Annotated in this window: 50 protein-coding genes, 2 tRNA genes and 3 rRNA genes (2 of these 55 running past the window's edge); 24 read left to right on the top strand and 31 right to left on the bottom strand. The window is 59.2% G+C overall.

What is annotated here, in order from left to right:
• From PBDP_RS26875 to tyrS, 8 genes are all read right to left on the bottom strand, one after another.
• Positions 1-377, bottom strand: partial view of a pantothenate kinase gene (locus PBDP_RS26875; RefSeq protein ID WP_109756661.1) — the 5' portion only. It extends 373 nt beyond the left edge of the window; the window shows 377 of its 750 coding nt (coding positions 1-377); the start codon lies at positions 375-377; its stop codon lies beyond the left edge, outside the window.
• Positions 367-1,323 carry a bifunctional biotin--[acetyl-CoA-carboxylase] ligase/biotin operon repressor BirA gene (gene birA / locus PBDP_RS26880; protein WP_025569668.1) on the bottom strand — a complete coding sequence of 319 codons (957 nt, stop codon included), beginning with the start codon at positions 1,321-1,323 and terminating at the stop codon, positions 367-369. Before birA ends, PBDP_RS26875 begins: the two co-directional genes overlap by 11 nt.
• A gap of 133 nt (positions 1,324-1,456) precedes the next feature.
• A 5S ribosomal RNA gene (gene rrf, locus PBDP_RS26885) occupies positions 1,457-1,572 on the bottom strand.
• A 171-nt stretch (positions 1,573-1,743) separates the two neighbouring features.
• Positions 1,744-4,635 (bottom strand): 23S ribosomal RNA (locus PBDP_RS26890).
• A 246-nt stretch (positions 4,636-4,881) separates the two neighbouring features.
• Positions 4,882-4,957, bottom strand: a tRNA-Ala gene (locus PBDP_RS26895).
• Positions 4,958-4,987: 30 nt separating this feature from the next.
• A tRNA-Ile gene (locus tag PBDP_RS26900) sits at positions 4,988-5,064 on the bottom strand.
• Positions 5,065-5,144: 80 nt separating this feature from the next.
• A 16S ribosomal RNA gene (locus PBDP_RS26905) occupies positions 5,145-6,681 on the bottom strand.
• The 16S, 23S and 5S rRNA genes sit together here with 2 tRNA genes alongside, the layout of an rRNA operon.
• Before the next feature lie 552 nt (positions 6,682-7,233).
• Positions 7,234-8,433 (bottom strand): tyrosine--tRNA ligase, encoded by a 1,200-nt coding sequence (gene tyrS / locus PBDP_RS26910; protein ID WP_116833589.1) that lies wholly within the window; start codon positions 8,431-8,433, stop codon positions 7,234-7,236.
• Positions 8,434-8,645: 212 nt separating this feature from the next.
• On the opposite strand from tyrS, the gene PBDP_RS26915 reads away from it, so the two are divergent.
• Positions 8,646-10,064, top strand: a complete 1,419-nt coding sequence (locus PBDP_RS26915; RefSeq protein ID WP_109754948.1) for an OapA family protein — start codon at positions 8,646-8,648, stop codon at positions 10,062-10,064.
• Between the two features lie 2 nt (positions 10,065-10,066).
• Positions 10,067-11,158, top strand: coding sequence for an anhydro-N-acetylmuramic acid kinase (locus PBDP_RS26920; protein ID WP_212801539.1), 1,092 nt, complete (start codon positions 10,067-10,069; stop codon positions 11,156-11,158).
• 67 nt (positions 11,159-11,225) lie between these two features.
• Here PBDP_RS26920 and erpA read toward each other — a convergent pair whose 3' ends face one another.
• Positions 11,226-11,576: an iron-sulfur cluster insertion protein ErpA gene (erpA, locus tag PBDP_RS26925; protein WP_003177727.1), complete on the bottom strand. Its 351-nt coding sequence runs from the start codon at positions 11,574-11,576 to the stop codon at positions 11,226-11,228.
• 148 nt (positions 11,577-11,724) lie between these two features.
• The gene (gene argC / locus PBDP_RS26930) at positions 11,725-12,759 is read right to left on the bottom strand and encodes an N-acetyl-gamma-glutamyl-phosphate reductase (protein WP_109754950.1); all 1,035 of its coding nucleotides are present in this window, start codon (positions 12,757-12,759) and stop codon (positions 11,725-11,727) included.
• 135 nt (positions 12,760-12,894) lie between these two features.
• On the opposite strand from argC, the gene hemJ reads away from it, so the two are divergent.
• The 6 genes from hemJ to coq7 all read left to right on the top strand — a co-directional run bounded on the left by hemJ (position 12,895) and on the right by coq7 (position 17,342).
• Positions 12,895-13,326, top strand: coding sequence for a protoporphyrinogen oxidase HemJ (gene hemJ, locus PBDP_RS26935; RefSeq protein WP_109754951.1), 432 nt, complete (start codon positions 12,895-12,897; stop codon positions 13,324-13,326).
• Positions 13,327-13,361: 35 nt separating this feature from the next.
• Positions 13,362-14,330, top strand: coding sequence for an NAD(P)H-dependent flavin oxidoreductase (locus PBDP_RS26940; RefSeq protein WP_109754952.1), 969 nt, complete (start codon positions 13,362-13,364; stop codon positions 14,328-14,330).
• Positions 14,331-14,381: 51 nt separating this feature from the next.
• A complete protein-coding gene (locus tag PBDP_RS26945) occupies positions 14,382-15,347 on the top strand; it encodes a DUF805 domain-containing protein (RefSeq protein ID WP_109754953.1) in 966 nt (321 codons plus the stop codon).
• Positions 15,348-15,409: 62 nt separating this feature from the next.
• Positions 15,410-16,198, top strand: coding sequence for an SDR family NAD(P)-dependent oxidoreductase (locus tag PBDP_RS26950; RefSeq protein WP_109754954.1), 789 nt, complete (start codon positions 15,410-15,412; stop codon positions 16,196-16,198).
• A gap of 82 nt (positions 16,199-16,280) precedes the next feature.
• Positions 16,281-16,619, top strand: a complete 339-nt coding sequence (locus PBDP_RS26955) for a histidine triad nucleotide-binding protein (RefSeq protein WP_003316306.1) — start codon at positions 16,281-16,283, stop codon at positions 16,617-16,619.
• 75 nt (positions 16,620-16,694) lie between these two features.
• Positions 16,695-17,342, top strand: a complete 648-nt coding sequence (gene coq7, locus PBDP_RS26960; protein WP_109754955.1) for a 2-polyprenyl-3-methyl-6-methoxy-1,4-benzoquinone monooxygenase — start codon at positions 16,695-16,697, stop codon at positions 17,340-17,342.
• A gap of 132 nt (positions 17,343-17,474) precedes the next feature.
• On the opposite strand, the gene PBDP_RS26965 is transcribed toward coq7, so the two are convergent.
• On the bottom strand, positions 17,475-17,897 hold the full coding sequence (locus PBDP_RS26965; protein ID WP_003206127.1) for an OsmC family protein: 423 nt from the start codon (positions 17,895-17,897) through the stop codon (positions 17,475-17,477).
• Between the two features lie 235 nt (positions 17,898-18,132).
• On the opposite strand from PBDP_RS26965, the gene crp reads away from it, so the two are divergent.
• The gene (crp, locus tag PBDP_RS26970) at positions 18,133-18,777 is read left to right on the top strand and encodes a cAMP-activated global transcriptional regulator CRP (protein ID WP_109754956.1); all 645 of its coding nucleotides are present in this window, start codon (positions 18,133-18,135) and stop codon (positions 18,775-18,777) included.
• Here crp and PBDP_RS26975 read toward each other — a convergent pair.
• From PBDP_RS26975 to PBDP_RS26990, 4 genes are read right to left on the bottom strand one after another with little or no spacing between them, the layout of a single operon-like run.
• On the bottom strand, positions 18,774-19,475 hold the full coding sequence (locus tag PBDP_RS26975) for a lipoate--protein ligase family protein (protein WP_109754957.1): 702 nt from the start codon (positions 19,473-19,475) through the stop codon (positions 18,774-18,776). The genes crp and PBDP_RS26975 overlap by 4 nt on opposite strands.
• 3 nt (positions 19,476-19,478) lie before the next feature.
• Positions 19,479-20,315, bottom strand: a complete 837-nt coding sequence (gene trpC / locus PBDP_RS26980; RefSeq protein ID WP_109754958.1) for an indole-3-glycerol phosphate synthase TrpC — start codon at positions 20,313-20,315, stop codon at positions 19,479-19,481.
• Positions 20,312-21,361: an anthranilate phosphoribosyltransferase gene (trpD, locus tag PBDP_RS26985; protein WP_109754959.1), complete on the bottom strand. Its 1,050-nt coding sequence runs from the start codon at positions 21,359-21,361 to the stop codon at positions 20,312-20,314. Before trpD ends, trpC begins: the two co-directional genes overlap by 4 nt.
• Before the next feature lie 9 nt (positions 21,362-21,370).
• Complete coding sequence (locus tag PBDP_RS26990; protein WP_018607190.1) at positions 21,371-21,964, bottom strand: aminodeoxychorismate/anthranilate synthase component II; 594 nt, start codon at positions 21,962-21,964, stop codon at positions 21,371-21,373.
• Between the two features lie 411 nt (positions 21,965-22,375).
• On the opposite strand from PBDP_RS26990, the gene estP reads away from it, so the two are divergent.
• A complete protein-coding gene (gene estP, locus PBDP_RS26995) occupies positions 22,376-24,283 on the top strand; it encodes an esterase EstP (RefSeq protein WP_212801540.1) in 1,908 nt (635 codons plus the stop codon).
• Positions 24,284-24,424: 141 nt separating this feature from the next.
• Here the strand turns inward: estP and trpE are convergent, their stop codons facing one another.
• The 10 genes from trpE to PBDP_RS27045 form a co-directional block, all read right to left on the bottom strand.
• Positions 24,425-25,906 carry an anthranilate synthase component I gene (gene trpE, locus PBDP_RS27000; RefSeq protein WP_109754961.1) on the bottom strand — a complete coding sequence of 494 codons (1,482 nt, stop codon included), beginning with the start codon at positions 25,904-25,906 and terminating at the stop codon, positions 24,425-24,427.
• A gap of 70 nt (positions 25,907-25,976) precedes the next feature.
• On the bottom strand, positions 25,977-26,795 hold the full coding sequence (locus PBDP_RS27005) for a phosphoglycolate phosphatase (RefSeq protein ID WP_116833593.1): 819 nt from the start codon (positions 26,793-26,795) through the stop codon (positions 25,977-25,979).
• Positions 26,792-27,466, bottom strand: coding sequence for a ribulose-phosphate 3-epimerase (gene rpe / locus PBDP_RS27010; RefSeq protein WP_109754963.1), 675 nt, complete (start codon positions 27,464-27,466; stop codon positions 26,792-26,794). The genes PBDP_RS27005 and rpe overlap by 4 nt, the downstream gene beginning before the upstream one ends.
• Before the next feature lie 78 nt (positions 27,467-27,544).
• Positions 27,545-28,693 carry an iron-containing alcohol dehydrogenase gene (locus PBDP_RS27015; protein WP_109754964.1) on the bottom strand — a complete coding sequence of 383 codons (1,149 nt, stop codon included), beginning with the start codon at positions 28,691-28,693 and terminating at the stop codon, positions 27,545-27,547.
• 202 nt (positions 28,694-28,895) lie between these two features.
• A complete protein-coding gene (locus tag PBDP_RS27020; RefSeq protein WP_109754965.1) occupies positions 28,896-29,720 on the bottom strand; it encodes an ABC transporter permease in 825 nt (274 codons plus the stop codon).
• A gap of 12 nt (positions 29,721-29,732) precedes the next feature.
• Positions 29,733-30,980 (bottom strand): ABC transporter permease, encoded by a 1,248-nt coding sequence (locus PBDP_RS27025; RefSeq protein ID WP_109754966.1) that lies wholly within the window; start codon positions 30,978-30,980, stop codon positions 29,733-29,735.
• Positions 30,981-31,179: 199 nt separating this feature from the next.
• Positions 31,180-32,223: an ABC transporter substrate-binding protein gene (locus PBDP_RS27030; protein ID WP_116833594.1), complete on the bottom strand. Its 1,044-nt coding sequence runs from the start codon at positions 32,221-32,223 to the stop codon at positions 31,180-31,182.
• A 49-nt stretch (positions 32,224-32,272) separates the two neighbouring features.
• The gene (locus PBDP_RS27035; RefSeq protein ID WP_116833595.1) at positions 32,273-33,397 is read right to left on the bottom strand and encodes an ABC transporter ATP-binding protein; all 1,125 of its coding nucleotides are present in this window, start codon (positions 33,395-33,397) and stop codon (positions 32,273-32,275) included.
• A gap of 345 nt (positions 33,398-33,742) precedes the next feature.
• Positions 33,743-34,372 (bottom strand): response regulator, encoded by a 630-nt coding sequence (locus tag PBDP_RS27040; RefSeq protein ID WP_109754968.1) that lies wholly within the window; start codon positions 34,370-34,372, stop codon positions 33,743-33,745.
• Positions 34,373-34,493: 121 nt separating this feature from the next.
• Entirely contained in the window at positions 34,494-36,890 is a 2,397-nt protein-coding gene (locus PBDP_RS27045) for a PAS domain-containing sensor histidine kinase (protein WP_116833596.1), read from the bottom strand.
• Positions 36,891-36,964: 74 nt separating this feature from the next.
• On the opposite strand from PBDP_RS27045, the gene PBDP_RS27050 reads away from it, so the two are divergent.
• Positions 36,965-37,966: an alpha/beta hydrolase family protein gene (locus tag PBDP_RS27050; protein ID WP_212801541.1), complete on the top strand. Its 1,002-nt coding sequence runs from the start codon at positions 36,965-36,967 to the stop codon at positions 37,964-37,966.
• A 79-nt stretch (positions 37,967-38,045) separates the two neighbouring features.
• Here the strand turns inward: PBDP_RS27050 and PBDP_RS27055 are convergent, their stop codons facing one another.
• Genes PBDP_RS27055 through PBDP_RS27065 form a run of 3 tightly spaced genes read right to left on the bottom strand, consistent with a single transcriptional unit; the run spans position 38,046 to position 40,508 of the window.
• Positions 38,046-38,813, bottom strand: coding sequence for a TerB family tellurite resistance protein (locus tag PBDP_RS27055; RefSeq protein ID WP_109754971.1), 768 nt, complete (start codon positions 38,811-38,813; stop codon positions 38,046-38,048).
• A 1-nt stretch (position 38,814) separates the two neighbouring features.
• On the bottom strand, positions 38,815-39,486 hold the full coding sequence (murU, locus tag PBDP_RS27060; protein ID WP_212801542.1) for an N-acetylmuramate alpha-1-phosphate uridylyltransferase MurU: 672 nt from the start codon (positions 39,484-39,486) through the stop codon (positions 38,815-38,817).
• Positions 39,483-40,508, bottom strand: coding sequence for an aminoglycoside phosphotransferase family protein (locus PBDP_RS27065; RefSeq protein WP_109754973.1), 1,026 nt, complete (start codon positions 40,506-40,508; stop codon positions 39,483-39,485). The genes murU and PBDP_RS27065 overlap by 4 nt, the downstream gene beginning before the upstream one ends.
• A gap of 130 nt (positions 40,509-40,638) precedes the next feature.
• Between PBDP_RS27065 and PBDP_RS27070 the strand changes: the two genes are divergently transcribed.
• From PBDP_RS27070 to PBDP_RS27120, 11 genes are all read left to right on the top strand, one after another.
• The gene (locus PBDP_RS27070) at positions 40,639-43,437 is read left to right on the top strand and encodes an LPS-assembly protein LptD (RefSeq protein ID WP_109754974.1); all 2,799 of its coding nucleotides are present in this window, start codon (positions 40,639-40,641) and stop codon (positions 43,435-43,437) included.
• The gene (gene surA, locus PBDP_RS27075; protein ID WP_162893872.1) at positions 43,418-44,734 is read left to right on the top strand and encodes a peptidylprolyl isomerase SurA; all 1,317 of its coding nucleotides are present in this window, start codon (positions 43,418-43,420) and stop codon (positions 44,732-44,734) included. Before PBDP_RS27070 ends, surA begins: the two co-directional genes overlap by 20 nt.
• Positions 44,731-45,720 (top strand): 4-hydroxythreonine-4-phosphate dehydrogenase PdxA, encoded by a 990-nt coding sequence (gene pdxA / locus PBDP_RS27080; protein WP_176689019.1) that lies wholly within the window; start codon positions 44,731-44,733, stop codon positions 45,718-45,720. The genes surA and pdxA overlap by 4 nt, the downstream gene beginning before the upstream one ends.
• The gene (rsmA, locus tag PBDP_RS27085) at positions 45,717-46,535 is read left to right on the top strand and encodes a 16S rRNA (adenine(1518)-N(6)/adenine(1519)-N(6))-dimethyltransferase RsmA (RefSeq protein ID WP_109754976.1); all 819 of its coding nucleotides are present in this window, start codon (positions 45,717-45,719) and stop codon (positions 46,533-46,535) included. The genes pdxA and rsmA overlap by 4 nt, the downstream gene beginning before the upstream one ends.
• A 115-nt stretch (positions 46,536-46,650) precedes the next feature.
• On the top strand, positions 46,651-47,031 hold the full coding sequence (gene apaG, locus PBDP_RS27090) for a Co2+/Mg2+ efflux facilitator ApaG/CorD (RefSeq protein WP_003206172.1): 381 nt from the start codon (positions 46,651-46,653) through the stop codon (positions 47,029-47,031).
• Complete coding sequence (locus PBDP_RS27095; protein WP_109754977.1) at positions 47,031-47,906, top strand: symmetrical bis(5'-nucleosyl)-tetraphosphatase; 876 nt, start codon at positions 47,031-47,033, stop codon at positions 47,904-47,906. Before apaG ends, PBDP_RS27095 begins: the two co-directional genes overlap by 1 nt.
• 33 nt (positions 47,907-47,939) lie before the next feature.
• Positions 47,940-48,269 carry a thiosulfate sulfurtransferase GlpE gene (gene glpE / locus PBDP_RS27100; protein WP_109754978.1) on the top strand — a complete coding sequence of 110 codons (330 nt, stop codon included), beginning with the start codon at positions 47,940-47,942 and terminating at the stop codon, positions 48,267-48,269.
• Positions 48,270-48,571: 302 nt separating this feature from the next.
• The gene (locus tag PBDP_RS27105; protein WP_109754979.1) at positions 48,572-50,494 is read left to right on the top strand and encodes a PrkA family serine protein kinase; all 1,923 of its coding nucleotides are present in this window, start codon (positions 48,572-48,574) and stop codon (positions 50,492-50,494) included.
• 112 nt (positions 50,495-50,606) lie between these two features.
• A complete protein-coding gene (locus PBDP_RS27110) occupies positions 50,607-51,878 on the top strand; it encodes a YeaH/YhbH family protein (protein WP_003206179.1) in 1,272 nt (423 codons plus the stop codon).
• The gene (locus tag PBDP_RS27115) at positions 51,875-53,440 is read left to right on the top strand and encodes a SpoVR family protein (RefSeq protein ID WP_092255206.1); all 1,566 of its coding nucleotides are present in this window, start codon (positions 51,875-51,877) and stop codon (positions 53,438-53,440) included. Before PBDP_RS27110 ends, PBDP_RS27115 begins: the two co-directional genes overlap by 4 nt.
• Before the next feature lie 63 nt (positions 53,441-53,503).
• Positions 53,504-54,730, top strand: a complete 1,227-nt coding sequence (locus tag PBDP_RS27120) for a multifunctional CCA addition/repair protein (RefSeq protein ID WP_116833601.1) — start codon at positions 53,504-53,506, stop codon at positions 54,728-54,730.
• Between the two features lie 130 nt (positions 54,731-54,860).
• Here the strand turns inward: PBDP_RS27120 and folK are convergent, their stop codons facing one another.
• Positions 54,861-55,388, bottom strand: a complete 528-nt coding sequence (folK, locus tag PBDP_RS27125) for a 2-amino-4-hydroxy-6-hydroxymethyldihydropteridine diphosphokinase (protein ID WP_109754981.1) — start codon at positions 55,386-55,388, stop codon at positions 54,861-54,863.
• The gene (gene folB / locus PBDP_RS27130; RefSeq protein ID WP_039590767.1) at positions 55,379-55,732 is read right to left on the bottom strand and encodes a dihydroneopterin aldolase; all 354 of its coding nucleotides are present in this window, start codon (positions 55,730-55,732) and stop codon (positions 55,379-55,381) included. Before folB ends, folK begins: the two co-directional genes overlap by 10 nt.
• A gap of 74 nt (positions 55,733-55,806) precedes the next feature.
• Between folB and plsY the strand changes: the two genes are divergently transcribed.
• Positions 55,807-56,376 (top strand): glycerol-3-phosphate 1-O-acyltransferase PlsY, encoded by a 570-nt coding sequence (gene plsY / locus PBDP_RS27135; protein ID WP_003206189.1) that lies wholly within the window; start codon positions 55,807-55,809, stop codon positions 56,374-56,376.
• An 8-nt stretch (positions 56,377-56,384) separates the two neighbouring features.
• On the opposite strand, the gene tsaD is transcribed toward plsY, so the two are convergent.
• A complete protein-coding gene (tsaD, locus tag PBDP_RS27140) occupies positions 56,385-57,410 on the bottom strand; it encodes a tRNA (adenosine(37)-N6)-threonylcarbamoyltransferase complex transferase subunit TsaD (protein WP_116833603.1) in 1,026 nt (341 codons plus the stop codon).
• A 199-nt stretch (positions 57,411-57,609) separates the two neighbouring features.
• Here tsaD and rpsU point away from each other — a divergent pair, with 199 nt between their 5' ends.
• On the top strand, positions 57,610-57,671 hold the beginning of the coding sequence (rpsU, locus tag PBDP_RS27145; RefSeq protein ID WP_002551877.1) for a 30S ribosomal protein S21. It continues 154 nt past the right edge of the window; 62 of the gene's 216 nt are visible here — the first part of the coding sequence; it begins with the start codon at positions 57,610-57,612; its stop codon lies off the right edge, out of view.

The following is a 57,671-nucleotide window of genomic DNA, read 5'->3' on the forward strand; positions in this document are numbered from 1 at the left end:
GCAGTACCAAAATCAAGCACCAGGCACGCGCCCGAAGCGAGACGGAACCCACCAAGCAGGGCCAGCCACCGATCGAGCCCCAACCGCTCGTAATCCTCGTAGCCATTTCTTACCCCGGCCATCTCCCGGGCAGGCACAGCACGCGCCACCGACACCCCAAACACATCCACCAAAGAGGCGACCAAGGAGTCTGTCTCCTCCAGGGTTCTCACACTAACGAGACGGCATTTCTTGAGCTGGAACTTGTCGGCATTGCTCAAACTTGCCAACAGATCGCTGTCAGAGCTGACCACACCACCTTCGACCGGCGTCACTCCGTCAGCCTGAAGAACACGCCATTTGATAAAGCTATTGCCGCAGTCAAGCTCAAGAATCATTACGCAACCTCAGACTGAGCTCACCACCGCTAAAGTTTTTTTCCACACCCTCTACCTTCAAACGCAACGCACCCTGGTGATCGATACCCAGCACAATACCGTCAATTTTGTTAACACCAGCAATCAGGGATACAGCCCGCCCCTGCCAAAGATGGTATTGCTCCCACTCCGACTGTATTGCGGAAAATCCCGACGCATGATGAAGCCTTAGATAGTGCTGAAGCGTCGCACCCAATCGTGCCACCAACTCATTTCGATCAAAATCCCTTCTCGCTTCAAGACACATGGACGTCCATTGCTGGTCGACCTCATCGGTCGATTGCATATTCACATTTATCCCCACGCCCAGGACAACATGGCAAACGTCCGCGGGATCCCCCACCAATTCAAGCAAAATGCCAGCGATCTTCTTCTCTCCCACCAGGACATCATTGGGCCATTTCAGCCCCGCCTCGGCGATGCCCATATCGCGCAGGGCGTGCATGACAGCAAGTCCGACGACCAGGCTTAGCCCTTCGATCTGGCGCATGCCGCCGTCAATGCGTAACACCAGGCTGTGGTAGAGATTTTCGGCAAATGGGCTGACCCACTTACGACCACGACGACCACGGCCAGCCATCTGTCGTTCCGCCAAAACCATGAATGGCGCCGCCACCCCGCGCTCGATGAAACGCAGCGCCTCGGCGTTAGTAGAGTCGATAGAGTCAAAGATATGGACAGGCCACTCCTGAAGACCTTTTGCACAGATCTCAGCGGCATCCAGAAGCAACAGGGGCTTGGCCAACTGATACCCCCTACCTCGAACCTTATGAACAGACAGCCCTAATTCTGCCTCCAAGTGCTGCAATTGCTTCCATACAGCACTACGACTGATACCCAACGCAGCACCCAGCGCCTGCCCTGAATGAAAGCGACCATCCTTCAGAAGTTTTAGCAACGTGAGCATGCGGACTGAGCCCTGATAATGAGGCCCGCATGATAGCTATGCGCAAGACCGTTGCATAGAAACACAAAATGACTTTCCTGCGGGCAAAACAAAACCCCTACCTGCATCAGCAGATAGGGGTTTCGGAATTTAATCTTGACGATGACCTACTCTCACATGGGGAAACCCCACACTACCATCGGCGATGCATCGTTTCACTGCTGAGTTCGGGATGGGATCAGGTGGTTCCAATGCTCTATGGTCGTCAAGAAATTCGGGAGCCGGTGCGTGCCTTGCGGTCACGTGCCAGCGAATGGGCATGCGATAGATTTGTGTGTTGCGTTCGTGAGCGATGCGAACTTTCGGTTCGTTTCGTCTTCACACACCGCAATCTGGTCTCTTCGCTCTTCAGCTTGGAGTTACAAATTGCTTGGGTGTTATATGGTCAAGCCTCACGGGCAATTAGTACAGGTTAGCTCAACGCCTCACAGCGCTTACACACCCTGCCTATCAACGTCGTAGTCTTCGACGGCCCTTCAGGGGACTCAAGGTCCCAGTGAGATCTCATCTTGAGGCAAGTTTCCCGCTTAGATGCTTTCAGCGGTTATCTTTTCCGAACATAGCTACCCGGCAATGCCACTGGCGTGACAACCGGAACACCAGAGGTTCGTCCACTCCGGTCCTCTCGTACTAGGAGCAGCCCCTCTCAAATCTCAAACGTCCACGGCAGATAGGGACCGAACTGTCTCACGACGTTCTAAACCCAGCTCGCGTACCACTTTAAATGGCGAACAGCCATACCCTTGGGACCGGCTTCAGCCCCAGGATGTGATGAGCCGACATCGAGGTGCCAAACACCGCCGTCGATATGAACTCTTGGGCGGTATCAGCCTGTTATCCCCGGAGTACCTTTTATCCGTTGAGCGATGGCCCTTCCATACAGAACCACCGGATCACTAAGACCTACTTTCGTACCTGCTCGACGTGTCTGTCTCGCAGTCAAGCGCGCTTTTGCCTTTATACTCTACGACCGATTTCCGACCGGTCTGAGCGCACCTTCGTACTCCTCCGTTACTCTTTAGGAGGAGACCGCCCCAGTCAAACTACCCACCATACACTGTCCTCGATCCGGATAACGGACCTGAGTTAGAACCTCAAAGTTGCCAGGGTGGTATTTCAAGGATGGCTCCACGCGAACTGGCGTCCACGCTTCAAAGCCTCCCACCTATCCTACACAAGCAAATTCAAAGTCCAGTGCAAAGCTATAGTAAAGGTTCACGGGGTCTTTCCGTCTAGCCGCGGATACACTGCATCTTCACAGCGATTTCAATTTCACTGAGTCTCGGGTGGAGACAGCGCCGCCATCGTTACGCCATTCGTGCAGGTCGGAACTTACCCGACAAGGAATTTCGCTACCTTAGGACCGTTATAGTTACGGCCGCCGTTTACCGGGGCTTCGATCAAGAGCTTCGCGTTAGCTAACCCCATCAATTAACCTTCCGGCACCGGGCAGGCGTCACACCCTATACGTCCACTTTCGTGTTTGCAGAGTGCTGTGTTTTTAATAAACAGTCGCAGCGGCCTGGTATCTTCGACCGGCGTGGGCTTACGCAGCAAGTGCTTCACCCTCACCGGCGCACCTTCTCCCGAAGTTACGGTGCCATTTTGCCTAGTTCCTTCACCCGAGTTCTCTCAAGCGCCTTGGTATTCTCTACCCAACCACCTGTGTCGGTTTGGGGTACGGTTCCTGGTTACCTGAAGCTTAGAAGCTTTTCTTGGAAGCATGGCATCAACCACTTCGTCACCCAAAGGGTAACTCGTCATCAGCTCTCGGCCTTAGAATCCCGGATTTACCTAAGATTCCAGCCTACCACCTTAAACTTGGACAACCAACGCCAAGCTGGCCTAGCCTTCTCCGTCCCTCCATCGCAATAACCAGAAGTACAGGAATATTAACCTGTTTTCCATCGACTACGCTTTTCAGCCTCGCCTTAGGGACCGACTAACCCTGCGTCGATTAACGTTGCGCAGGAAACCTTGGTCTTTCGGCGTGGGTGTTTTTCACACCCATTGTCGTTACTCATGTCAGCATTCGCACTTCTGATACCTCCAGCAAGCTTCTCAACTCACCTTCACAGGCTTACAGAACGCTCCTCTACCGCATCACTTACGTGATACCCGTAGCTTCGGTGTATGGTTTGAGCCCCGTTACATCTTCCGCGCAGGCCGACTCGACTAGTGAGCTATTACGCTTTCTTTAAAGGGTGGCTGCTTCTAAGCCAACCTCCTAGCTGTCTAAGCCTTCCCACATCGTTTCCCACTTAACCATAACTTTGGGACCTTAGCTGACGGTCTGGGTTGTTTCCCTTTTCACGACGGACGTTAGCACCCGCCGTGTGTCTCCCATGCTCGGCACTTGTAGGTATTCGGAGTTTGCATCGGTTTGGTAAGTCGGGATGACCCCCTAGCCGAAACAGTGCTCTACCCCCTACAGTGATACATGAGGCGCTACCTAAATAGCTTTCGAGGAGAACCAGCTATCTCCGAGCTTGATTAGCCTTTCACTCCGATCCACAGGTCATCCGCTAACTTTTCAACGGTAGTCGGTTCGGTCCTCCAGTCAGTGTTACCTAACCTTCAACCTGCCCATGGATAGATCGCCCGGTTTCGGGTCTATTCCCAGCGACTAGACGCCCTATTAAGACTCGCTTTCGCTACGCCTCCCCTATTCGGTTAAGCTCGCCACTGAAAATAAGTCGCTGACCCATTATACAAAAGGTACGCAGTCACCCAACAAAGTGGGCTCCCACTGCTTGTACGCATACGGTTTCAGGATCTATTTCACTCCCCTCTCCGGGGTTCTTTTCGCCTTTCCCTCACGGTACTAGTTCACTATCGGTCAGTCAGTAGTATTTAGCCTTGGAGGATGGTCCCCCCATATTCAGACAAAGTTTCTCGTGCTCCGTCCTACTCGATTTCACTTCTAAGATCCTTTCGCGTACAGGGCTATCACCCACTATGGCCGCACTTTCCAGAGCGTTCCGCTAAAATCAAAGAAGCTTAAGGGCTAGTCCCCGTTCGCTCGCCACTACTAAGGGAATCTCGGTTGATTTCTTTTCCTCAGGGTACTTAGATGTTTCAGTTCCCCTGGTTCGCTTCTTGCACCTATGTATTCAGTACAAGATAACCATCTTATGATGGCTGGGTTCCCCCATTCAGACATCTCCGGATCAAAGTCTGTTTGCCGACTCCCCGAAGCTTTTCGCAGGCTACCACGTCTTTCATCGCCTCTGACTGCCAAGGCATCCACCGTATGCGCTTCTTCACTTGACCATATAACCCCAAGCAATCTGGTTATACTGTGAAGACGACATTCGCCGAAAATTCGATCTTGCTCATGAGAGCAACTCACAAATTTTACCTTAGCCTGAGCCGTTACCAGTGAAAGTAACGTTCAGTCTATCTTTCTATCACATACCCAAATTTTTAAAGAACGAACTAGTCAAAGACTAGAAATCAACATTCACCATCGAACCGATGGAATGCTCATTTCTAAGCTTTATACAATCGAAGCAGTAGTGGTGGAGCCAAGCGGGATCGAACCGCTGACCTCCTGCGTGCAAGGCAGGCGCTCTCCCAGCTGAGCTATGGCCCCGTATTTCTACAGGCGTTTCCCACACAAAATTGGTGGGTCTGGGCAGATTCGAACTGCCGACCTCACCCTTATCAGGGGTGCGCTCTAACCAACTGAGCTACAGACCCAATTTCGGGCTGCTTCTTTCGTCTTCTTCAATGAATCAAGCAATTCGTGTGGGAGCTCATGGAGCAGCTGAGTCGTCGATTAAGGAGGTGATCCAGCCGCAGGTTCCCCTACGGCTACCTTGTTACGACTTCACCCCAGTCATGAATCACACCGTGGTAACCGTCCCCCCGAAGGTTAGACTAGCTACTTCTGGTGCAACCCACTCCCATGGTGTGACGGGCGGTGTGTACAAGGCCCGGGAACGTATTCACCGCGACATTCTGATTCGCGATTACTAGCGATTCCGACTTCACGCAGTCGAGTTGCAGACTGCGATCCGGACTACGATCGGTTTTGTGGGATTAGCTCCACCTCGCGGCTTGGCAACCCTCTGTACCGACCATTGTAGCACGTGTGTAGCCCAGGCCGTAAGGGCCATGATGACTTGACGTCATCCCCACCTTCCTCCGGTTTGTCACCGGCAGTCTCCTTAGAGTGCCCACCATAACGTGCTGGTAACTAAGGACAAGGGTTGCGCTCGTTACGGGACTTAACCCAACATCTCACGACACGAGCTGACGACAGCCATGCAGCACCTGTCTCAATGTTCCCGAAGGCACCAATCCATCTCTGGAAAGTTCATTGGATGTCAAGGCCTGGTAAGGTTCTTCGCGTTGCTTCGAATTAAACCACATGCTCCACCGCTTGTGCGGGCCCCCGTCAATTCATTTGAGTTTTAACCTTGCGGCCGTACTCCCCAGGCGGTCAACTTAATGCGTTAGCTGCGCCACTAAGAGCTCAAGGCTCCCAACGGCTAGTTGACATCGTTTACGGCGTGGACTACCAGGGTATCTAATCCTGTTTGCTCCCCACGCTTTCGCACCTCAGTGTCAGTATCAGTCCAGGTGGTCGCCTTCGCCACTGGTGTTCCTTCCTATATCTACGCATTTCACCGCTACACAGGAAATTCCACCACCCTCTACCATACTCTAGCTCGACAGTTTTGAATGCAGTTCCCAGGTTGAGCCCGGGGCTTTCACATCCAACTTAACGAACCACCTACGCGCGCTTTACGCCCAGTAATTCCGATTAACGCTTGCACCCTCTGTATTACCGCGGCTGCTGGCACAGAGTTAGCCGGTGCTTATTCTGTCGGTAACGTCAAAACACTAACGTATTAGGTTAATGCCCTTCCTCCCAACTTAAAGTGCTTTACAATCCGAAGACCTTCTTCACACACGCGGCATGGCTGGATCAGGCTTTCGCCCATTGTCCAATATTCCCCACTGCTGCCTCCCGTAGGAGTCTGGACCGTGTCTCAGTTCCAGTGTGACTGATCATCCTCTCAGACCAGTTACGGATCGTCGCCTTGGTGAGCCATTACCTCACCAACTAGCTAATCCGACCTAGGCTCATCTGATAGCGCAAGGCCCGAAGGTCCCCTGCTTTCTCCCGTAGGACGTATGCGGTATTAGCGTCCGTTTCCGAGCGTTATCCCCCACTACCAGGCAGATTCCTAGGCATTACTCACCCGTCCGCCGCTCTCAAGAGGTGCAAGCACCTCTCTACCGCTCGACTTGCATGTGTTAGGCCTGCCGCCAGCGTTCAATCTGAGCCATGATCAAACTCTTCAGTTCAAACATCTTTGGGTTTTGAGAAAACCCTAAACTTGGCTCAGCAATCGTTGGTTACATCTTTGATTTCTCGCGGAGTAACTTGTGATGCTGATAATCTGTTGACTAGCAGTCTGACTCCACAAGCACCCACACGAATTGCTTGATTCAGTTGTTAAAGAGCGGTTGGTTAAGAGCTTTCGTCTCAACCGAGGCGCGCATTCTACAGCGCCCGGTGCATCTGTCAAGCGGTTATTTTCAGAAGTTTTCAAAGTTTCCTTTTCAACTTCAACCACTTGCGCTTCCGATCTCTCGTTAGCGGGAGGCGAATTCTACAGCGTTACTCGCTGCTGTCAACACCTCTTTTTCACCGCTTTCGACCGAGAAGATCGAACCGCTGACAAGACCAAACCCACACTGCCCTATCAGCTACTTCCTGGCTTCGATGAACTGAAGCCCGACCCCTTCGAAAACCACTTAACTCATTGAATATCAAGGAGTTTTCCGTTTCGACTGCGCCGGAAGTGGGGCGAATTATAGACGTCCAGAATTTGCCGTCAACACCTATTTTCAGCTTTATTCGGATTTCAGCGTAATTCGCGCGAAAGCTTTCTTGCCGGCCTGGCAAACATGGGTAGAACCCAACGCATATATATAGGTGCGATCCACCACCTCACCATCTATACGCACGCCACCCGAACCCAGGAGATCTCGCGCCACCGCAGCATTCTTGACCAGGCCCGCCTTATTAAGGACTGCCGCAATCGGCATATCCTCGGCAGCAGTCAACTCGATCTCTGGCAGATCATCCGGCAGTTCGCCGTCCTTCATACGATTACCCGCCGCACGATGGGCATTGGCCGCAGCCTCCTCACCATGGAAGCGAGCAACGATCTCTTCGGCCAACTTGATCTTGATGTCCCGCGGATTGGCCCCCGCCTCGACATCGGCACGGAAGGCATTGATCTCTTCCATGGACCGGAAACTCAACAGCTCGAAGTAACGCCACATCAGCACATCAGGAATGGAAACCAGCTTGCTGTACATGACCCCCGGGGCTTCCTGGATACCTACGTAGTTACCCAACGACTTGGACATCTTTTTCACGCCATCCAGACCTTCCAGCAAAGGCATGGTGAGAATGCACTGCGCCTCCTGACCATAACCGCGCTGCAACTCACGCCCCATCAACAGATTGAACTTCTGGTCGGTGCCGCCGAGCTCAACATCCGCGCGCAACGCGACCGAGTCATAACCCTGTACAAGCGGGTAAAGGAACTCATGAATGGCAATTGGCTGATTGGTTTTATAGCGCTTGTCGAAGTCATCGCGCTCGAGCATGCGAGCCACGGTGTATTGGGACGTCAGGCGAATGAAATCCGCCGGCCCCATTTGATCCATCCACGTGGAGTTGAAAGCCACTTCAGTCTTGGCCGGATCAAGAATCTTGAAAACCTGAGTCTTGTAGGTCTCGGCGTTATCGAGAACCTGCTCACGGGTCAGCGGTGGGCGCGTGGCACTCTTGCCGCTCGGATCACCGATCATCCCGGTGAAGTCACCTATAAGGAAGATGACCTGGTGCCCCAGATCCTGAAACTGGCGCAGCTTATTAATAAGCACGGTATGACCCAAGTGCAGATCGGGCGCCGTCGGATCGAAACCGGCCTTGATACGCAGCGGCTGCCCGCGCTTGAGCTTTTCGATCAGCTCGGACTCGACCAACAGTTCTTCCGCACCACGTTTGATCAGCGCTAGCTGCTCTTCAACCGACTTCATAACAGACCCGTAAGGCTCAGATTCAAAGGGCCCCAACCATACAAGATCGCGCACCAAATACAAGGTTTGCCCGGCGCGCGGACGCCAATCCACAGAACAGAGCGTCCGCGGGCTTGCTTCGCAGGGGTTTTGGTTATATTTTATACAGTTATTTCATCTTCATCATGTCATTCATCTTTTCCAATTCATCTTTTCAAAAGTCAAAATTACTTATGACCACAGAACCGTCTAAAGCGCCACCGCTTTACCCAAAGACCCACCTGCTTGCCGCAAGCGGCATCGCAGCCCTCCTTAGCCTGGCGCTCCTGGTGTTTCCCTCCAGCGATGTTGAAGCCAAAAAGACGACTCTGAGTCTGGAACTGGAAAGTCCTGCTGAACAACTGACACAAGAACAAGACGCCCCCGAAGCCGTTCAAGCCACAAACGAACCAGCCGCTTCCCCTTTTGCGCAGATTGAAAACAGCCCGCAAGACAACACCGAGGCCGCCGCTCAGGCACAAGCGCCTGTTGCAGAAGAAAAGAAAGGACCAGACCATCGCGAAGTGATCGTTGCCAAGGGCGACACGCTTTCCACCCTCTTCGAAAAGGTTGGCCTGCCCTCGACTTCGGTCCATGAAATCCTGGCCAGCGACAAGCAAGCCAAGCAATTCACGCAACTACAACGTGGCCAGAAACTCGAATTCGAACTCAATCCAGACGGACAGCTGACCAATCTGCACACCAAGCTGAGCGACCTGGAAAGCATCACCCTGACCAAAAACGACAAGGGTTATGTATTCAACCGCGTCACCGCCAAGCCCACTGTTCGCTCGGCCTATGTTCATGGCGTGATCAATAGTTCATTGTCTCAGTCAGCTGCACGCGCCGGCCTTTCCCATAGCCTCACCATGGACATGGCCAGCGTATTTGGCTACGACATCGACTTCGCCCAGGACATTCGCCAGGGTGACGAATTCGACGTCATCTATGAGCAGAAAGTGGTCAACGGCAAGAGCGTCGGCAATGGCCCGATTCTTTCCGCGCGCTTCACCAACCGCGGCAAGACGTACACCGCGGTGCGCTACACCAACAAGCAAGGCAACAGCAGCTACTACACCGCCGACGGCAACAGCATGCGCAAGGCGTTCATCCGTACACCGGTTGATTTTGCTCGCATCAGCTCGAAGTTCTCCGCCGGCCGCAAGCATCCGATTCTGAACAAGATCCGCGCCCATAAAGGTGTCGACTACGCAGCTCCCCGTGGCACGCCAATCAAGGCTGCCGGCGACGGCAAGGTATTGCTGGCCGGACGTCGCGGCGGTTATGGCAACACCGTGATCATCCAGCACGGCAATACCTACCGCACGCTATACGGCCACATGCAGGGCTTCGCCAAAGGCGTGAAGACGGGTGGTACCGTCAAGCAAGGCCAGGTGATCGGATACATCGGTACTACCGGCCTGTCCACCGGCCCGCACTTGCACTATGAATTCCAGGTCAACGGTGTCCACGTCGATCCGCTAGGCCAGAAATTGCCGATGGCCGATCCGATCGCCAAGGCCGAGCGCGCGCGCTTCCTGGCTCAAAGCCAACCGTTGATGGCTCGCATGGATCAAGAGAAAGCCACCATGCTGGCCTCGAGCAAGCGCTAAGCATGGCGCTCTATATCGGTGTGATGTCCGGGACCAGCCTGGATGGTTTGGATATCGCACTGGTCGAACTGACTCCGGCGATCAAATTGATCGCCACGCACTACATTCCGATGCCCACCGCCCTGCGCACCGAGCTGCTTGGACTGTGCAGCAGCGGGCCCGATGAGATCGCCCGCTCCGCCATCGCCCAGCAAAGTTGGGTAAAGCTGGCCGCACAGGGTATCCATACCCTGCTCGACGAACAGAACCTCAAGCCTGAGGACATCACGGCGATTGGCAGCCACGGCCAGACCATCCGCCATGAACCGGCCCGTGGATTTACCGTACAGATTGGCAATCCGGCCCTGTTGAGCGAGTTGACTGGCATCGCCGTCGTCAGCGATTTCCGCAGCCGTGATGTTGCCGCCGGAGGACAAGGCGCCCCGCTGGTTCCGGCATTTCACGAAGCACTGTTCGAAGAACGAATCGGCAATCGCGCCGTGCTGAATGTCGGCGGTTTCAGCAATCTCAGCCTGATAGAGCCGGCGAAACCCGTAGCCGGTTTCGACTGTGGCCCAGGCAACGTATTGCTCGATGCCTGGATACATCAACAACGAGGCGAGCATTTCGATCGCGATGGCCAATGGGCTGCCAGCGGAAAAGTCGAGCCTGTCCTGCTCAAGACACTGCTGAGCGACCCTTTCTTCGTCACCAAAGGCCCGAAGAGTACCGGGCGTGAAGTATTCAACCTGCCTTGGCTGAGCCAGCATCTGTCGCAGTTGCCAGCCTTCGCTCCAGAAGACGTGCAGGCGACGCTGCTCGAACTGACAGCCATGACCATCGTCGAATCACTCCGACATGCCCAGCCCACTACTCAGGAGTTGCTGGTCTGTGGCGGCGGTGCGCACAACCACACGCTCATGACGCGCCTGTCTGACTTGCTGCCGGATGCCAAAGTCAGCAGTACCGCCGTGTACGGCGTAGACCCGGATTGGGTTGAAGCCATGGCTTTCGCCTGGCTTGCCCATTGTTGCCTTGAAGGTATCCCGGGCAACCGCCCAAGTGTCACCGGCGCTCGTGGCCTGCGCGTGCTCGGCGCCATCTATCCGGCCTGAATCCAATAATCACGGACAAAAAAACGCCGCAGGGCCTAAGGCACTGCGGCGTTTTTTATTGAAGCACTCAGATCGAGAACGAAGAACCGCACCCACAGGTCGTGGTCGCGTTAGGGTTCTTGATCACGAAGCGCGAGCCTTCCAGACCTTCCTGATAATCCACCTCGGCACCTGCCAGGTACTGGAAGCTCATCGGATCGACCACCAGGCTGACCCCTTCGCGCTCGACGATGGTGTCATCTTCGGCCACTTCTTCATCAAAAGTGAAGCCGTACTGAAAACCTGAACAACCGCCGCCCGTCACAAATACGCGCAGCTTCAAACGATCATTACCCTCTTCATCGACCAGGCTCTTCACCTTGTGCGCCGCACCGTGGGTGAATTGCAAAGCCGTGGGGGTGAAGGTTTCGACGCTCATGCTGAATATCTCCCGGCGTTTACGCCGCCATAATGCGTGATGGCGGGCATTATCCGCTTCTCCTAGAAAATTGGTCAACTATTTAGAAGAGCAGCGGCGAGCTACAAGCCTCAAGCTTGTAGCTGCCAACCTGAAGCTTGTGCTGCCGTTACGGCAACATCCCGGCATGGGACAACCCCAGGCGCTCATCCAGCCCGAACAGAATGTTCAGGTTCTGAACGGCCTGGCCGGACGCGCCCTTGACCAGGTTATCGATAACCGACAACACCACTACCAGATCACCGTCCTGCGGACGATGCACGGCAATCCGGCAAACGTTCGCACCGCGCACACTGCGGGTTTCCGGGTGGCTGCCGGCCGGCATTACGTCGACGAACGGTTCGTTGGCATAACGTTTTTCAAACAACGCCTGCAGGTCTACCGAACGATCGACGACGGTTGCATACAGGGTGGAGTGGATACCACGAATCATCGGTGTCAGGTGTGGCACGAAGGTCAGGCCGACATCCTTGCCCGCTGCCCGGCGCAACCCCTGGCGAATTTCCGGCAGGTGCCGATGCCCCTTGACCGCGTACGCCTTCATGCTTTCCGAGGTTTCGCTATACAGCGAGCCGACACTGGCTCCGCGCCCGGCACCGCTGACACCGGATTTGCAGTCGGCAATCAGACGCGAGGCATCGGCAAGGCCCGCTTCAAGCAGAGGCAAGAACCCCAGCTGTGTGGCCGTCGGATAGCAACCCGGTACGGCGATCAACCGTGCCTGCTTGATTTTCTCGCGATTGACTTCCGGCAAGCCGTAGACCGCTTCATCGAGCAGTTCCGGTGCACCGTGGGGCTGGCCGTACCATTTGGCCCATTCGTCGGCGTCCTGCAGGCGGAAGTCCGCCGACAGGTCGATGACCTTGGTCCCGGCGGCCAGCAGCTCACCCGCCAGGGCGTGAGCAACACCATGGGGCGTGGCGAAGAACACCACATCGCAGGCGCCGAGGGTCTTGATGTCCGGGACGCTGAACGCCAGGCCGTCGTAATGGCCCCGCAGGTTCGGATACATGTCGGCGACGGCCAGGCCGGCCTCGGATCGGGAGGTGATGACCACCACCTCAGCCTGCGGATGCTGTGCCAGCAGACGCAGCAGTTCGACACCGGTGTAACCCGTGCCGCCGACAATACCGACCTTGACCATAAACCTGCCCTCAACGAACCCACTGGAAAGCCGTCGATGATAGGGGCCGCAAGGCGCGGCGACAACCGTCAAGGTGACGTGTGGCCGCTCCAACCTCTACTATCGGGCTACCGTGAATTCCTGGAATAACTAAAAATGCTCTATCTGTGGCTCAAAGCACTTCACATCGTCAGCATGGTCTGCTGGTTCGCCGGCCTGTTCTACCTGCCTCGCCTGTTTGTCTACCACGCCCAAAGCGAGGACAGCGTCAGCAAAGAACGCTTCAGCGTCATGGAGCGCAAGTTGTACCGCGGCATCATGGGCCCGGCAATGATCGCTACCCTGGTATTTGGCATCTGGCTGCTCAGTCTCAACGCCGGTGCCTACTTCACCCAGGGTGCCTGGATGCATGCCAAGTTGACCTTGGTCGTGCTGCTGATCGGTTACCACCATATGTGCGGCGCCCAGGTGAAGCGCTTCGCCCGCGGCGAAAACACCCGCAGCCATGTCTTTTATCGCTGGTTCAATGAAGTGCCGGTTCTGATATTGCTGGCTATTGTAATTCTGGTGGTCGTCCGACCGTTCTAATCTCCAATCAGCATTTATTATCCGGGGTACTTCCAATGTCGTTGCCCGCTCTGCTTGAACAACGCTTGCGTCTGCCCGTCGTGGCGGCACCGATGTTCCTGATTTCCAATCCACAACTGGTACTGGCCTGCTGCCGCAACGGCATCGTCGGCAGCTTTCCGGCGTTGAACCAGCGTGAAAGCAGTGGCTTGAAGGCCTGGCTGGAGGAAATCGAAGCGGGTCTGGCAGACTTGGAAAATCCGGCGCCCTACGCCGTAAACCTGATCGTCCATCACAGCAACCCGCGACTTCAGGCCGACCTGGCCATCTGCATCGAACACAAGGTGCCGATTGTCATCACTAGCCTGGGCGCGGTGAAGGAACTGGTGGATGCCGTCCACAGCTATGGCGGGCTGGTATTCCACGACGTGACTACCCGGCGTCACGCCGAAAAAGCCGCCGAAGCCGGTGTCGATGGCTTGATCGCCGTTGCCGCCGGCGCAGGCGGGCACGCCGGGACCTGGAGCCCGTTTTCATTGATTGCCGAAATCCGGCAGTTTTTCGATAAGACCTTGCTGCTTGCGGGATGCCTGAATCACGGCCATCAGATTTTGGCCGCCCAACTGCTTGGTGCGGATCTGGCGTACTTCGGTACGCGCTTTATCGGGACAAGCGAAAGCCAAGCCCCTGACGCTTATAAAGAGATGTTGCTCACATCCAGAGCCGCAGACATCGTGCATACTCCCGCTGTGTCCGGGGTACCGGCCAGTTTCATGCGCCAGAGCCTGGAGAATGCCGGGTTCGATCTGGCCGCCCTGCAGAACAAGGGCGAGGTGGATTTCGGCTCGAAACTCAAGCCGCTGAACGATGAAGCCAAGGCCTGGAAAACCGTATGGTCGGCAGGCCAAGGCGTGGGTGAAATCGATGATTTGCCCAGCGTCGATCAGTTGGTGGCTCGCCTGGATGAAGAATATCGTCAGGCACAAACCCGGGCGGCACAGCTTGGCAGGCAATGGCCCCGCTGAAGCCACCCCATAAAAACAGTTAATTAACTTTCAGAGACAAGGATGCCGGGCATGAGCGAAACCCGTTTCAACATCGTATTCGACGGAGGCCTGATGCCTGGCGTCGATACCACCACAGCCAAACTCAACCTCGCCGAGCTGTTCAAAAGCGATATCAGCGCCATTGAACGGCTGTTCACTGGTCGCAGGGTAGCCCTTAAAAGCAACTTGTCCCAGAGCGAAGCGCAGCAGTACCTGGAAGCACTCAACAAGAGCGGCATCGATGCCAGGATCGAAGCCGAACCCGCCCTCCAGCTGAGCCTTGGCGAAGTACAGGAGTCGCCACGACAGCCGGAGGTACGCCACCCAGAGTCGATCGTCGATCCCGTCTCGCCGTACGCGCCTCCCCGGGCCGAAGTGGGTGAAACGCTCGCCGAGTACGGCACGCTCAAGCCCTTCAGCTTCGATGGGCGTATCGGGCGTTTGCGCTACCTGGCCTGGACCATGGTGTTGACCCTGGCCATGCTGCCCCTGGTCGGCTTGGGCTTCTGGCTTGCCACGGCCTGGCTGATGGCTTCCGACTCGATAGCCGCACTGGTCGTCGGCGGTCTGCTCGGCGCAGCCGTCGTGCTTGCCTTTGCCTTCGTGAGTATCCAGTTCAACGTCCAGCGCCTGCACGATCTGGGCTGGTCGGGGTGGCTGTGGCTGATTAACCTGGTTCCATTCGTGGGCAGCATCTTCCCGTTCATCCTCATCATCGCTCCGGGCAATACCGGCGCAAACCAGTACGGCCCGCCACCACCGCGCAATACCACGGCGGTCAAATTGCTCGCGTCGCTTTGGCTTGTGATGATCGTCTTGATTTTCATGGCCACCTTTGCCGGCATCTTCGGAGCCCTCCAGGAGGACTACGACAGCAGCAGCCTGAGCAGCTATGAAAGCAGCGAGTCCAGCAACGAAACCAGCGAAGAACCCGCCGTCGAGGCAGCCGAGCCCGCCCCGCCTTCTGTAGACTATGAAGAAGAAGAGGAACAATAAGCGCGCTTCATGCCGGTGACAGCCCAGTCGACTGGCGGCGGGCTGTTGCGATGGAGAACTGCATGACCCGTTACGCACTGATCACTGGCGCTTCCAGCGGCATTGGCCTGGCCATGGCCGAAGCGCTGGCCCGGCGTGGCCGCAACCTGATACTGGTGGCTCGACAGCGTGATCGGCTGGAAAGTATTGCAATCGAACTGACTCAGCGGTTTGGCGTGGAGGTGTTGTTCCGGGCCTGTGACCTGGGCGAACCGCTGAGGCTTTCAGGCTTTCTCCTGGAACTGGAGGAAGGTGAGCGGCAGATCGACCTGCTGGTCAATTGCGCCGGCATCGGTACCAGCGGGCCGTTCCTGGGGCAGGACTGGATGACCGAACAGGACCTGATCGAAGTCAACATCCTCGCCCTGACACGTCTTTGTCACGCTATCGGTAACAGCATGGCGCTGCTGGGCGGCGGCCAGATCCTCAACGTCGCCTCGATCGCCGCGTTCCAACCCGGCCCCTGGATGAGCACCTATTACGCCAGCAAGGCCTATGTACTGCACTTCTCCGAAGCCCTGCGGGTCGAGCTGAAGAAATGCGCGATCAAGGTTTCGGTACTCTGCCCTGGCCCCACCCACACCGGCTTTTTTTCCAGGGCACAGATGGACGAACAGAAACTCATCGACAGCAAACTGCTGATGAGCCCGGAAGAAGTCGCCCTGTACGCCGTACGCGCGCTGGACCGCAACCGCGCCATCATCATTCCCGGACGCCGTAACCGCTGGCTGGCCACACTGCCGCGGCTGGGATCGCGATGGCTGGTGCGAACCATCACCGGCATGATCAACAAGGCTTATTGCCCACGCTGACCCCTTAGAATTGAACAACCAGGCGCCTCTACCGGTGCCTTCATGACACTCGACCTCGACGAACCCAACGGAGAAAACAGCTGTGGATACTCTGTTTACCAAGATCATCAACCGGGAAATCCCGGCGAAGATCATTTACGAGGATGACCAGGTACTGGCCTTCCATGACATTGCGCCACAGGCGCCCGTGCATTTCCTGGTCATCCCGAAAAAACCGATCCGCACGCTCAACGACCTGACCGAAGAAGACAAAGGCCTGGCTGGACACATTCTGTTCACGGCCCAGCGCCTGGCGCTTGAATTGGGCTGTGAAGAAGGTTTTCGCGTGGTGATGAATTGCAATGAACTGGGTGGGCAAACGGTCTATCACATTCATATGCATGTGCTAGGGCAGCGCCAGATGAACTGGCCGCCGGGCTGATCCCCCTGACCCAGCGCAAATCTTCGGCGGTCGATTGAGTTAAACTGGCCGCTGTGATTTTTCCCGGAGGTAAGCATGACTACCCAACGTCACTACTCGCCGATTGACCGTTTGTTGCTGCAAGCCGATACAGCGATGCGCACGCTGCTGCCCTTCAGCGGTCAGCCGTACCGCCCATCACCGGCTATCGTGCAGCCGGACGCGCAACTGAGTGACGAGCAAACCCGCCACGTCGCCGGACTGATGCGTATCAACCACACCGGCGAAGTCTGTGCCCAGGCGCTGTATCAGGGCCAGGCGCTGACAGCGAAGCTACCGCAAGTGCGTGAGGCAATGGAGCATGCCGCCGAGGAAGAAGTCGACCATCTGGTCTGGTGCGAACAACGCATTCGCCAGCTGGGCAGCCATACCAGCGTCCTGAACCCGCTGTTCTATGGGATGTCATTCGGGATCGGCGCCGTTGCCGGACTGATCAGCGACAAAGTCAGCCTTGGCTTCGTTGCGGCGACCGAGCATCAGGTGTGCAAGCACTTGAATGAACACCTCGAACAACTACCGGCCGAGGACGAAAAATCCCGGGCGATCCTCGAACAGATGCGCGTGGATGAGGAACACCATGCCGAGAGTGCCCTTGAGGCCGGAGGCTTCCGTTTCCCGGCTCCGGTGAAATTCGGCATGAGCCTGCTGGCCAAGGTCATGACCAAGAGCACTTATCGGATTTGACGGCGATTGGGGATTGGATGACTCATCCGCATTCCCAGGGAAATTAAAAAAGGCGACTGCCCATTGGGAGTCGCCTTTTTTTCACCGAAAACTTCAGTACGGCATGTTGCAGGCCGTCACCATTGGATCGACTCAACCCAATTCGATGATTTCATAGTCGTGGGTGATTTCGACCCCGGCGGCACCGAGCATGATCGAAGCCGAGCAATATTTCTCGGCGGACAGCTCAATGGCGCGCTTGACCTGGGCCTCCTTCAGGGCTCGCCCCTTCACCACGAAGTGCATGTGGATCTTGGTAAACACTTTGGGATCTTCTGTGGCGCGCTCTGCCTCCAGGAAGGCTTCGCAGCTTTCGACGGCCTGGCGGGACTTTTTAAGAATGCTGACCACGTCGAAGTTACTGCAACCGCCTACGCCCAGCAGGAGCATTTCCATCGGCCGAACACCCAGGTTCCGCCCGCCGGCTTCTGGCGGGCCGTCCATGACGACCACATGACCACTGCCTGACTCACCGAGGAACATGGCTTCGCCAGCCCATTGGATGCGTGCCTTCATCGCCAAGACTCCACTGTTAAAAAAGGGTCGCCAGCTTAGCACAGCGCTGCGGAATGACTGCTCTGCGTCTCAGGAAACCTGACCCGCCAGCACGTAGGTAAATTCTCCAATTAATTAGGGACGCCTCTGTTAAGCTGGCGCCAACTCGCTGGCGTATGGCCAGCTTTTTAGCGATGCCATTCGCGCCTATAAAAAAACCAAACCACTACACTGCGCAGTCTTTCGGGATACAACCATGGTTGCCATTACTCCCACGTTCAAGATCAAGAATCTCGACAAACTCTTGATGCATTGTCAGCGCCGCCGCTATCCAGCCAAACACAACATCATTTGTGCCGGAGATCGTTCCGACACGCTGTTTTTCATCATCAAGGGTTCGGTCACTATCCTGATAGAAGATGATGACGGTCGGGAAATGATCATCGCCTACCTCAATTCCGGGGATTTTTTCGGCGAGCTGGGGTTGTTCGAACAGGCGGGCAAGGAACAGCAACGCAGTGCCTGGGTGCGGACCAAAATTGAATGTGAAGTTGCGGAAATCAGCTACGCCAAATTCCGAGAACTGTCCCTGCAAGACCCGGACATTCTTTACGTCCTGAGCGGACAAATCGCACAGCGCCTACGTAATACCACCCGCAAGGTGGGCGATCTCGCCTTCTTCGACGTCACCGGACGTGTCGCACGTTGCCTGCTGGAGTTGTGCAAGCAGCCCGATGCCATGACTCACCCGGACGGCATGCAGATCAAGGTGACCCGCCAGGAGATTGGTCGGATAGTCGGGTGCTCGCGTGAAATGGTCGGTCGCGTACTCAAGGATCTGGAGGAGCGCAACCTGGTCAGCGTCAAAGGCAAGACCATGGTGGTGTTCGGAACGCGTTAAACGCCCAATAGTTCGATCAGCAGTTTCCGGTACAGCGCCTCGAGCCGCTCCAGCGCGTGAGGCGCCGGGAATTTTTCATGCAGGGCAATATGGCTCTCGGCACGCACTCGCTGCTCCAGGCCACAGGCCTCATTGAAGCGGTTGACTGCTGCGACCATGGACTCGCGCTCGTTCTCCAGCAAAAGTGCGCCATGAACCAGCCCCACCGGACGTTGCCCCCCCTTGCTCTGGCGCCAGCGCTGAGCGGTGCCGACCATTTTCCGACCGTCGAGGTTGACGTTGAAGCGCCCGTCGCAAAAAGCCCCCTCCACTTCTCCCAGCGAAGCCACCCCGCCCAGTTCATCCAGCAACTGGCAGATGGGATCGCACAAGCGGCGGTACCCGGTTTCGATACGGCCGTGATCGCCTTCGCTGCGCGGTGGCGCGTAGACCAGGGCGATGTTGACGGTAGCGGCCGACTGCGGCACCGGTTCACCACCGGTTTCGCGTAACAGGACCGGCCAGCCATGGGCAGCCGATACGTCACTGGCGTGTTCGAACCCCGCAAGGCGACTCAAGCGGCGCGGCATGACCAGCGCACGATCATTGGGCTGCCAGAACAGCAGACCGAACTCGGCGTCGCCCGCGCAGATACTGGCCAACAGATCCTGTTCGGCTTGCAGGCCAGCTTCGACAGTGAGGGAAATCACAGGCGACATGGATCAGTCCAGCGTCGAGCCGCTCACCGGCAGGCCTCGTTCAGGAAAGAACAGTCGTTGCAATTCCGTGCCCGGGCTCTCCGCCCGCATGAACGCCTCACCCACCAGGAACGAGTACACATCGCTGACTTCCATCAGCTCGACATCGGCCCGGTTGAGGATGCCGCTTTCGGTGATGACCAGGCGATCGCGCGGAATGCGCGGCAACAGGTCCAGGGTGGTTTCCAGGCTCACTTCAAAAGTGTGCAGGTTGCGATTGTTCACGCCGACCAGTTTGGTATCGAGGGTTTTCAGGGCTCGCTCCAACTCGTCACCGTCATGGACTTCCACCAGGACATCCAGCCCGACGCTTTTGGCAACAGCCGCCAGCTCGGCCATTTTTACGTCGTCCAGAGCGGACACGATCAACAGCACGCAGTCGGCGCCCAGCGCCCGCGCCTCGACGATCTGGTATGGGTCGATCATGAAGTCCTTGCGAATCACTGGCAACTTGCACGCCGCCCGCGCCTGCTTCAGGTAGTCGTCGGCCCCTTGGAAAAAGTCGATGTCGGTCAACACCGAGAGGCAGGTCGCCCCGCCCTTCTCGTAGCTGCGGGCGATGTCGGCCGGGACGAAATGTTCGCGAATCACGCCCTTGCTGGGGGAGGCCTTCTTGATTTCGGCAATCACCGCCGGCTGTTTTTTCTTGGCCTGATCGATCAGTGCCTTGGCAAAGCCGCGCGGCGCATCCGCTGAACGCGCCAGGTTTTCCAGCTCGGCCAGACTGACGCGAGCGCTGCGCTCAGCCACTTCCTCAGCCTTGCGAGCCAGAATTTTTTCCAGAACCGTTGGCACGCTCATCCTTCGTTCTCCACTTTGAATACGGCGGTAAATGCACCCAACTCTTCGAGCTTTTCCCGGGCCAGGCCAGTGTGCAGTGCATCATGGGCCAGCTCCACGCCCTGCTTGAGGCTGCTGGCGTGGTCGGCGGCGTACAACGCAGCGCCGGCATTGAGCACGATCATCTCAGCGGCTTTCTGGCCATTCTCGGTCTTGCGCCGCCCCAGGGCATCGCGTATCAATTCCAGCGATTGGGCCGGGCCGTCGACCGCCAGGCCGTGCAAGCTCTGGCTTTTCATGCCGAGGTCTTCAGGTTCGACCCAATACTCGCTGATCTGATCATTTTTTAGTTCGGCCACGAATGTGGGCGCCGCCAGGCTGAATTCATCCAGGCCATCCTTGGAGTGGACCACCAGCACGTGCTTGCTGCCCAGGCGTTGCAGGACTTCGGCCAACGGCCGGCACAACGCCTGGCTGAACACCCCAACCACTTGATGCTTCACGCCGGCCGGATTCGTAAGCGGGCCGAGCATGTTGAACAGCGTACGCAATCCCAGGTCACGGCGCGGCGCGGCAGCGTGTTTCATGGCGCTGTGATGGGTCTGGGCAAACATGAAACCAATGCCGACATTGTCGATACAGCGCGCGACCTGGATCGGCGTCAGGTTCAGGTAGATGCCAGCCGCCTCCAGCAGGTCGGCACTGCCGCTCTTGCCTGAGACTGCGCGGTTGCCGTGCTTGGCAACGGTGCAACCGGCCGCCGCGACCACGAACGCTGACGCGGTGGAAACGTTGAAGATATTGGCGCCGTCACCACCGGTGCCGACCACATCGACCACACCGTCCAGCGTCTTGAGCTCGACCTTGTCCGCCAGCTCGCGCATCACCGACACGGCGCCGACGATTTCATCGATGCTCTCGCTTTTCATGCGCATGGCCATCATGAACGCGCCGATCTGCGCATCCGTGCATTGGCCAGTCATGATTTCGCGCATCACGTCGCGCATCTCGTCGGTGCTCAGGTCGAGATGGCCGACGATACGGCTCAGGGCTGTCTTGATATCCATGGAAAGTCCTTAGCGCGTGCCGCCGGTTTGTTTGAGGAAGTTGGCGAACAGTTCGTGACCCTGTTCGGTGAGAATAGACTCGGGATGAAATTGCACACCCTCGATATTCAATGTCTTGTGGCGCAGCCCCATGATCTCATCGACAGAGCCGTCTTCAAGCTGGGTCCAGGCCGTCAACTCCAGGCAGTCGGGTAGCGTTTCGCGCTTGACGATCAGGGAGTGATAGCGAGTTACGGTAAGCGGATGATTCAGGCCCTCGAACACCCCCTTGTCCTCATGGAATACCGGGCTAGTCTTACCGTGCATGACTTGTCGAGCGCGCACGACATCACCGCCGAACGCCTGGCCAATCGACTGATGCCCCAGGCAAACACCGAGGATCGGCAGCTTGCCGGCGAAATACTTGATGGCGTCGATGGAAATGCCCGCTTCGGTCGGCGTGCACGGGCCGGGTGAAACCACGATGCGCTCAGGCTTGAGGGCTTCGATTTCGGCGATGGTCAATTCGTCGTTGCGCACGACCTTGACCTCGGAGCCCAGCTCGCCGAGGTACTGCACAACGTTGTAGGTAAAAGAGTCGTAGTTATCGATCATCAGCAACATGGCGTAAGCAACCTATTGAATTCACTGACTTTAAATACAGCCTTCGGAGAGTGACCCGCACACTGCTGCGCTTGGCGAGGCGAGTGATGCCCCTGCGAAGCGGCTCTACAAGCGGGTAAAGAAGGCAAATCGGTACAGGTCCGGCGAGGCCGGCGGAGAATATTCAGGCGCGCCAACGCCAGCGGGCGTGTGCCTTGATCATTTGATCCAGAAGTTTGCTGACAATCGACACAGGAAAAGTCTCGTTCATACGTCCCGGCACAGTAGCTTAGCTGGGCGGAGCACGCAATATGACCGATCCCGAAGGGCCTTGAAACAATCGCGATGTTCTGGAGAGATGGCAAAACGCCGAAAGTTTTTGGTACTGTCGTTTCGTTTTCTAACAAAAATAAGATAAAAACGGATTTTCCCATGATCAAAAAGACGTTGTTCGTACCGATTGCCAGTTGCTTGCTAGCGATGGCCTGCGCCCAGGCGAGCGCCGCTCCCAACCCTTATTCCAAGCTCATCGTGTTTGGCGACAGCCTCAACGACGCCGGCCAGTTTGCCGATCCGAATGGTCCGCCCGGCGCGACCGAGCGCTATACCAACCGAACCGGGCCGATCTACACCGACGGCAGCGGTGAAGCCTACTCCGCCAATTCCACCCAGTTGCTCGGTGGGCGCCTGGGTTACTCCGCCGACGAGACCGCCGCCTCCACTTCAGCGGTCCGCGCCAGCGAGGGGCTGGCAGACGGCAACAACTGGGCGGTAGGCGGTTATCGTACCGACCAGATCCTCGAATCGATTACCGGCGTGTCCGACACTGGCGAGCGCAGCCGTCCCGGCTACCTGCAGTCCAATGGGCTGCGCGCCGATCCGAATGCGCTGTATTACATTTCCGGTGGTGGTAACGATTTCCTTCAAGGCCGGGTGCTGACCCCCGAGCAAGCAAACGCCGCCGCGGACCGCCTCGCCGACAGCGTCCAGGTGCTGCAAACGGCCGGCGCCCGCTATGTGATGGTCTGGCTGTTGCCTGACCTGGGCTTGACCCCTGCCCTCAACGGCGGCCCTTTGCAAGATACCTTTTCGCAACTGGGCAATCAGTTCAACCAACAACTGATCACGCGCCTGCAAGGCATCGACGCTGAAATCATTCCGTTGAATATTCCGCTTTTGCTGAAGGAAAGCTTCGCCGACCCGGCAAGATTCGGCCTCGCCACCGGTGAGAACCTCACTGCCACCTGCTTCAGCGGCAACGGCTGCACGGAAAACGCCACCTACGGCATCAACAGTGCCACGCCTGATCCCAGCAAGCTGATCTACAACGACGCGGTTCATCCAACCGAAACCGGGCAGAAGCTGATCGCCGACTACGCCTATTCCCTGCTCGCGGCGCCATGGGAGCTGACATTGCTGCCGGAAATGGCCCACTCGACCCTACGTGCTCACCAGGACGAGTTGCGCAGCCAGTGGCAATCTGACTGGGAGAACTGGCAGGCCGTGGGCCAGTGGCGAGCCATCGTCGCCGGCGGCGGCCAGCACCTGGACATGGACAGCCAGGACAGCGGCGCCAGCGCCGACGGCAGCGGCTATAGCCTGAACATCGGCGGCAGCTATCGCCTCAATGAGGCTTGGCGCGTAGGTGTCGCCGCCGGCCTCTACCGCCAGGACATGGAGGCAGGCCACAACGATTCGCAGTACAAGCTAAACAGCTACCTGGCGACCGCTTTCGCCCAGTTCCAGCAAAACCGCTGGTGGGCCGATGCGGCACTGACCGGCGGCAAGCTCGACTACGACAATCTGGAGCGCAAGTTCGACCTGGGCGTCAACGAAGCCCAGGAGAAAGGCGACACTGACGGCCATCTATGGGCATTCAGTACCCGTGTAGGCTACGACATCGCCCAGCCGGGCAGCCAATGGCATCTCTCACCGTTTATCAGCGCTGACTATGCGAAGGTGGAAGTCGATGGCTATTCGGAAAAGAGCAGCCGCTCCACGGCCCTGACCTTCGATGACCAGACCCGCGACTCGAAACGCCTGGGCATTGGCTTGCAGGGTAAATACAACTTCACCCGCCAGACCCAGGTGTTTGGCGAATATGCCCATGAACGCGAGTACGAGGACGACACGCAAAAGGTCAACATCGCCCTCAACAGCCTGCCAGCCAATGACTTCACGCTGGAAGGCTACACGCCACAGAGCCACCTGAATCGCCTGAGCCTGGGGGTCAGCCACAAGTTGACCAACGACTTGGCGCTGCGTGGCGGTTATACATTGCGCAAGGATGATGGCTCCACCCTGCAGGGGGTGAGCCTGGGCGTCAGCCTGGATTTCTGACCGAGAGAGAGCTATGTGGGAGCGAGCCTGCTCGCGATGAGGCCGTCATGTCCGACAAATGCATCGGCTGACAGGCCGCTATCGCGAGCAGGCTCGCTCCCACATTTTGATCGAGTTGCCACAGTTGTTTGTTGAAGGGCTTCAGTCTTCTGAGGTCTGCTCGGCCAGCGCCACGGCGCGGAACATGGCCCGGCGCTTGTTCAGGGTTTCTTCCCACTCCAGCGCCGGCACCGAGTCGGCGACAATGCCACCGCCGGCCTGTACGTGCAGTTCGCCGTTCTTGATGACAGCGGTGCGAATGGCAATGGCGGTGTCCATGTTGCCGTTCCAGGCGAAGTAACCCACGGCCCCGCCGTACACGCCCCGCTTGACCGGCTCCAGTTCGTCGATGATTTCCATCGCGCGGATTTTCGGCGCGCCGGACAAGGTGCCCGCCGGCAGGATCGCCCGCAAGGCGTCCATCGCCGTCAGTCCGTCCTTCAACTGGCCGGTGACGTTGGAAACGATGTGCATCACGTTGGAATAGCGCTCGATGACCATCTTCTCGGTGAGTTTCACCGAACCGATTTCCGAGACTCGTCCAGTATCATTGCGCCCCAGGTCAATCAGCATGAGGTGCTCGGCGATTTCCTTGTCATCCGACAGCAGGTCCTCTTCCAGCGCCCGATCAGCCTCTTCCGTAGCGCCACGTGGGCGAGTGCCGGCAATCGGCCGTACCGTGATGAGGTTATCCTCGACCCGCACCAGCACTTCCGGCGAACTGCCGACGACGTGGAAGTCGCCGAAGTTGAAGAAGTACATATAGGGCGTCGGGTTGAAGCAGCGCAGGGCCCGGTACAGGTCAATGGGCGCCGCCTTGAAGTCGATGGACATCCGCTGCGACGGCACGACCTGCATGCAGTCACCGGCGAGGATGTACTCCTTGATGGTATCGACGGCTCTTTCGTAATCGTCCTGGGTGAAACTGGAACGGAACACCGGGTCGGCCGCCGACTGCTTGCTGAAGTCCAGCCCGGGACGCGGGGTGATCGGTTGACGAAGCTTTTCCAGCAGTGCCTGCAGGCTTTGTTGGCCCTGCTCGTAGGCATCTTCCTGGGCCGGATCGGCCAGGACGATGGCGTGCATCTTGCCGGCGAGGTTATCGAAGACCACGACCGCGTCGGACACCATCAGCAAAATATCCGGCACGCCCAACGGATCGGGGTTCGGACAGGTGCCCAGGCGCTTTTCCACGTAGCGCACGCAGTCGTAGCCGAAATAACCCACCAGGCCACCGTTGAAGCGTGGCAGACCGGGGATGGTCGGCACGTTGTAGCGAGCCTTGAAGGTTTCGACGAAGGCCAGCGGGTCCTCGACTTCGAGACTTTCGATCTCGACGCCGTCGTGGGTCACGCTGATGCGATGGTCATGGACCCGCAGCACCGTGCGGCACGGCAGGCCAATGATGGAGTAACGGCCCCATTTCTCACCGCCCTGCACCGATTCGAGCAGGTAGGAATTGGGCTGGTCGGCCAGCTTGAGATAGATCGACAACGGCGTGTCGAAGTCGGCCAGGGTTTCGCAGGCAAGCGGGATGCGGTTATAGCCGGCAGCGGCTAGACGCAGGAATTCTTCACGGTTCATGGGGTGCCTCGTGGCAAGAGGAGCTGACAGTCAGGTATGCAAACGCGCCGGATAACCGGCCAGGATCACGTCAGGCGCGCCAACGCCAGCGGGCCAGGGCCTTCATGACTTTCATCCAGAGTTTGCGAGTGACCACCACGATGGCGTTTCCAGAAGAGGATTGAACAGCGTCGGGCAACGTTATCTCAGCGGCAGGGTCCAGGCAACCGGGAATTAAAAGGCGCAAATCGTCGATCACCAGCGTCGGAAACTCTTCGGCGATTGGCCGGCCATGGTTATAGCCGTAACTCAGCGCCACGCATTTGACTCCAGCCGCTTTCGCCGCCAGCACATCGCTGCGCGAGTCGCCGACGAACAACGATTGGGAGGCTGGGATGTTGGCCATTTTCATCACGAAAAACAGCGCGGCCGGATCGGGCTTTTTCTGTGGCAAGGTATCGCCGCCGATGATCCAGCGGAAATAACGGCCGATTTTCATCTGATCCAACAGCGGCGCGACGAAGCGCTCCGGCTTGTTGGTGATCAGCGCCATTTCCACGCCTTGCTTTTGCAGCCATTTGAGGGTGGAGCGCACACCGGGGTAGACCACCGTCAATTCGTGATTGCCCTCATAGGCTTCATTGAACAGCTCCAGCGCCCGCTCAGCCTCGACCTCATCGACGCCTTGGGCATCGATGTGATTGGCCAGGGCCCGGCGCACCAACATGGGCGCACCATTGCCGACCCACTGACGCACAGCGTCGAGACCGGCCGGCGGGCGGCCGAGCTTAAGCAGCATGTGGTCCACGGCCGCCGCAAGGTCCGGGACCGAATCGACCAGAGTGCCATCGAGGTCGAACATCACCAGACGCGGCAGGCTGCCGGGGAACAGCTGCTCGAAGCCGCTCATGGGCGAGCCAGTGCCAATTCGGCGCGCATCTTTTCAATGACCTCTTTGTAATCCGGGGCATTGAAGATCGCCGAGCCTGCGACAAAGGTATCAGCGCCCGCCGCAGCGATCTCGCGGATGTTGTTCACGTTCACGCCACCGTCGATCTCCAGGCGGATATCCCGGCCCGAGGCATCGATCAGCGCCCGGGCCTTGCGCAGTTTATCGAGGGTGCCGGGGATGAATTTCTGCCCACCGAAGCCGGGGTTGACGCTCATCAGCAGGATCATGTCGACCTTGTCCATCACGTACTCGAGCACGTCCAGCGGTGTCGCGGGGTTGAACACCAGACCAGACTTGCAACCGCCTTCGCGGATCAACTGCAGGGAGCGATCGATGTGCAGCGTGGCTTCAGGGTGGAAAGTGATGTAGGTGGCGCCGGCTTCGATGAAGTCCCCGACAATGCGGTCCACCGGGCTGACCATCAAGTGCGCGTCGATCGGCGCGGTGACGCCGTACTTGCGCAGCGCCGCGCAGACCATCGGGCCGATGGTCAGGTTGGGCACGTAGTGGTTGTCCATCACATCGAAGTGCACGATGTCGGCCCCGGCGGCCAGAACGTTGTCCACTTCCTCGCCCAGACGGGCGAAGTCGGCGGAGAGAATCGACGGAGCAATAGCGAAGGGCTGCATGACGCACCTGTTTTGAGCGAAATCACGATGGCGCGCATTGTATACCTCAAGATTTGGCGCGCCCACCGTGACAGTCGATCAATACGCCGCGCGGTAGATCTCCTCGATATCGGCGGCGCTCAGTTGGCGCGGATTGTTGCGCATCAAGCGCTCGATCCCAGCGGCTTCCACCGCCATGGCGGGGATGACATCCACGGTCACACCCAGACTGCTCAGGCCATTGGGGATTTGCACCGCGGCGCATAGCGCGACCATGGCCTCCACAGCTTCGTCGGCAGCTTCAAGATCGCTCAGGTGTGCGGTCTTGAGCCCCATAGCCTCGGCGATGTCGCGCATGCGCTCCACGCACGCCATTTTGTTCCACGCCATGACATACGGCAGCAACAAGGCGTTTGCGACGCCATGGGAAACGTGGAAGCGCCCGCCCAACGGATAGGCCAGCGCATGCACCGCCCCGACCCCGGCATTACCGAATGCCATGCCGGCCATCAGGCTGGCGGTGGCCATGTCCTCACGGGCTTGCAGATGAGACGGGTTGGCATAGGCCTTGGGCAATGCCCGGGTGATCAGTTTGATCGCGCCAATGGCCAGGGCATCGGTGATTGGCGAGGCATTGAGCGACAGGTAAGCCTCGATGGCGTGCACCAACGCATCGACGCCACTGGCAGCCGTTACGCTGCGCGGACAGGTGAGGGTCATCTGCGGGCTGACCAGCGCCACGTCCGGCAACAGGTAATCGCTGACGATGCCTTTTTTCAGCTGTGCGGCCTTATCGGAAAGGATCGCCACGTTGGTGACTTCCGAACCGGTCCCGGCCGTGGTGGGGATGGCAATCATGGGCGGGCCTTTGCGCGGCACCTGATCGACGCCGAACATGTCCTGCAGCTCGCCGTGGTAACCGGCATAGACCCCGACGCACTTGGCGATGTCGATGGCACTGCCGCCACCCAGGCCGATCAGCCCATCATGGCCGCCGTCGCGGTAGGCTTGCATGCAGTCTTCGACAATGGCGATTTCCGGGTCCGGCATGACCCGGTCGAAAATCTCGTAGTCCCGTCCGCCCAGGTGTTGCAGGGCCAGCTCCACGGTGCCGGACTTGACCAACGCCGCATCGGTCACGATCAGTGGGTTGTCGACGTCCAGCCGCGTCAACTCGGCGGCCAGTTGCTCGATGGCAGCGGCGCCGGTGATCAGTTTATGGGCGATCTTGAATGAGGAAAGACTCATGTGCGCGGCCTCTTATTCGAGTATGGGCTGGCACAAGGATAGCTCGGTATTCAAGGTTGTCTGCCATTCAGCCCATGAATACAGCGCAAATTCCCTGTGGGAGCGGGCTTGCTCGCGATGGCGGTAGAGCATTCGACATTTTTATCGACTGACACTCCGTTATCGCGAGCAGGCTCGCTCCCACAGGGTACACCGCTGACCGTCAGACCTGGGCGGTACGCAGCTTCTCGCTACGCCCACGCAACCACTCCAGGGTCAGCAGCAGGATCACCGAGAAGGCGATCAGCAGCGTCGCGGCGGCGGCAATGGTAGGGCTGAGGTTTTCGCGGATACCACTGAACATCTGCCGTGGCAGGGTTGCCTGCTCGGGACCGGCCAGGAACAGGGTCACTACTACTTCATCGAACGACGTCGCGAAGGCGAACAACGCACCGGAGATCACACCGGGGGCGATCAACGGCAAGGTCACCCGACGAAACGCTGTCAGCGGCGATGCGCCAAGGCTGGCAGCGGCCCGAACCAAATTGTGGTTGAAACCCTGAAGGGTCGCCGACACTGTGATGATCACGAACGGCACACCCAGCACGGCGTGGACCACGATCAGCGAAACGAAACTGTTGCCCATCCCCAGTGGCGCGAAAAACAGGTAGCTGGCGACGCCGATGATCACCACCGGCACCACCATCGGCGAGATCACCAGGGCCATCACCAACGCCTTGCCCGGGAAGTCGCCACGGGTCAGGCCGATGGCCGCCAGCGTGCCGAAGATCATCGCCAGCAACGTCGCCGCCGGGGCCACGATGATGCTGTTCTTCAGCGCCCGCATCCATTCGGCCGAAGCGAAGAAATCGTGATACCACTGCAGCGAAAAACCTTGCAGCGGGTACACCAGGAAGCTGCCGGAGTTGAACGACAGCGGAATGATCACCAGCACCGGCAGGATCAGGAACAACAGGATCAGCCCACAGAGGGTGCGCAAGGTGTAGAACCACACCCGTTCGACGGGAGACATGTAAGGACTCAGCATTTCGATCTCCCCTTAGCTCAGGCGCAGGCGACTGGCGCCCACCAGCCGGTTGTAAATCAGGTAAAGCACGACGGTCGCCAACAACAGCAGCCCGCCGAGCGCCGTGGCCATGCCCCAGTTAATGCTGGTGTTGGTGTAGAACGCGACGAAGTAGCTGACCATCTGATCGTTCGGGCTACCCAGCAACGCCGGCGTGATGTAGTAGCCGATGGCAAGGATGAACACCAACAGGCAACCGGCGCCGACACCGGCATAGGTCTGCGGGAAGTACACCCGCCAGAAACTGGCGAACGGATGACACCCCAGGGAAATCGCCGCCCGCATATAAGTAGGCGAGATACCTTTCATCACGCTGTAGATCGGCAGGATCATGAATGGCAGCAGAATGTGGACCATGGAGATGTAGACACCGGTGCGGTTGAACACCAGTTCCAGGGGCTTATCGATGACGCCCATGGCCATCAGGGCACTATTGATCAAGCCGCCCGATTGCAGCAGCACGATCCACGCAGCCACCCGCACCAGGATCGAGGTCCAGAACGGCAGCAGCACCAGGATCATCAACAGGTTGCTTTGGCGTGATGGCAGATTCGCCAGCAAGTAGGCCAACGGATAAGCCAGCACCAGGCAGATCGCGGTAATCACCAGGCCCATCCAGAACGTGCGGGTGAAGATATCCAGGTAAATCGCCTGGTCGGGAGTGGCCGGTGCCAGCTCGCCGAGGTCATCGATGCGGTGATCGACGGCCGCCAGCAGGTAATACGGGGTGACGTCGCTGGTGTTACGGCGGATCACCTGCCAGTACGCCGGGTCGCCCCAACGCTCATCGAGGTTTTCCAAGGCTTCTTTATAAGAGGTCGGCTCGGTGGCGAACGGCAACGCCCGAGCGGTCTTGGTCAACAAGCTGCGATAGCCGGCCAGTTCCATGTTCAGGCGCTTGGACAAGTCGCCCAGGGTCTGATTCTTGCGGGCTTCGGCCAGGTCTTCACTGGCAGCCTTGTACACCGGCTCGCCCGGCAACCCGCGTCCGTCCCATGTAGCGACGGCAGCGACGGTACGCGGCATGGCACCCACCACTTCCGGGTTGCTGACACTTTTGAACAGCAGCGCCACGATCGGCACCAGGAACACCAGCAACAGAAACAGCACCAGCGGCGCGATCAAGGCCTGGGCCTTCCAGCGGTTGACCCGCTCGGCGTGCTTGAGCCGCTGCTTCAGGGTGGGGCTGGTGCCCGCGTTCAGTGGAACGGCGATGGCCATGGCGAACTCCGCAAATCTTTTTGATCGTTACAGGGGCGGCGGGCCGCCTCTGTTCTTTTGAAACATCCAACTGAGGCAAGAACCTGTGGGAGCGGGCTTGCTCGCGAAAGCGGTATGTCAGCCAACATTCATGTTGAAAGTGATGACGCCTTCGCGAGCAAGCCCGCTCCCACACAAGCTCTTCTACAACCGTCAGTGGTTACTTCGCAGCCCAGGAATTGAAGCGCTGCTCCAGTTGCTCACCGTTGTCAGCCCAGAAGCTGACGTCGATCTGCACCTGATTGGCGATGTTTTCCGGGGTGGTCGGCATGTTGGTCAGGACATCCTTGGCCAACAACGGGACTGCCTGGGTGTTGGCCGGGCCGTAGGCGATGTTTTCCGAGTAGGTCTTCTGCTGCTGCGGTGCTACGGAGAAGGCGATGAATTTCTTCGCCGCTTCTGCGCGAGTCTTGTCCAGGCCGCGCGGAATAGCCCAAGCGTCGAAGTCGTAGATGCCGCCGTTCCACACCACTTTCAGGTTGCTTTCTTTCTGGACCGCAGCGATCCGGCCGTTGTAGGCCGAGCTCATGACCACGTCACCGGAGGCCAGGTACTGCGGCGGCTGAGCGCCGGCCTCCCACCACTGGATGCTCGGCTTGAGTTCGTCGAGCTTCTTGAACGCACGGTCCTGGCCGTCTTTGCCGGCCAGCACTTTGTAGACGTCTTTCGGCGCGACACCGTCGGCCATCAAGGCGAATTCCAGGGTGTACTTGGCGCCTTTGCGCAGGCCGCGCTTGCCTGGGAATTGCTTGGTGTCCCAGAAGTCTGCCCAACTGGTCGGTGCGGTTTTCAGTTTGTCGGCGTTGTAGGCCAACACGGTCGACCACACGAAGAAACCTACGCCGCAAGGCTGGATGGCGCCCTTGACGTAGTCTTCGGCCTTGCCGAACAGGGCCGGATCGAGTTGTTCGAACATGTCTTCGTCACAACCACGGGACAATTCCGGAGACTCGACTTCCACCAAATCCCAGGAAACGCTCTTGGTGTCGACCATGGCCTTGACCTTGGCCATTTCACCGTTGTACTCGCCAGCTACGATCTTGCCATTACCGGCCGCTTCCCACGGTGCGTAGAAGGCTTTGACCTGAGCCGCCTTGTTCGCCCCACCGAAAGACACCACGGTCAGGTCCGGGCCCGCCGCCATCGCGCTTGCCGCACCCATCATGCCCAGGGTCAGGGCTGTGAACTTCAGGGATCTCAACATTTATTGTTCTCTCCACGTGCAGGGTTGGTGTTGGTACAGCAGGGGGCGATCAATTCGCCTCTAGAAGGGGATCGAGCGCACGCACGTGCTCGACTTGCCAGCCAAGCGGAACCACGTCCCCGACGGCGAGCCCGGGATCGAGCTCGGCAATCGGTTGTTTCACGAAGAAGTCGTTCTTGCCGCAGACTTCCAGGCGAACGCGGACGTGGTCGCCCAGATAGATGAATTCCGCCACCCTCCCTGAGAAGCGGTTGACACATTGTTCGCTTGCGCCGTTGAGGCTCACCCGCTCCGGGCGGATCGACAGGGTCACCGGCTCGCCGGGCTTGCCGACATTCACCGCCAGGGCCTCGACCTTCTCGCCGCGCGCCAGCTCCACCAGGCAACGGTCACCGGTGTGGCTGTGCAGGCGGCCGTTGAGGCGGTTGTTCTCGCCGATGAAGTTGGCAACGAAGGTGTTTTTCGGCTCTTCATACAGTGTGCGTGGTGGAGCGATCTGCTGGATTTCGCCCTGGTGGAATACCGCCACGCGGTCGGACATGGTCAGGGCTTCGCCCTGGTCATGGGTCACGTAGACCACGGTCACGCCAAGGCGCTGGTGCAGGTGCTTGATTTCCATCTGCATGTGTTCACGCAGTTGCTTGTCCAGCGCACCGAGGGGTTCATCCATCAGCACCAATTGCGGCTCGAATACCAATGCCCGGGCCAGCGCCACCCGTTGTTGCTGGCCGCCGGACAATTGCGCCGGGTAGCGCTGGGCGAAGCTGTCCAGTTGGACCATGCTCAGGACACGCTTGACCCGATCGCTCACGTCACTCTTGTTCAGGCCGCGCACGGTCAGCGGGAACGCGAGGTTCTCGGCGACGGTCATGTGGGGGAACAAGGCGTAGTTCTGGAACACCATGCCGATGTCACGCTTGTGCGGCGGCACATTATTGATCGAACGCCCGGCCAGTTGGATCTCACCGGCGGTTGGGGTTTCAAACCCGGCGAGCATCATCAGGCTGGTGGTCTTGCCGGAACCGGACGGCCCGAGCAGGGTCAGGAATTCGCCTTTGCGAATATCCAGGTTGAGGTCTTTGACGATCAGGTTCTCGCCATCGTAGCTCTTTTGCACACCACGAAAGCTGACCAGCACATCACTGGCCCCCGCGCTTGAATCGACCTGGCTCATACCCGCACCTTTTGTATTGATGACTGCTTGTGAATCAAGCCTAGTGGAGCCTGGGGTCCGCGCAAATCGGGACGCAGGAGAGAATCGCCTCAGCCGGATGGAAGAGTCGGGGTAGGGATCGCCCTACAAGGATGGCGGGATTGGGTAAATGCAGTGGCGAGTTTTAAGCGGCAAGCTGCAAGCAGGGGTGAAAAGCGGTGTTGGGGCGTGTCGCAAATAGGTATGTCAGTGCATTCCCCTGTGGGAGCGAGCCTGCTCGCGATAGCGGCGTGTCAGCCAACATCGATACTGAATGGTCCGACGCCATCGCGAGCAGGCTCGCTCCCACAGGAGATTGCGGCGAGTTTAGAGCAGCTTGTGCTCCATCGCGTATTTCACCAGCTCCGCCAATGATGTGATGTTGAGCTTCTGCATCAACCGCGCCTTGTGGGTACTGATGGTCTTGCTGCTCAGGGCCAGTTGCTGGGCGATGTCGTTGACGTTGGCGCCCTGGGCCAAGCGCTCGAAGACCGAGAATTCACGCTCGGACAATAGCGAGTGCAACGGGCGGGTGTCGGTCAGGCCGACCTCGAAGACCATTCGGTCGGCCAGGTCCGGGTCGATGTAACGCCCGCCGGCCGCGACCTTGCGAATCGCCATGAGCAGCAGGGCCGGGTCGCTGTCCTTGGTCGCGTAGCCAGCTGCACCGACCTTCAGCGCACGGGCGGCCATTTGCGCCTCGTCATGCATCGACAGCACCAGAATGGCTGGCGGATTATTCAGCGCCCGGATCCGCGGGATCGCCTCCAGGCCGTTGACACCCGGCATGGAAATGTCCAGCAGCACCACTTCGCAGGGCACCTGGCGCAAGGTCTCGAGCAACTGTTCGCCATTGCTCGCCTCCCCGACCACCACCAGATCCTTGGCCAGGCCGATCAACTGCTTGATGCCTTCGCGGACGATGGTGTGGTCTTCGGCTACCAGTACACGGATCACATTGTTCTCCAGATTCAGAATCTCATCGCGAGCAGGCTCGCTCCCACAGGGTTATATGTACATCTCAATCAATGTGGGAGCGAGCCTGCTCGCGATAGGGTCCGCCCAGGCGGCCCACCGATCAGGCCTCATGCAACGGCACCCGCACCGACAGGGTCGTCCCCTCCCCGGGCTCACTGTCCAGGGTCAACCGCCCCCCCATGATCAACACCCGTTCACGCATGCCGACCAGGCCAAAGGAGGTTGACCGACCTGTATTGGCAATGAAGCCTACACCGTCATCGCTGACTGTCAGACACAATTCGTCGCCTTCCTGAACCAGCGTCAGCTCCACAGTATGTGCTTGGGCATGGCGCATCACATTGGTCAGCGCCTCCTGGAGAATCCGAAACAGGCCGATGGCCTTGGCGTCGCTCAGGGCTGGCAAGTTGTCCGGCACCTGCACCAGGCACGGGATCTGCGTACGCGCCTCGAAGCGCCGCGCCTGCCATTCGATGGCCGAGGCAATGCCCGCATCGAGGATCGGCGGGCGCAACGCCGTCGCCACGTCCCGCACCAGTTGGAACAACTGGGCAATCAGGCGCTTCATGCTGTTAAGCCGCTCATGCAGGCCCGGGTCGAGTTGTGCGTAGGCCAATTCACACATGGATGTTTCAAGTTTCAACACCGTCAGCATCTGACCCAGCTCGTCGTGGACTTCCCGGGCAATACGCGCCTTTTCCTCTTCCCGCACGCTTTCCAGGTGCGCCGACAACTCGCGCAACTGCTCCCGGGAGCTGGCCAGTTCCAGTTCGATACGTTTGCTTGCGGTGATGTCCCAGACGATACCGTCCCAGACGTAGGCGCCATCTTCGAGACGACGGGTGATCGCCTTGATCTCGGCCCAGCGCTCCTGACCTTCACGGGTCAGGATGCGGCCCTGCCATGACCAGTCGCTGTCGGTGTCCAGCGCCTGGTCCTGGGTACGGTGATAGTCGGCCTTGTCCTGCGGATGCACCAGGCTGCGCAGCCCGGTGTCGCTGCGGGCCAGGGTCGCGGGGGAATAGCCCACCAGGCTTTCGCTGCCTTCGCTGATGTAGGCAAAATCGATCTGGCCGGTCACGGGTGCCCGCTCCAGGCGAAAGACCAGGCCTGGCACGTTGGCAGCGATGCCTTGCAAGCGCGCCTCGCTTTCACGCAGCGCCGCCAATGCACGCCGGCGTTCGGTCACGTCGTTGAGGTAAACCACCAGGTATTCGGCGTCGCGAAAGCGCAAAAAACTCAAGGACACGTCGGCCGGCAGGATGCTGCCGTCGGCACGCACGCATTCGGTCTCGAAACTTTGCGGCCCTTCGTCACTGGCCCGGGCGCGCTTCCACAAATTGAGCCAGCGATCCATGTGCAGGCCGGGCTCGAAGTCGATCAAGGGCCGATCGATGATGGCACCCGGCGCATAGCCGAGCATGGTCTCCGCCGCTCGGTTGGCATAACGCACGTGGCTGTCCCAATTGACCCATAGGATACCGACCGTGCTTTGATCGATGGAAAACTGCGTCAGGCGCAAGGCTTCCTCGCTGGCCGTACGCTGGGCAATGTCCTCCCGCGCGGCACGCAGGCGGCGCTCCAGTGCGCGTTGCTGGCGGCGCTGCCAGAACACGATGGCAACGCTGCTGAGCAACAGGGCCAGCATCAGCAGGGTCAGGTTCTGCCAGAAACCCGGAGTCTCGGTCAGACGCGGGTATTTCGGCTTGAGCCAACGGCTGTGCAGTTGCTCCAGCTCCTTGGCGGGGATCGCCTGCAAACCGCTGTCGATGATCTCGGCCAGTTCCGGCCAGTCCCGGCGCGTGGCCACCCGTAGCAACTGCGGCAGGCCGATGTCGCCCACCACCGCCAACTCGGCGAATTCGGGCTCGACCATCAACCGCCCGAGCTGTGCCTCATCGACCACCGCATATCGCGCCTGCTGGGTCAGCAACAATTGCAGGGCCTCGCGCTCCATCGGCACACCTTGCAGATTCAGCGTTGGGTAGTTGCTGCGCAGGTAATCGGCCGTGGCGCTGGGCATGCGTACCGCGACCCGGGCCTGGGTGTCGAGCTTTTCCAACTCCACCCCCTCGGCGCCTTTCTGTCCGCCGACGATCAATTGCGGCACGCGCATGTAGGGATCGGAAAACTGCCAGAGCTTGAGCCCACTCGGGGACTGGGTCAGGCCCGGAGCGACGTCCACCTCGCCGGCGCGCACCGCCGCTTCCAGTTGCGCCACGTCCTGGAAATTGCGCCAGGTCAGCTCGACGTTCAGCGCCTTGCCCAGCCATTGCATCAACTCGACGTTGGTGCCGGACAAACGCTGCAAACGCCGGTCGTATTGCGCATAGGGTGCCTGCAATACCAGGCCGACCCGCCATTGCGGATGTTGCACCAGCCATTGGCGCTGCCCGGCATTCAATTGCACCCCGTGCGCCGACGGCGCGGGCGCAGCCCACGCCATCAAGGGAAGCCATAAACAGCCGATAACCCACAGGCAGCAAAAACGCATCATCGAAGTCTCATGCACTGACAAATACTGACCAACCCATTAGGCTGCCGGAAATACTTCTGGTCATGGAATATCCGATGCCCTCTGTTTATCGCCTGGCGTTGCCAGCATTGTGCCTGTCGCTGATCCTGCCAAGTGCCTTTTCTGTGCAGGCCAGCGAAGCGGCACCCGCCGCCGCGGAACAACCTGCCGAGGAAAAGCCCGTCGAGCGCCAGCCTTTGCTCGAGCGTAGCCAGGAAGAAGCGACCGCACTTGAACGAAAAGTCCCGGCCCAGGAACAGCAACAATTACAGACCGGCAGCGATGCCTTCCTGGCGCTGTGGAAACCGGCCAATACCAGCGACCCCAAGGGCGCAGTCATCATAATCCCCGGCGCCGGTGAAACAGCTGACTGGCCTCAAGTTATCGGCCCTTTGCGTAAAAAGTTGCCCGATGTTGAGTGGAGCAGCCTGAGTATCACCCTGCCAGACCTGCAAAGCGACGTCATTGCACCGCGCGTGGTGGAAACGCCACCGGAGACCAAACCGGCCGACACCGCAGCCGCAGCCGCAGCACCGGACGCCACCACCGCAGCACCGATCGAGCAGGTGGCGGGAGGAGAAGCCGACGCGACCGATCCGGTCGTCGCCCAAACCGATGAAGAACACGCCAAGGCCGATGCCGAGCGTATTTTCGCCCGCATCGACGCGGCACTGGCCTACGCCGAACAGCAAAGTGCCCGCCGCATCGTACTGCTGGGCCATGGCACCGGTGCTTATTGGGCAGCGCGCTACTTGAGCGAAAAACAGCCCTCGCAAGTCGAACGCTTCGTGATGGTCGCCGCCCAGACTCCGGTCACCGCCAAGCCTGCCCTGGCCGAACTGACCCCGACCTTGAAACTGGCGACCGCCGACATTTTCTACATGGACAAGGCGCTGGATCGCAACGCGGCACTGGAGCGCTTGCAGGCAAGCAAACGCTTGAAGGGTTCGACTTTCAGCCAGGTGTCCCTCAAGGCCTTGCCGAACCCGTCGGCAGAGCAGGAGCAGCTGTTTCGTCGGGTTCGGGGTTGGTTGAATCCGCAGAAACCGGGTGAATGAGAATCACGGCAGACATCAGGCCGGAAACAGAATGTGGCGAGGGGATTTATCCCCTCGCCACATTTGCTCCCCCGCAGGGCTAGCGAAAATCCCGCCGTTCGCGAATCAAGCGATAGGCGTTATGCAGCTCCCGAGTCTTGTCGGTGGCCTCGCGAACCTGCAATGGCGTCGCCCCGCTGCCAGCAATCTTGTCCGGGTGGTGACGACTGAGCAGGCGTCGGTAGGCCCGCTTGATCTGCGACGGCTCACTGGTAGCAGAAACCCCCAGCAAACGCATCGCCTCCTGATACGTTATGCCACTGCTGGGCGGCGCCAGTTTCTGCGGTTCGTATTCGCCCGCCAATGCCTGGACTTGTTGCTGCGTCCAGCCCAGCCACTTGCCCCACCGGGCAATCAATTCACGCTCACCTGGCCCCGCCCGCCCATCGGCCCAGACCATCCGCCAGCAGGCCCGCAGCACACCTTCCGCCGCATGCGGCTGAGTGCTGAGGCGACGTAGATAACCGCGTAAGTGATCGTTCCCGGATTTGCCTCGGTTGAACGCCGCGATCGCCCGGCGTTGCGCCGACTCGCTCAAGTCCAGGGCTCGCATTTCCTGGCGAGCCTGCTGAATGTGACCGTCGACCACGCGCCCATCGCATTTGGCCAGGCGCCCCAGCAATACAAACAACAACTCATCGTTGCGCAGTGCCGGGCGTCCACCCAGACGCTCCCGTACCTGCGCCCAGCCCTGCAGGTTCAGGCGCCGATCCAGGGCCTGTCCCAACAACGCCCCAAGCATGGCCCCCGGAATGCTGGCTATGGCAAAGCCCGCCCCGGCTCCAATCAGAGTCCCTGGCCACCACATATCAACCGCTCGCTTCTATCAAGGTTTCGACCTGCGCCAAACGTTCGTGGGTACCGACATCGACCCAATGCCCTTTCAGGTGCTCGCCACTGACGCGCTCCTCGGCCATGGCCGCGCGCAACAGCGGTGCGAGCTTGAACGCACCGCCCGTGCAACCGTCGAACAAACGCGGATGCAGGACGGCAATGCCGCTATAGGTCAGGTTGTCGGCAGGCGTTCGCCCATCGTGAACCTTTCCGTCGGCCAGGATGAAATCGCCGTCTGGGTGATGCTCCGGATTATCGACCAACACCAGATGCGCCAGCCCTTTTAGCGGCCTGCACAACGCGCTGAAATCGTAGTCGGTCCAGATATCGCCGTTTACCACCACGAACGCTTCATCGCCCAACAGCGGCAAGGCCCGGAAGATTCCACCGCCGGTCTCCAGCGGCTCGCCTTCGGGCGAAAACCGAATACTCACGCCAAACCGTGAACCGTCTCCCAGGTGATCTTCGATCTGCTGGCCGAGCCAGGCGTGATTGATCACGATCTCGGTGAAGCCGGCCCTGGCGAGGGCGCGCAGGTGGTATTCGATCAAGGGAATGCCACCCACACGAATCAACGGCTTTGGCGTGGTCAGGGTCAGGGGGCGCATGCGCTCGCCCTTGCCCGCCGCCAGGATCATCGCCTTCATGCCGTCGCTCCAGCCGATTGCCGCAGGCTGCCAAGCAGTTCATCGAGCGGAGCCAGTTCCGGACGACGGGCGATGACCGCTTCTATATAAGCAAAGAACCGCGGCACATCACCGAGGTAACGTGGCTTGCCATCACGATGGCAAATACGCGCGAAGATCCCGATGACCTTGAGATGACGCTGCACACCCATCAAGTCGCTGGCCCGCAGGAAATCCTCGAAATCCGGCTGGACTGGAATGCCTAGGGCGCCAGCCTGTTGCCAGTAATTCTCCAGCCAGCCCCGCACGCGGGCCTCGGGCCAACTGAGGAAAGCATCCTTGAACAGGCAGGTCACGTCGTAGGTAACCGGGCCATAGACCGCATCCTGAAAGTCCAGCACGCCAGGATTCGGTGCGCTGAGCATCAGGTTGCGCGGCATGTAGTCGCGGTGCACCAGCACTTTGGGCTGGGCCAGGGCGCTGTCGATCAAAAGCTCGGAGGCCTGTTGCCAGAGTTGCTGCTGGGTCGAGTCGAACTCGATGCCCAGCTCGCGCTTGACGTACCACTCGGGGAACAATTCCAGCTCCCGACGCAGCAACGCGACATCGTAGCTCGGCAGCGGCGCGACCATCGGCAATTGCTGGAAAGCCAGCAAGGCTTGCAGGGCATCGCCGAATAAATCATCGGCATTTTCGCCGTTGATCACGTCCAGATAGGTCTGATTGCCCAGGTCATTGAGCAAAAGAAAGCCGCGCTCGAGGTCTTCGGCATAAATTTTCGGCACGTTAATGCCGGATTTAGCCAGCAAAAAAGCAATATCCACGAAGGGTTTGCAGTTTTCCTGGGGCGGTGGCGCATCCATTACGATCAAGCTACGGCCCTCGCCTTCCCAGCGGAAATAACGCCGGAAACTCGCGTCACTGCTGGCGGCGGTCAACGTGGCCGGGGGTACGGTGCCCCAGCCCTGTTGAGTGAAAAGGATCGGCAGTTGCTCATCGAGCCAAACTTTCAGGTGTTGCAAGCGTACATCTTGGTCGGGCATTGCAAGGGTCTCCGACGGCGCTAGCCGTCAAGCGGGTCATGCTTTATTATCCAGCATCTTTTTCAGACCATCGAGAGGCGTGCGGCCCACACCGCGGGCAGATGGCACGCAGGAAGCCCGGACTAATAAGATGGCATTGAAATCCCCCGCGTTTCGTAAAAAATTTCCGTTGCTGGTCACCGGCAGTCTGCTGGCTCTGCAACCCCTGGCCTCTTCATTCGTCGTCGCGGCGCAGCAGTATGACTGCTCCGTCTCCGCTTCGGGTGCCTGGGACTGTGCGCCCAAGACACCGGCCGCCGCGTTGCCGCCGCGTCCCGTGCATGACGGCAGTGCGGTTTCCGACAGCGGCGCGGCTCCAGCCGACAGCAGCTCGGGCGAGGAAGTCGGCGAAAAGCCGATGCTCGTTACCGAAGCCAAGGGCCGCGGCCTGAAGTCGCGCAGTGCAGACTACAGTCACCTCGACTGGGTTCCGCGCGAGAACCTCACGCCTGCGCAATTGGCTGAGACCGGCCCTTACTGCTCGGGCGCCTACATCGAACCGACTCGTCCTGGCATGAACGACAAGACGGCCAAGAGCGACGCCCCCACCTTCCTTGGCGCCAAGGCGTCACGCTATCAGCAGGAAGAACAGGTGGCGACCCTGGCCGGTGACGTGGTCATGCGCCAGGGCAGCATGCAGGTCGAAGCCGATGAGGCGAGCCTGTACCAGGCCGAGAACCGTGGTGAGCTGAGCGGCAACGTGCGCGTTCGCGACAACGGCGCGCTGATCGTCGGCGACCACGCCGATGTGCAGCTGGACACCGGCGAAGCCAAGGTCGACAACGCCGAATACGTGATGCACAAGTCGCGCATCCGCGGTAACGCGCTGTACGCCAAGCGCGCCGAGAACGCGATCATCCGTCTCAAGGATGGTACGTACACCACGTGCGAACCGAACAGCAACGCCTGGACGCTCAAGGGCAACAACATCACCCTGAACCCGGCCACCGGCTTCGGTACCGCGACCAACGTGACGTTGCGGGTCAAGGACATTCCAGTCCTGTACACGCCTTATATTTATTTCCCGATCGACGACCGTCGCCAGTCCGGCTTCCTGCCGCCGACCATCGGCAGCAGCAGCGACACCGGCTTCCTGCTGGTCACCCCGTACTACTTCAACCTGGCGCCGAACTACGATGCCACGTTGTATCCGCGCTATATGGCCAAGCGCGGCCTGTTGATGGAAGGCGAGTTCCGCTACCTGACCAAATCCAGCGAAGGCCAGTTCGGCGCGGCGTACCTCAACGACGAAGACGATGAGCGCAGCGGGCAGAGCGACTACGACAAGACCCGCTATATGTACAACTGGCAGCACAAGGGCGGCCTCGATTCGCGCGTGCTGACGGAAGTCGACTACACCAAGATCAGCGATCCATACTATTTCCAGGATCTTGAAAGCGATCAGATTGGCATCGAATCCAATGATTACGTCAATCAACAAGGCGCAGTCAGCTATCGCGGCGACAGCTACACGGCGCGGGTGAATGCCCAAGCCTACCAAATGGCGACAATTTCGAAGATCACGCCTTACAACCGCTTGCCTCAGATCACCTTCATCGGTGAACTGCCGCAACACCCATATGGCCTGGACCTCGCTTACAAGACAGAACTGGTGCGGTTTGATCGTGACCTGCGGACCGGCACCTACACCGACGAAGACGGCAACTCCGAGCCGAGGCTGGACTCCAACGTTCGCGGATTGGCCCGGGCTAATGGCACTCGCCTGAATCTGGCGCCGGTAATGAGCCTGCCGATGGAAGCCACCTACGGCTTCATCACGCCGTCGCTCAAATACCAATACACCCAATACGACCTGGATCTGGACGGCATTGGCAAATCCCAGATCGCCGCGCAATCCGCCGAAACTGATCGTCTGCGCGGCACTTACAGCGGCAGCCAGAGCCGCGGCGTCCCAATCGCCAGCATCGATAGCGGCCTGTATTTCGACCGTGATACCCAGTGGTTCGGCACCAACTATCGCCAGACGCTGGAACCACGCCTGTTCTATCTCTACGTACCTGAGAAAGACCAGAGCGATATCCCTGTGTTCGACACCGGTGAGTACACCTTCAGCTACTCCTCGCTGTTCCGTGACAATCGTTTCTCGGGCTCCGACCGTGTCGGCGACGAGAACAAACTGTCGCTGGGCATAACCAGCCGCTGGATCCAGGAAAATGGTTTCGAACGCCAGCGTATCAGCGTCGGCCAGGCCTTGTACTTCAAGGACCGCGAAGTCCAGTTGCCGGGCATCGACTTCAACACGCGTGAAGATGCCAAGTCAGATGTATCGCCATACGCACTGGAATACGAGTTCCGCTGGAACCGCGACTGGCGCACCACGGCTACCTATAACTGGGATCCGGACACTCGCAGCCCGCGCTCGGGCAGTGCGATGTTCCACTATCAGCCGGAAGACAACCCGAACAAGGTCATCAACGCCGGTTATCGCTATCGCAACGACCAGGTCCGTTACGACCAGACCACTGGCCAATGGTCCGTGGGCGGCGGCGACTATGGCACCCCGGGCACCCCGGGCTACGTGAAGGACTACTACAAGATTCAGCAGCACGACTTCTCGGTCATCTGGCCGATCGTGCCGCAGTGGAACGCCATCAGCCGCTGGCAGTATGACTACAACCGCAACCGTACCCTGGAAGCCTTCGGTGGTTTCGAATACGACAACTGCTGCTGGAAACTGCGCCTGATCAACCGTTACTGGGTCGACTATGAAGAGTTCAGTCAAGCCGCCCCGGAAAACGAAAAAGGCGACCACGGCATCTTCCTCCAAATTGTTCTGAAGGGACTCGGCGGTCTTACCGGCACCAAGGTAGAGAGTTTCCTCGACAAAGGCATCCAAGGTTATCGTGAACGTGAAGATCAAGCTTTCTGATTGTCTGCGCCCGCTGATGCTGGGCGCGCTGTTCCTGGGTACCGCGGCCAACGCCGCGGTGCAGTCCATCGATAAAGTAGTGGCCATCGTCGACAACGACGTGGTCATGCAGAGCCAGTTGGACCAGCGCGTCCATGAAGTGCAGCAAACCATCGCCAAGCGCGGCGGTGGCTTGCCGCCAGCGGGTGTACTGGACCAGCAAGTGCTCGAACGCCTGATCGTTGAAAACCTGCAGTTGCAGATCGGTGAGCGTTCCGGTATTCGCATCACCGATGAAGAACTGAACCAGGCCGTTGGCACCATTGCCCAGCGCAATAACATGAGCATCGACCAGTTCCGCGCCGCCCTGGCTCGCGACGGCCTCTCCTACGAGGACGCCCGCGATCAGATCCGCCGCGAGATGGTCATCAGCCGTGTGCGCCAGCGCCGTGTCGCCGAACGCATCCAGGTGTCCGAGCAGGAAGTGAAGAATTTCCTCGCGTCCGACCTGGGCAAAATGCAGCTTTCCGAAGAACTGCACCTGGCGAACATCCTGATTCCTACCCCGGAAAGCGCCAACTCCGAAGCGATCCAGAGTGCTTATCGCCAGGCGATGGATGTCTACCAGCAGCTCAAGCAAGGCGCTGACTTCGGCCAGATGGCCATTGCCAAGTCGGGCAGCGACAATGCCCTGGAAGGCGGCGACATGGGTTGGCGCAAGCCTGCTCAACTGCCGCCTCCGTTCGACCGTGAACTGAGCGCCATGGCCGTGGGCGACATCACCCAGCCAGCTCGTACGCCCGGCGGTTTCATCATCCTGAAAGTGCTGGAAAAACGCGGTGGCGGAACCCAGGTCCGTGACGAAGTGCACGTTCGCCACATCCTGATCAAGCCAAGTGAAATCCGCAGCGAAGCCGAGACCAAGCGTCTGGCGGAGAAACTCTACGACCGCATCGAAGCGGGCGAAGACTTCGCCGAACTGGCGAAGAGTTTCTCGGAAGACCCGGGATCGGCCCTCAACGGCGGCGACCTGAACTGGGTCGACCCGAATGCACTGGTTCCGGAGTTCCGCCAAGTCATGGCCGACACCCCGCAAGGCCAGCTGTCCAAACCGTTCAAGAGCCCTTATGGCTGGCACGTGCTGGAAGTCCTTGGCCGCCGCGCCACCGACAGCACCACCCAGGCTCGCGAACAACAGGCGATGACCGTGTTGCGCAACCGCAAATACGACGAAGAGTTGCAAACCTGGCTGCGTCAGATTCGCGACGAAGCCTACGTTGAAATCAAACTCCCTGGTGCAGACCAGGCAGCGCAGTGAAACCCAAGCGTTTCGCGCTGACACCCGGCGAACCAGCCGGCATCGGTCCCGACCTGTGCCTGCTGCTCGCCTCGCAACCCCAGCCGTATCCCCTGATTGCCATTACCAGTCGCGACCTGCTCCTTGAGCGGGCCGCGCAGCTGGGGGTGGTCGTCGACCTGCTGCCGGTAACACCGCAAGCCTGGCCGAATGTCCCGGCGCCCGCCAACAGCCTGTACGTCTGGGATACGTCCCTGGGCGCGCCGGTCGTCACCGGGCAGCTGGACAAGGCCAACGCCGCGTTCGTCCTGCAAACTCTGACCCGCGCAGGCGAAGGCTGCCTGGACGGGACTTTCGCAGGCATGATCACCGCTCCGGTGCACAAAGGCGTGATCAACGAATCCGGGATTGCCTTTTCCGGCCACACCGAATTCCTGGCCGACCTGACCCACACCGCGCAAGTGGTGATGATGCTCGCGACCCGCGGCCTGCGTGTGGCCTTGGTGACCACTCACCTGCCCTTGCGGGACATCGCCGACGCCATCACCCCGGAACGCCTTGAGCGGGTCACGCGCATCCTGCACGCCGACCTCCAGGAAAAATTCGGCATCGCCCGGCCACGCATCCTGGTCTGTGGGCTCAATCCCCATGCCGGTGAAGGCGGACACCTGGGCCGTGAAGAAATCGACATCATCGAACCCACCTTGGAGCGCTTGCGCAGCGAGGGCATGGACCTGCGTGGCCCGCTGCCTGCCGACACTCTGTTTACCCCAAAATATCTGGAGCACTGCGACGCGGTGCTGGCGATGTACCACGACCAGGGCCTGCCCGTGCTGAAGTACAAAGGCTTCGGCGCAGCGGTCAACATAACGTTGGGCCTGCCGATCATCCGCACCTCCGTGGACCACGGTACCGCCCTGGACCTGGCCGGCAGCGGCAAGATCGATACCGGCAGCCTGCAAGTCGCGCTGGAAACCGCCTACCAGATGGCCGAGACCCATTTATGACCGAGCAATACCAACACCGCGCGCGCAAGCGCTTCGGCCAGAACTTCCTGCATGACGCCGGCGTGATCGATCGCATCTTGCGTTCCATCCGGGCCAAGCCCGACGATCGCCTGCTGGAAATCGGACCGGGCCAGGGCGCCCTGACCGAAGGCCTGCTCGACAGCGGCGCACAACTGGACGTGGTGGAACTGGACAAGGACCTGGTCCCGATCCTCAACCAGCAGTTCGCCGGCAGGAGCAATTTCAACCTGCACCAGGGCGACGCACTGAAGTTCGACTTCAATAGCCTGGACGCCGCGCCGAGCAGCCTGCGGGTGGTGGGAAACCTGCCGTACAACATCTCCACGCCGCTGATTTTCCACCTGCTGAGCAACGCCAGCCTGATCCGCGACATGCACTTCATGCTGCAGAAAGAAGTGGTCGAGCGCCTCGCCGCCGGCCCGGGTGGTGGCGATTGGGGTCGGCTGTCGATCATGGTCCAGTACCATTGCCGGGTCGAACATCTGTTCAACGTCGGCCCGGGCGCATTCAACCCGCCGCCGAAGGTCGACTCGGCCATCGTCCGCCTGGTGCCTCATGCCGTGCTGCCGCACCCGGCCAAGGATCATCGCCTGCTGGAGCGGGTGGTGCGCGAAGCGTTCAACCAACGACGCAAAACCTTGCGCAACACCTTGAAACTGTTGCTCAGCAGCGCTGAAATCGAAGCCGCCGGCGTCGATGGCAGCCTGCGCCCCGAGCAACTGGACCTGGCAGCTTTCGTGCGCCTGGCCGACAAGCTCAGCGAACAGGTCGCCCCGCAAGTCGACGCCAACTGAGCGGACGACGATCGCTATCGGGCAGTACGCCAGTCTGGCCTACTACCCGATACTTGGCCTAGACTGATCGTCTGAGTCGCGCCCGCGTCCCGCTTCGCTTTTAAGGCCTTTTTGCATGTCCGATCCTCGTTACCAGGTCGACGTCAGCGTCACCACACGTTTTCTGGCAGAACAGTCGCAACCCGAGCATGACCGCTTCGCCTTCGCCTACAGCATTACCGTGCGCAATAACGGCTCCTTGCCCGCCAGGCTGCTGTCGCGGCACTGGATCATCACCGACGGCGATGGCCATGTCGAAGAAGTGCGTGGAGAAGGCGTGGTTGGCCAACAGCCGTTGATCGACGCCGGCAAAAGCCACAGCTACAGCAGCGGAACGGTGATGACGACCAAGGTCGGTACCATGCAGGGCACCTACCAGATGCTGGCCGAGGACGGCAAACGCTTCGACGCCGTCATCAAGCCCTTTCGCCTGGCCGTGCCCGGAGCCCTGCACTAATGGCCACGTACGCGGTCGGTGACCTGCAAGGCTGCCTCGACCCGCTCAAATGCCTGCTGGAGCGCGTCGAGTTCGACCCGCAAAAAGACACGCTGTGGCTGGTGGGTGACCTGGTCAACCGTGGCCCGCAGTCCCTCGAGACGTTACGTTTTCTCTACAGCATCCGCCAGTCGCTGGTGTGCGTGCTCGGGAACCACGACCTGCATCTGCTGGCCGCCTGGCAGAACATCGAACGCCTGAAAAAATCCGATACCCTGAACGAAATACTCGCGGCCCCCGATTGCGTCGAGCTGCTGGAGTGGTTGCGCCAGCAAAAGCTCATGCACTACGACGAAGCGCGCAACCTGGCGCTGGTCCATGCTGGCATCCCGCCCCAATGGTCCCTGCGCAAGGCACTCAAGTGCGCTGGCGAGGTCGAGCAGGCATTGCGCGACGACAATCTGTTCGCCCCCTACCTGGATGGCATGTACGGTAACGAGCCGGTCAAGTGGGACAACGACCTCACCGGTAGTGCCCGTCTTCGGGTCATCACCAATTACTTCACGCGCATGCGCTTCTGCACCCGCGACGGCAAGCTCGATCTCAAGGGCAAGGAAGGCATCGAGACCGCGCCGCCTGGCTACGCCCCCTGGTTCAAGCACAGCGAGCGCAAGACCCGTCACCTGAAGATCATTTTCGGGCACTGGGCGGCATTGGGAGGCCAATCCGACGAGCCCGGCGTCTTCGCGCTCGATACCGGTTGCGTGTGGGGCAGTGCCATGACGCTGATGAACGTCGATACTTTCGAGCAACTGCGTTGCGATTGCGACGAGCAGGGCCACGCTAAAATCCATCACCCGACCACTGCACCATTGCCGGCCGGCACTGCCGTTTGACCGGCGTTGCGTTTCAGCGCTACAGGAGTCCTCATGACCGAATTCAAACGCATCCCCCCGGAACAGGCCCAGGCCCTGCGCGAGCAAGGCGCAGTCGTCGTCGACGTCCGCGACCCAGCCACTTTTGCGGCTGCGCATATCAGTGGTTCCAGGCATCTGGATAACCACTCCATCGCCGACTTCATCCGGGCCGCCGACCTCGACGCACCTACCGTGGTGGTCTGCTATCACGGCAACTCCAGCCAGAGCGCAGCCGCCTACCTGGTCAGCCAGGGCTTCAGTGACGTCTACAGCATGGACGGCGGTTTTGAGTTGTGGCGTACGACTTATCCTTCAGAAATAGCGAAAGGCACTCACGAATAATTTTTTATGCCGTCCCAAGCCCGCGAGAACCGTGGGCTTGAGCACTGGCAGACGAACGGTCTGCCACAACTAATTACGTATTCCACCTTTACCTCTCCGATTCCGAACTATCCTTAGCCTCAGGCCATCCAAAACAGGGGAGAGCCGGTACACCGGCGCACGGGTCATCGGGAGTAAGCTTTCAAGAGCCTGCATTCTTGAAAGCATTCTGGGGGGTAAACAGCAGCTGGGTTCCACCAGCGGCTGACCAGCATCGACTGATTGATCCGCCACCGGCTCCACGTATCGAGCGAGGTGACGTCATGAGTATTTTTAGCCACTTCCAGCAACGTTTCGAGTCCACGCGGCAGGAGGAATACTCGCTGCAGGAATACCTCGAACTCTGCAAACAGGACCGTAGCGCCTACGCATCGGCTGCGGAGCGTCTGTTGCTGGCAATCGGAGAACCGGAACTGCTGGATACCTCGACCAACTCGAGGCTCTCGCGAATCTTTTCCAACAAGGTGATTCGCCGCTATCCGGCCTTTGCAGACTTCCATGGGATGGAAGAATGCATCGAACAGATCGTGTCCTATTTCCGCCATGCCGCCCAAGGCCTGGAAGAGAAGAAGCAAATCCTTTATCTGCTCGGCCCCGTGGGTGGCGGTAAATCGTCCCTGGCCGAAAAACTCAAGCAACTGATCGAAAAAGTGCCCTTCTACGCGATCAAGGGCTCGCCGGTGTTCGAATCGCCCCTGGGCCTCTTCAACGCCACAGAGGACGGCGCGATCCTCGAGGAAGACTTCGGCATTCCACGCCGCTACCTCAATACCATCATGTCGCCATGGGCCACCAAGCGCCTCGCCGAATTCGGTGGTGACATCAGCCAGTTCCGTGTGGTCAAGCTCTACCCTTCGATCCTTAACCAGATCGCAGTGGCCAAGACCGAGCCGGGCGACGAAAACAACCAGGATATTTCGGCCCTGGTGGGCAAGGTCGATATCCGCAAACTGGAAGAATTCCCACAGAACGACGCCGATGCCTACAGCTACTCGGGTGCGCTGTGCCGGGCCAACCAGGGCCTGATGGAGTTCGTCGAAATGTTCAAGGCGCCCATCAAGGTGCTGCACCCCCTGCTGACCGCCACCCAGGAAGGCAACTACAACAGCACCGAGGGCCTGGGGGCCATTCCGTTCACCGGCATCCTGCTGGCTCACTCCAACGAGTCGGAATGGCATACCTTCCGCAACAACAAGAACAACGAGGCCTTCATCGACCGGATCTACATCGTCAAGGTGCCGTACTGCCTGCGGGTGACCGACGAAGTGAAGATCTACGACAAGCTGCTGTTCAACAGCTCGCTGTCCAAGGCCCATTGCGCCCCTGACACGCTGAAGATGCTGGCCCAGTTCACGGTGCTGTCGCGCCTCAAGGAGCCGGAAAACTCCAACATCTATTCGAAGATGCGTGTGTACGACGGTGAAAACCTCAAGGACACCGATCCGAAGGCCAAGTCGATCCAGGAATACCGCGACAACGCGGGGGTCGATGAAGGCATGAACGGTCTGTCCACACGCTTCGCGTTCAAGATCCTGTCCAAGGTCTTCAACTTCGACCCTCACGAGATCGCGGCCAACCCGGTTCACCTGCTGTATGTGCTGGAACAGCAGATCGAGCAGGAGCAATTCCAGGCCGAAACCCGCGAGCGTTACCTGCGCTTCCTCAAGGAGTACCTGGCCCCGCGCTACATCGAGTTCATCGGCAAGGAAATCCAGACCGCATACCTGGAGTCCTACAGCGAATACGGCCAGAACATCTTCGACCGGTACGTTCTGTACGCAGACTTCTGGATCCAGGACCAGGAATACCGCGACCCGGAAACCGGCGAAATACTCAATCGCGTGGCCCTCAACGAAGAGCTGGAGAAAATCGAGAAACCGGCAGGCATCAGCAATCCGAAGGACTTCCGCAACGAGATCGTCAACTTCGTGCTGCGCGCCCGGGCCAACAACAACGGCAAGAACCCAACCTGGCTCAGCTATGAAAAGCTGCGGGTGGTCATCGAGAAGAAAATGTTCTCCAACACCGAAGACCTGCTGCCAGTCATCAGCTTCAACGCCAAGGCCAGCAAGGAGGACCAGCAAAAACACAACGACTTCGTTACACGCATGGTCGAACGTGGCTACACCGACAAACAGGTACGGCTGCTCTCCGAGTGGTACCTGCGGGTCCGGAAATCGCAGTAAGCAGCGGCAAGCTTCTAGCTACAAGCTGCAAGGAACGGCGTTGAGCCCAAGGCTCGACGCCACTCCTCTTGCAGCCTGAGGCTTACGACTTGAAGCTCCCCCGGAGGGGCCTATGAGCTATGTGATCGACCGACGCCTTAATGGCAAGAACAAGAGCACGGTGAACCGCCAGCGGTTTCTGCGGCGCTACCGTGACCACATCAAGAAGGCCGTCGAAGAGGCGGTCAGCCGGCGCTCCATTACCGACATGGAGCACGGCGAACAGATCAGCATCCCCGGCCGCGATATCGACGAGCCGGTGCTTCACCATGGCCGCGGCGGCAAACAGACCGTCGTGCACCCAGGCAACAAGGAATTCACCAGTGGCGAGCACATCCCCCGTCCCCAGGGTGGTGGTGGCGGCAAAGGGCCCGGTAAAGCCGGCAACTCCGGCGAAGGCATGGATGAGTTCGTGTTCCAGATCACCCAGGAGGAATTCCTGGAGTTCATGTTCGAGGACCTGGAACTGCCGAACCTGGTCAAGCGCAACCTGACCGGCACCGACACCTTCAAGACCGTGCGGGCCGGTATCAGCAATGAAGGCAATCCGTCACGCATCAATATCATCCGCACCCTCCGCTCCGCCCACGCACGGCGTATCGCGCTGTCAGGCAGCAGCCGGGCAAAACTGCGCGAGGCCAAGGAAGAACTGGCCCGCCTGAAACGCGAAGAACCCGACAATTTTGGCGATATTCAGGACCTGGAAGCGGAAATCGAGAAACTCAGCGCACGCATCCACCGCGTACCGTTCCTCGACACCTTCGACCTCAAGTACAACCTGCTGGTGAAACAGCCAAACCCCAGCTCCAAGGCGGTGATGTTCTGCCTGATGGACGTATCCGGCTCCATGACCCAGGCCACCAAGGACATCGCCAAACGCTTCTTCATCCTGTTGTACCTGTTCCTGAAGCGGAACTATGACAAGATCGATGTAGTGTTCATCCGCCACCACACCAGCGCCAGGGAAGTGGACGAAGAGGAATTCTTCTACTCCAGGGAGACCGGCGGCACCATTGTCTCCAGCGCCCTGAAGCTGATGCAGGAGATCATGGCCGAACGCTACCCCGCCAACGAATGGAACATCTACGCAGCCCAGGCGTCGGACGGCGACAACTGGAATGACGACTCACCGATCTGTCGCGACATCCTGATCAACCAGATCATGCCATTCGTCCAGTACTACACTTATGTGGAGATTACTCCACGCGAACACCAGGCCCTGTGGTACGAATACGAACGGATAGCCGAAGCTTTTTCCGACACATTTGCCCAACAGCAACTGGTCTCGGCCGGGGATATCTACCCGGTCTTCCGTGAACTCTTCCAGCGCAGGTTAGTGACATGACCGCCAAAAAAGAGCAGAAGCGCCAGCCCATTTCCACCGGCTCCGAATGGACGTTCGAGCTGATCAAGGCCTACGACCGCGAAATCAGCCGTATCGCGGACCGCTACGCCCTCGACACCTACCCGAACCAGATCGAGGTGATCACCGCCGAGCAAATGATGGACGCCTATGCGTCGGTCGGCATGCCGCTGGGCTATCACCACTGGTCCTACGGCAAGCACTTCCTCAGTACCGAGAAATCCTACAGTCGAGGCCAGATGGGACTGGCCTATGAGATCGTCATCAACTCCGACCCCTGCATCGCCTACCTGATGGAGGAAAACACCATCTGCATGCAGGCCCTGGTGGTGGCGCATGCCTGCTATGGGCACAACAGCTTCTTCAAGGGCAACTACCTGTTCCGCACCTGGACCGATGCCAGCTCGATCATCGATTACCTGGTGTTTGCCAAGCAGTACATCATGCAGTGCGAGGAGCGCCATGGCATCGACGCGGTGGAGGACCTCCTGGACTCCTGCCACGCCCTGATGAACTACGGCGTGGACCGCTACAAACGGCCGTATCCGATTTCCGCCGAAGAAGAACGCCGGCGCCAAAAGGACCGCGAAGAGCACCTGCAAAAACAGATCAACGATCTGTGGCGCACCATTCCCAAGGGTGCAGACAAGTACAACGAAAAAGACAATGCCCGTTTTCCTGCCGAGCCCCAGGAGAACATTCTCTATTTCATTGAAAAACATGCGCCCCTGTTGGAACCGTGGCAGCGGGAAATCGTGCGTATCGTGCGTAAGATCGCCCAGTATTTCTATCCACAACGCCAAACCCAGGTCATGAACGAGGGATGGGCCACGTTCTGGCACTACACGCTGATGAACGACCTGTACGACGAGGGCCTGGTTACCGACGGCTTCATGATGGAGTTCCTGACGTCCCACACCAGCGTGGTGTTCCAACCTGGTTTCGACAGCCCGTACTACAGCGGCATCAACCCTTACGCACTGGGTTTCGCCATGTACCGCGACATCCGCCGCATGTGCGAAAACCCCACCGAGGAAGATCGTCGCTGGTTCCCGGAAATCGCCGGTTCGGACTGGTTGTCCGCCATTAAATTCGCCATGAGCAGTTTCAAGGACGAAAGCTTCATCTTGCAGTACCTCTCGCCCAAGGTGATCCGCGACCTGAAATTGTTCAGCATTCTGGATGATGACCAGAAAGATGACTTGGTAGTGCCCGCCATTCACGATGAGAGCGGCTATCGCATCATCCGCGAAACCCTGGCGGCGCAGTACAACCTGGGCAATCGCGAGCCCAACGTGCAGATCTACAGCATCGACCGCCGCGGCGATCGCTCGCTGACCCTGCGGCACCAGGCGCACAACCGCAAACCACTGGGTGACTCCACCGATGAAGTGCTCAAGCACCTGCACCGGCTCTGGGGTTTCGACATCCACCTGGAAACCCTGCAAGGCGACCAAGTGATGAAAACCCATCATGTACCTCCCAAAGGCGAACAAGCCGAAGGAGACTATGGCCGCCTGGACCTGGCGGTCATTCATCTTTGATCCCGTTTTCGCCTCCGGAGGTCCGACGCAAAGGTTATCCTGTCGGATCAACGGAGGTTTTTTATGCAGATCTATAAAGTTGGCGGCGCCGTTCGCGATCGCCTGCTGGGCATTCCCGTCACAGACATCGATCGGGTCGTCGTGGGGGCCACCGCCGAGGAAATGCTCGCCAAAGGTTTTCGCCCCGTGGGGGCTGACTTTCCGGTATTCCTCGACCCGAAGACCGGCGAGGAATACGCCCTCGCCCGTACCGAACGCAAGAGCGGTCGAGGCTATGGCGGCTTCGTGTTCCATGCCAGCCCTGAAGTGACCTTGGAGGAGGACCTGGTTCGCCGGGACTTGACCATCAACGCCATGGCTGAAGATGACCATGGCAACCTGACCGATCCGTACCACGGCCAACGCGATCTGGAAGCCCGCGTTCTGCGTCACGTATCCCCCGCTTTCGCCGAAGATCCCCTCCGAGTTTTGCGAGTTGCCCGCTTTGCCGCACGCTATGCACCGCTGGGCTTCAAGGTGGCGGACGAAACCCTTGGACTGATGCGCCAGCTCAGTGAGTCCGGCGAATTGGAAGCATTGACGGCTGAGCGCAGTTGGAAAGAAATTTCCCGCGCCCTCATGGAAAAACAGCCACAGGTATTTATCCAGGTCCTACGCGACTGCACAGCCCTCAAGGTCCTGATGCCCGAGGTCGATGCGCTGTTCGGCGTGCCTCAGCCTGAAGCCCACCACCCGGAAATCGACACGGGCTTGCACACCCTGAGCGTGCTGGAACAGGCGGCACTGCACCAGCAACCCCTGACCGTCCGCTGGGCTTGCCTGCTCCATGACCTGGGCAAAGGCCTGACACCCGAACACGAATGGCCGCGGCACATCGCCCATGAGCACAAAGGCTTGAAGCTGATCAAAGCGGTCAATGAGCGCTTCAAGGTACCGCGCGATTGTCAGGAACTGGCACTGTTGGTCGGCCAGTATCACACCCATGCTCATCGTGCGCTTGAGCTGAAGGCGTCCACCTTGCTTGAGCTGTTGCAGAGTTTTGACGTGTACCGTCGGCCTCAGCGCTTCGAGGAGTTCATCGCGGCGTGCGAGATGGATGCCCGTGGTCGCAAAGGCCTGGAAAATCGAAGTTATCCACAGGCGGATTATCTGCGCGGCGCAGCAGCGGCGGCCCGCGCAGTGGCAGTGCAGCCTTTGCTGGAGAAAGGCTTCAAGGGTCCGGAGCTGGGTGAGGCGATCAAACGGGAGCGACTCAGGGTATTGAAAGCGTATAAGGAATCAGCGGGCTGACACCCCGTTTGCAGCTCAGGTGAGTGCGCCGATCTGATCGCGAGCAGGCTCGCTCCCACAGGGCTCGTGGCAGACATGGCCTCTGCGTTCGCATAGATCAAATGTGGGAGCGAGCCTGCTCGCGATGACGTTATGAAAGTCGCAGCAGGTCCAAAGGCGTAAGTTGCTCCCCCCGCCATTCGAAAGCCACCGGCGCCAGTACCTGATCAATCTGCGCTTCTTCCCACAACGCGGCAAAGCTCTTGCCCACACCAGGATGAATCCGATCCGGCGCGATCAACGACAACGGCCACAACACGAAGGCGTTCTTGAGGATCTCCGCGCGAGGCAGGATCAGCCCGTCGAAGTTGCCAACCTGTTCGCCATATAACAGCACGTCGATATCCAGCGGCAGCCCCTTGCGGTCCGGCGCATAGCGACCGTTGTCCGCCTCGATGAACTTGAGGCGACGATCCAGCTCCATCAGCGGCAGATCCGTGAAGGCCGAAACGACAAAATTGAAGAAAGGCCCGCTTTTGATACCCACCGGCTGGCTCTCGAACACGGCCGAACAGCGCATGTCCACCAGGAATCCGGCCAAGGCCTCCAGACCGGCGCATAGATGGGTTTCGCGCTCGATGTTGCTGCCGAGCCCGAGAAAAACCTGAGTCAGCGGCATCCGCGCTCGATCTCCACGCCAACGCCGCTGGCCGCCGGTACGGCGCCGGGCTTGGTCACTTTCAGACGCAACCAGGTGATTTTGAACTCATCCATGAGTTCCTGGGCCAGTCGCTCGGCGAAGGTCTCGACCAATTGGAACTGCGCCTGCTCGGCGAACGCCTGGATGCGCGAGGAGACGCTGGCGTAGTCGAGCGCCAGGGTCAGGTCGTCGCCCGCGGCAGCCGGGCGGTTGTCCCAGGCGAAGCTCAGGTCAAGCCGCAGGCACTGTCGGATGCCTCGCTCCCAGTCGTAGGCACCGATTACCGTGTCGACTTCCAGGCCCTCGATAAACACTCTGTCCAAGCACTCTTCTCCGCAGCACGACAAGGGCGCAATGCGCCGTTAGAATCAGGGCGTCCTCGCCCGGAATAGTTAGCATGTTTTGGTTACTGGCGATTCTCGCCTACCTGCTCGGCTCGCTGTCCTTCGCCATTTTGCTCAGCCGCCTGACCGGTCGCCCGGATCCGCGAATGAGTGGCTCAGGCAATGCCGGCGCCACCAACATGCTGCGCCTGGCCGGACGCAAACTCGCCATCCTGACCCTGCTGGGCGACCTCTGCAAAGGCCTTGTCCCGGTATTGATCGCCAGCCTTGCAGGGCTCTCGTTGCAGCAACAGGCCTGGATCGGCGTCTGCGCCGTCATCGGCCATCTATTCCCGCTGTACTTTCGCTTTCGTGGCGGCAAGGGTGTCGCCACCGCCGCCGGCATGCTGCTGGGCCTGTACCCGCCCGCCGCCCTGCTGGCTGTCTGTGCCTGGCTGCTGACCTTCTACCTGACCCGCACCAGCTCCCTGGCCGCGCTGATCGCCACGCCGTTGACCCTACCGTTGCTGGCCTGGCAGGAACCGGCGGCCTTGCTACCAATGACCGCCCTGGTCGCACTGATCGTCTGGCGTCACCGGGGCAATCTACGCGACCTGTTCGCCGGGCGCGAACGGCATTTTTAAATGACGCCTCACAGCGGCGCCAACTGCTCCATCGGCCAGCGCGCCTGCACACTTATCGCCAGGCTTTCCTGCTGGCCGGCCTGCAATCGCTGGCAGCCGGCAAAGGCAATCATTGCGCCGTTATCTGTACAGAACTCCGGTCGGGCGTAGTAAACGTCGCCCTTCATGTCGCCGAGCATTTTCTCCAGCGATGTGCGCAGGGCCTTGTTCGCGCTCACACCACCGGCGATCACCAGGCGCTTGAGCCCGGCCTGCTTGAGGGCACGCTTGCACTTGATGGTCAAAGTCTCCACCACGGCCTGCTGGAACGCCAGCGAGATGTCGCAACGGGCTTGTTCACTGTCGTCCCCGGCGCTGACGCACTGCTGCCAGGTGTTCAGCGCGAAGGTCTTCAATCCGCTGAAACTGAAATCCAGGCCCGGGCGGTCGCACATCGGTCGCGGGAACACGAAGCGCCCATCGACCCCTTGCGTTGCAAGCCGGGAGATTTCCGGCCCGCCTGGATAATTGAGGCCCATCATTTTTGCAGTTTTGTCGAACGCTTCGCCGGCGGCATCGTCGAGGGTTTCGCCGAGCAACTCGTATTGGCCGATGCCATCGACCCGGATGAGCTGCGTATGGCCGCCCGATACCAACAAAGCGACGAACGGAAACTGTGGCGGTTGCGACTCCAGCATCGGCGCAAGCAAGTGGCCTTCCATGTGATGCACACCCAAGGCCGGGATACCCCAGGCAAAGGCCAGCGCCTGGGCACAGGAAGCGCCCACCAGCAACGCGCCCACCAGGCCCGGGCCGGCGGTGTAGGCGATGCCGTCGATCTCGGTCGGCACGCAGCCAGCTTCGGCCAGAACCTGACGGATCAAGGGCAGCATGCGCTTGACGTGATCACGGGAGGCCAACTCGGGCACCACCCCGCCATAGGCGCGATGCAGGTCGATCTGGCTGAACAGCGCATCGGCCAGCAGGCCGCGTTCACTGTCGTAAAGTGCGACACCGGTTTCGTCGCAAGAGGTTTCTAATCCCAGTACTAGCATGGGTTTGCGCCTTGTAGAGGCTGAATTCGAAGGCGCGCATAATAGTCGCCACGTTGTGCCCCGACCAGCGGTTTTCGATCAGAGGCTTTGCATTCCGAGCGTTGAGGGGTTAACATCCGCAACCCTTAAAAACCGACGTCTTCAAGTGCTCTTTTGCCGCGAGGATGTTGACCCCGGTAATGAATGAAGGTAGCTCTGGATGCCAGCCGTCAAAGTAAAAGAGAACGAACCCTTCGACGTAGCTCTGCGTCGTTTCAAGCG

It is taken from the genome of Pseudomonas sp. St290 (assembly GCF_018325805.1).
GTDB lineage: Bacteria > Pseudomonadota > Gammaproteobacteria > Pseudomonadales > Pseudomonadaceae > Aquipseudomonas > Aquipseudomonas bijieensis.

What these genes read in the sequence shown, in the direction of transcription:
- birA (WP_025569668.1), bottom strand. Translation starts at nt 1,323, where the DNA reads ATGCTCACGTTGCTAAAACTTCTGAAGGATGGTCGCTTTCATTCAGGG.
- tyrS (WP_116833589.1), bottom strand. Translation starts at nt 8,433, where the DNA reads ATGAAGTCGGTTGAAGAGCAGCTAGCGCTGATCAAACGTGGTGCGGAA.
- PBDP_RS26915 (WP_109754948.1), top strand. Translation starts at nt 8,646, where the DNA reads ATGACCACAGAACCGTCTAAAGCGCCACCGCTTTACCCAAAGACCCAC.
- PBDP_RS26920 (WP_212801539.1), top strand. Translation starts at nt 10,067, where the DNA reads ATGGCGCTCTATATCGGTGTGATGTCCGGGACCAGCCTGGATGGTTTG.
- erpA (WP_003177727.1), bottom strand. Translation starts at nt 11,576, where the DNA reads ATGAGCGTCGAAACCTTCACCCCCACGGCTTTGCAATTCACCCACGGT.
- argC (WP_109754950.1), bottom strand. Translation starts at nt 12,759, where the DNA reads ATGGTCAAGGTCGGTATTGTCGGCGGCACGGGTTACACCGGTGTCGAA.
- hemJ (WP_109754951.1), top strand. Translation starts at nt 12,895, where the DNA reads ATGCTCTATCTGTGGCTCAAAGCACTTCACATCGTCAGCATGGTCTGC.
- PBDP_RS26940 (WP_109754952.1), top strand. Translation starts at nt 13,362, where the DNA reads ATGTCGTTGCCCGCTCTGCTTGAACAACGCTTGCGTCTGCCCGTCGTG.
- PBDP_RS26945 (WP_109754953.1), top strand. Translation starts at nt 14,382, where the DNA reads ATGAGCGAAACCCGTTTCAACATCGTATTCGACGGAGGCCTGATGCCT.
- PBDP_RS26950 (WP_109754954.1), top strand. Translation starts at nt 15,410, where the DNA reads ATGACCCGTTACGCACTGATCACTGGCGCTTCCAGCGGCATTGGCCTG.
- coq7 (WP_109754955.1), top strand. Translation starts at nt 16,695, where the DNA reads ATGACTACCCAACGTCACTACTCGCCGATTGACCGTTTGTTGCTGCAA.
- PBDP_RS26965 (WP_003206127.1), bottom strand. Translation starts at nt 17,897, where the DNA reads ATGAAGGCACGCATCCAATGGGCTGGCGAAGCCATGTTCCTCGGTGAG.
- crp (WP_109754956.1), top strand. Translation starts at nt 18,133, where the DNA reads ATGGTTGCCATTACTCCCACGTTCAAGATCAAGAATCTCGACAAACTC.
- PBDP_RS26975 (WP_109754957.1), bottom strand. Translation starts at nt 19,475, where the DNA reads ATGTCGCCTGTGATTTCCCTCACTGTCGAAGCTGGCCTGCAAGCCGAA.
- trpC (WP_109754958.1), bottom strand. Translation starts at nt 20,315, where the DNA reads ATGAGCGTGCCAACGGTTCTGGAAAAAATTCTGGCTCGCAAGGCTGAG.
- trpD (WP_109754959.1), bottom strand. Translation starts at nt 21,361, where the DNA reads ATGGATATCAAGACAGCCCTGAGCCGTATCGTCGGCCATCTCGACCTG.
- PBDP_RS26990 (WP_018607190.1), bottom strand. Translation starts at nt 21,964, where the DNA reads ATGTTGCTGATGATCGATAACTACGACTCTTTTACCTACAACGTTGTG.
- estP (WP_212801540.1), top strand. Translation starts at nt 22,376, where the DNA reads ATGATCAAAAAGACGTTGTTCGTACCGATTGCCAGTTGCTTGCTAGCG.
- trpE (WP_109754961.1), bottom strand. Translation starts at nt 25,906, where the DNA reads ATGAACCGTGAAGAATTCCTGCGTCTAGCCGCTGCCGGCTATAACCGC.
- PBDP_RS27005 (WP_116833593.1), bottom strand. Translation starts at nt 26,795, where the DNA reads ATGAGCGGCTTCGAGCAGCTGTTCCCCGGCAGCCTGCCGCGTCTGGTG.
- rpe (WP_109754963.1), bottom strand. Translation starts at nt 27,466, where the DNA reads ATGCAGCCCTTCGCTATTGCTCCGTCGATTCTCTCCGCCGACTTCGCC.
- PBDP_RS27015 (WP_109754964.1), bottom strand. Translation starts at nt 28,693, where the DNA reads ATGAGTCTTTCCTCATTCAAGATCGCCCATAAACTGATCACCGGCGCC.
- PBDP_RS27020 (WP_109754965.1), bottom strand. Translation starts at nt 29,720, where the DNA reads ATGCTGAGTCCTTACATGTCTCCCGTCGAACGGGTGTGGTTCTACACC.
- PBDP_RS27025 (WP_109754966.1), bottom strand. Translation starts at nt 30,980, where the DNA reads ATGGCCATCGCCGTTCCACTGAACGCGGGCACCAGCCCCACCCTGAAG.
- PBDP_RS27030 (WP_116833594.1), bottom strand. Translation starts at nt 32,223, where the DNA reads ATGTTGAGATCCCTGAAGTTCACAGCCCTGACCCTGGGCATGATGGGT.
- PBDP_RS27035 (WP_116833595.1), bottom strand. Translation starts at nt 33,397, where the DNA reads ATGAGCCAGGTCGATTCAAGCGCGGGGGCCAGTGATGTGCTGGTCAGC.
- PBDP_RS27045 (WP_116833596.1), bottom strand. Translation starts at nt 36,890, where the DNA reads ATGATGCGTTTTTGCTGCCTGTGGGTTATCGGCTGTTTATGGCTTCCC.
- PBDP_RS27050 (WP_212801541.1), top strand. Translation starts at nt 36,965, where the DNA reads ATGCCCTCTGTTTATCGCCTGGCGTTGCCAGCATTGTGCCTGTCGCTG.
- PBDP_RS27055 (WP_109754971.1), bottom strand. Translation starts at nt 38,813, where the DNA reads ATGTGGTGGCCAGGGACTCTGATTGGAGCCGGGGCGGGCTTTGCCATA.
- murU (WP_212801542.1), bottom strand. Translation starts at nt 39,486, where the DNA reads ATGAAGGCGATGATCCTGGCGGCGGGCAAGGGCGAGCGCATGCGCCCC.
- PBDP_RS27065 (WP_109754973.1), bottom strand. Translation starts at nt 40,508, where the DNA reads ATGCCCGACCAAGATGTACGCTTGCAACACCTGAAAGTTTGGCTCGAT.
- PBDP_RS27070 (WP_109754974.1), top strand. Translation starts at nt 40,639, where the DNA reads ATGGCATTGAAATCCCCCGCGTTTCGTAAAAAATTTCCGTTGCTGGTC.
- rsmA (WP_109754976.1), top strand. Translation starts at nt 45,717, where the DNA reads ATGACCGAGCAATACCAACACCGCGCGCGCAAGCGCTTCGGCCAGAAC.
- apaG (WP_003206172.1), top strand. Translation starts at nt 46,651, where the DNA reads ATGTCCGATCCTCGTTACCAGGTCGACGTCAGCGTCACCACACGTTTT.
- PBDP_RS27095 (WP_109754977.1), top strand. Translation starts at nt 47,031, where the DNA reads ATGGCCACGTACGCGGTCGGTGACCTGCAAGGCTGCCTCGACCCGCTC.
- glpE (WP_109754978.1), top strand. Translation starts at nt 47,940, where the DNA reads ATGACCGAATTCAAACGCATCCCCCCGGAACAGGCCCAGGCCCTGCGC.
- PBDP_RS27105 (WP_109754979.1), top strand. Translation starts at nt 48,572, where the DNA reads ATGAGTATTTTTAGCCACTTCCAGCAACGTTTCGAGTCCACGCGGCAG.
- PBDP_RS27110 (WP_003206179.1), top strand. Translation starts at nt 50,607, where the DNA reads ATGAGCTATGTGATCGACCGACGCCTTAATGGCAAGAACAAGAGCACG.
- PBDP_RS27115 (WP_092255206.1), top strand. Translation starts at nt 51,875, where the DNA reads ATGACCGCCAAAAAAGAGCAGAAGCGCCAGCCCATTTCCACCGGCTCC.
- PBDP_RS27120 (WP_116833601.1), top strand. Translation starts at nt 53,504, where the DNA reads ATGCAGATCTATAAAGTTGGCGGCGCCGTTCGCGATCGCCTGCTGGGC.
- folK (WP_109754981.1), bottom strand. Translation starts at nt 55,388, where the DNA reads ATGCCGCTGACTCAGGTTTTTCTCGGGCTCGGCAGCAACATCGAGCGC.
- plsY (WP_003206189.1), top strand. Translation starts at nt 55,807, where the DNA reads ATGTTTTGGTTACTGGCGATTCTCGCCTACCTGCTCGGCTCGCTGTCC.
- tsaD (WP_116833603.1), bottom strand. Translation starts at nt 57,410, where the DNA reads ATGCTAGTACTGGGATTAGAAACCTCTTGCGACGAAACCGGTGTCGCA.